The sequence below is a fragment of the Roseburia sp. OM02-15 genome (genome assembly GCF_003481835.1).
Classification (GTDB): domain Bacteria; phylum Bacillota; class Clostridia; order Lachnospirales; family Lachnospiraceae; genus Eubacterium_I; species Eubacterium_I ramulus_A.
On the sequence record NZ_QULX01000014.1, the window covers coordinates 1 to 57671 of the forward strand.

A 57671-nucleotide genomic window follows, 5' to 3' on the forward strand; every position below is an offset into this window, starting at 1 on the left:
CATTGAGCAAGAAGCCCCCACTTCAAAATCTGTGATTTAAGTGGTGGGAGCATGTCACAGGAGGTACTTAAATGACCATTATTGTAACCGGCGGAGCCGGATTTATCGGAAGTAACTTTGTTTTTCATATGTTAAATAAATATCCGAATTACAGAATTATCTGCCTGGATAAACTGACCTATGCGGGAAATCTGTCCACATTGGCACCGGTGATGGATAATCCGAATTTCCGTTTTGTGAAGGCTGACATTTGCGACAGAGATGCTGTTTACCAGTTATTTGAGAAAGAGCATCCGGATATGGTTGTAAACTTTGCAGCAGAGAGCCATGTAGACCGTTCCATCGAGAACCCGGGTATTTTCCTTGAGACAAATATCATGGGAACTTCCGTACTGATGGACGCCTGCAGAAAATACGGGATCAAACGTTATCATCAGGTTTCTACTGATGAAGTGTATGGTGATCTGCCGTTAGACCGCCCGGATCTGTTTTTTACAGAGGAGACACCAATCCATACAAGTTCTCCGTATTCTTCTTCCAAGGCAGCGGCAGATCTGTTGGTACTTGCGTACCACAGAACTTATGGTTTACCAGTTTCTATCAGCCGTTGCTCCAATAACTACGGACCGTATCATTTTCCGGAGAAGCTGATTCCGTTGATGATCGCCAATGCGCTGGCTGACAAACCACTGCCGGTATATGGCGAGGGTCTGAATGTGCGTGACTGGCTGTATGTGGAGGATCACTGTAAAGCCATTGATCTGATCATCCATAACGGACGTGTTGGTGAGGTTTATAATGTCGGTGGTCACAATGAGAAGAAGAATATTGACATTGTAAAAATCATCTGCAAGGAGCTTGGCAAGCCGGAGAGTCTGATCACACATGTGACAGATCGTAAAGGCCACGATATGCGTTATGCGATCGATCCGACCAAGATTCATAATGAACTTGGCTGGCTGCCGGAGACAAAGTTTGAGGATGGTATTAAGAAGACGATTCAGTGGTATCTGGATAACCGTGAGTGGTGGGAGACCATCATTAGTGGGGAGTACCAGAATTATTATGAGAAGATGTATGGCAATCGGTAGATAGTATAATTTACCTAAATCTTGACATAGGACCAAAAATTTTGACAAAAACAACATCCCCCGCGCATAACCGCAGGGGAATGTCCTATTCTGGCATCTTTCTTTTTATTTCTTTATTTTCAAAAGTGTTTTATAAAAAGGCTTGAGTATTTTGTGCAATTGCATTCCCTGGCGGGGATATTTGCTCTGCAGCTTTCGATTGAGACTCTTTTTGTCATCTGTCTGTGTGAGAGTTGCGTACAGATAAGCAATGAAATCTGCAGGAACTTCGGTATCGGCTGTGTTACAATGCTTGAAGATCAATTCACAGAATTTCTTGAATCGGGTTTCTTTTTTCCAGGAAACCGAAGGTGCTGCGAATTTTTCCTGACGCATGTATTTATAAAGTTCTTCCCCTTTTTTTATGCCATAAAAATGCACATAGGCAAGGTGGATATAAGAAGATTCTTTGGAACCGACACAATTAATGATTGTGTAAAGTTCCCTGAGATCAACACCACCTATCGTTTGCTCAGTGTCTGTGTCTACAGAGGAAGAAGGAGCTGCTTTTTCCTCCGATACAGGTGTTGGTTCTGTCTTGATTTCAGGAGTTGGGATATTACTGCTGGTAAGTCGTGTAATTGCCTGGTTCTGCTCAGACCAGAAATGAACCACAGCATCAAAACCTGTATCATTTGATACGATGACCATTTCATCGGTGTTTTTTGAGCGGAGCTGATAACCAAGATAAGATACTAATTGAAAATCCAGTGCATTGCTGCCTTCGTAGCATCGAATGAACTTGGGTTTGTTTTTTGCATTCATCAGAGCGATGGCATGCTCATAATCAATGCGGGGTGAGTGACTGGTGTAAAAAATCAGGAACGTGCCGTTTGGATCTGCCAGCAGAAGGTCAATCCAGGCGTCACCGACGTTTTCACTGTCTACAAAATAAATTTTTGACATTTGCTTTTGGTACCTCATATGCCAGAATGTATTTATTATAGCACGTATGTCCTGTTAGGATAAAAAATATTTTATTAAGATTGGTCTGACATTTCTAAACAGGATTTTGTGAAAATAGTAATTGTCAAACATTTTGACCACAGCTATAATGGAAAAGTAATATATTCGCATTTGAGGTGTTTTCTGAACAGACAGAACTCTTTCAGATAAACGTGTACTTGGATATTTGGAAACAGTAGTTGAAATAAACAGGTGGTTTTTCAGCACTCAAATTTATAGATGGAGGTGTATCTATATGGCAAAATTAAATATTCCGGTTGGTATTTCTGATTTTTCAGAAATTCGCCAAAATCAATATTACTATGTAGATAAATCTGGTTTGATCCGTCAATTGACCGATGGGAACAGGGCAAAAGTTACATTGATCACCCGTCCAAGACGTTTTGGAAAAACACTTGGAATGAGTATGCTGGAAAATTTTTTTAATATTCAAAAAGACAGTAAAGATTTATTTTATGGATTAGAGATTTCAAAGGATGCTGCTCTTTGCCATCAGTGGATGAACCAGTATCCTACCATCTTTTTAACATTAAAAGATATTGATGGATTGAGTTTTGAAGATGCTTATGGTCAGCTGATGGAACAGATCGCAGATCTATATAAAGAGCATGTATATTTACTGGATTGTGATACAGTTGATCCGGATGATATGCAGATTTTTCTTGATCTGAAAGCCGGAAAAGCAGATAAAACGAAACTGAGCCGTTCGTTAGCTTACCTTATGAAACTGATGCATCATTATTATCAAAAACCGGTTATTTTATTATTGGATGAATATGATGTTCCTTTGGCAAAAGCAAGTAGTCACGGTTATTATGATGAAATGCTTAGTATTTTGAAAATTATGATGAGTACGGCATTTAAGGATAATTCTGATCTGTTATTTGCGGTGATCACAGGATGTTTGAAAATTGCAAAAGAAAGTATTTTTACCGGTATTAATAATTTTGTTTCAGATACGATATCTTCTTCCAGATTAAATGAGTTTTTTGGATTTACACAGTCGGAAGTAAATCAGATTTTGAAAGATGCAGATTGTATCAGACATGCCTCTGAAGTGAAGCAGTGGTATGATGGATATCATTTCGGGAACTTTGATATTTATTGTCCATGGGATGTGATGAATTATTTGCGGGATTTGCAGCAGAATCCGATGATACGTCCGTCCAGTTACTGGAAAAATACAAGTGATAATGCGATTATTCGTTCTTTTATTGATCAATCGGGAAGCAGTATTTCGCAAAAGTTGGAAAAATTGCTATCTGGTGGATATATTGTGCAGCAGATTGATGAAAATTTGACATATGATTATCTTCACTCTTCGGAAAATAATCTGTGGAGCATTTTGTATCTTACCGGTTATCTTACACGGGTACCGGATGCAGAAATAGAGTTTGCTCTACCCATTGGAAGTACCGCATTGATGATTCCAAATGCAGAAATTCGTGAAATATATGAATCGACGATTATGCAGTGGTTTAACGATTATGCCAGATCCTGGGATCGTAATAATTTGTTTCAGGCTGCATGGATGGAAGATACAGATACATTAACCGCGGAAATGAATCGTCTTTTGCGTCAGACGATCAGCTACCATGATTATCGGGAAGATTTTTATCATGCTTTTCTGGCAGGTATTTTTGCAGGCGCGGGATATATGGTAGAATCTAACAGAGAACATGGCGAAGGGCGCAGCGATATCGTTATTTCTGATCTGACAAACAGTAAAATTATTATTTTTGAAGCGAAATATGCAAAATCTGTGAGTACAATGGAAGCGGATTGCGAAAAGGCATTGGAGCAAATCAATACGCGTATGTATGCGGCAGAATATGAAGATGATTATGATCAGATTATTTGTTACGGTATTGCGTTTTATAAAAAGCGCTGCTTAGTGAAAAAAGCAGAATAACAATCCCCCCTGTGACTTGAAATCGCAGGGGTATTATAAAAATAAGTAAGGACAGAAAAATGAAAAGTAAAAGAAAAAGCAGATACCTCATCTGGTTATTCCCACTTGCTGTCATGATCATGATTTTTTCTTTTTCCGGGCAGCAGGGAGATGAATCTTCCAGTATGAGTAATATATTTGTAGATCTGTTTTTGCAGGTTCGGGGAACGTTAGGCTTATTTCCGAAATTTGCGGATGCAGATCTGGTAAACGTGATTTCCATTGTGGTGAGAAAAGGGGCGCATGTGACAGAATATATTTTGCTGTGCATCTCATTTCTGACGGCATTTTGGGTATCCGGAGTACGGGGGAAATGGCGAAACATCGGTTCTTTTGTATTTACTTTTGGGTATGCATGCAGCGACGAGTTTCATCAGCTGTTTGTACCGGGAAGAGCAGGGCAATTTAGAGATGTCCTGATTGACAGTAGTGGGGCATTGGTACTGAGTATCATTGTTGTGCTGGTGATGTATGCAAGAAGAAAGCGTGTATCGGTGATTCAGAAATAGAGGAGAAGAAAAACTATGGATACAGAATTTCGTTTACTATATCCGAAAGGATATAAGGAATCGGATCAGGCGCGCATGAAATCTTATGATTTTATCACGTCATTACAGATCGATGATATGGTGGTGCTGCAAAATGACCGGTATCGTGGCTATTCAGAGCTGACATTGGAAAAGTTTTTTTCCACAGATCCGGAAGTGTTAGAATATCGGCAGGCGATCGTGGAAGATCTGGTGAAGCATCCAAAGCTGTATCAGGCGTTTTGCAGTTCGGTGTCAGAAATTCAGAATGTCAGTGAATTGCGTCGGGTGCTGAGCAGCGATTTTTCTGTGGATTCGGCATTGAGTGCGGTGCGCTACTTGGAGATGTATGAAGAACTGGTGGATCTGTTTGCAAATGTATTTTCGGAGATTGAGAAAGATTCGGGGGCGGATATTGCATCGGATGGCATGAAAAATTTTCGGGAACTGGTATACAGTGTGGCAAAGAGTGAAGAATATCTGAATCTGAAACGGGAAATGGAAGCCACCGGCAAGAATTTTGGCTATCTGAAAAGTGTGACCATTGGAATTAATCTGGATGACAACCTGCGACCGAAGGAAGCAGGAATTATTTCCGTCAATGAAAAAGAATTTTCTGCGGGAAGCATTATTGACAAGCTGATGAAACATCGTCTGACGGATCGGCAGGTGATGATGACTCCGCTGTATCCGTTGCAGAAAGGATTGCACGGGGAAGAACAGAAAGCGATTAATTATGCGATGGGAAGTGCGCTGCAGACGATTTTTGAGAAGCCGTTGCGCTCTTTTGAACCGATGATCCAGAATTATTATAAGGCAAATACGGCGGTGTTTGCGGCACTTCTGGACGATATTCGGTTTCTGACGGCAGGTGTGAAGTTTATTCTGGATATGCAGGCAAAAGGATTTGAAATGTGTCGTCCACAGATTTGTCCGGTAAAGGATCGGGTGTGTGAATTAGAGCAGGTATACAATCCGATGCTTGCTATGCGTGGCGTAGAAAAAACAGTTGTTTCCAACCGGTTTGAACTGGATGAAAACGGTCGTTTTTATCTGGTGACGGGACCAAACCACGGCGGAAAGTCTATTTTTGCATATTCTATCGGTATGGCACAGGCATTGTGTCAGCTTGGGCTTTTTGTGCCGGCACATCAGGCAAAAATGAGTCCGGTGACTGGGATTTTTACCCATTTTCCGGTTTCGGATGAGAATAATTATGGAAAAGGACGGTTGGAGAGTGAGTGCGCCCGCCTCAGTGAGATTTTAAAGCAGTTATCGGATACGGACATGCTTTTGATGGATGAATCTTTTTCCAGTACCAGCGGTCTGGAGGCAGGTTATATTGCATCGGAAGTGCTGACCGGAATCGGTGTCATCGGATGCTGTGGACTGTTTGTGACGCATATTCATGATCTGCCGATGAAGGTTCAGGAATATAATTCTTACCCGGGAAACCGAAGCAAGATTGATAATCTGGTGGCACAGATGGATAATGTGGCCCAGGGTGTCAGGAGTTATCGGATCAGTCGGACAACACCGGATGGACTCAGTTATGCCAGAGATATTGCGGCACGGTATGGTCTGAATCTGGAGGAAATCTGCGGGAATAAGGAAGGAAAGTAGGTTATGTGGACTTTACAAGTCTTTTCGCCTGTATTAAAATGAAGAAGAACGGAGCATCGGGTGAATATTGTCAGGATATTAGATGTTCAAAATATCGGAAGATTGTATATTTCAAAACCGATGATCTGCATCTGAATGAGAAACATGAGGAGGAAAATATCATGATTAATGCAGCTTTTATTTATGTAGCACCGGATCAGAATCCACAGGAGCAGAAAGCAGTGATCCCGTCTGAGACACTTACGTTACATGTCGTAGGATGCTCTACTTATGAACAGGCAGAAGCAGCAGCAAAGGAACTGGTTGCAAACGGATGTGGTGCCATTGAGTTGTGTGCAGGGTTTGGTAACGAAGGAATTGCACGGATCAAGAAGGCAGTTGGACCGGAGATTCCGGTAGGAGCTGTAAAATTTGATTATCATCCTGCGTTCGGTTTCAAGAGCGGAGACGAATTATTCCAGTAAGTATAAATAGTAATTAAAATAAAAAGAGTTTTGATCGGATATTAGAGTTTTTTGACTGGTCAGAACTCTTTTTTGGTGTAAAAACCCTATATTATAGGAGAAAAGGAAAAGTGAAAAAGTTTCTTTTGGGCGAGCGGTTGTTTTTTTACTTGTGGTGTGTTACTATTTGTAATACTGATGAGAATTATGTATGAGAGTAAAGAGAGAAAAAACGGAGGAATGAAAATTTGAGTAAAGTAGCGATTGTGACAGACAGTAACAGTGGAATTACTCAGGCACAGGCAAAAGAACTTGGAATCCGCGTCATGCCGATGCCGTTTTATATTAATGAAGAAATGCTTCTGGAGGATATTGATCTGACCCAGGAACAGTTTTATGAGAGATTGACAGAAGGTGCTGATATTCACACATCCACCCCTGTTTTAACAAATTTTACAGATCTTTGGGACGAACTGCTTGAGGAGTATGATGAGATCATTCATATTCCGATGTCCAGCGGACTTTCCAGTACCTGTTCCACAGCGACCATGCTGGCACAGGATTACGACGGAAAAGTATTTGTTGTAGATAATCAGCGTATTTCCGTAACACAGCGTCAGTCTGTTATGGATGCTATGGAACTGGCAGCAGCAGGCAAATCCGGACAGGAGATTTACGACAAACTGATGGAGAATAAGATGGAGTCCAGTATTTATATTATGCTGGATACCTTATATTATCTGAAAAAAGGTGGTCGTATCACACCGGCGGCAGCAGCACTTGGTACTTTGCTGAAACTGAAACCGGTTCTGCAGATCCAGGGTGAGAAGCTGGATGCTTTTGCAAAAGCAAGAACCGTAAAACAGGCGAAAAACATCATGATCAAACAGATCAAAGATGACTGTGAGCGTCGTTTTGGTTCTGCAGATGGCACCGGCGTACACATTTCCATGGCGTATACCCATGATCTTGAAGCGGCAGAAGAGTTCAAAAAAGAAGTACAGGAAGCATTCCCGAATCATGAGATTGTACTGAATCCGTTATCCTTAAGTATTGCATGTCACATTGGACCGGGTGCTCTGGCAGTGACAGCGACAAAAGCAATCGAGGTGGATGCATAATGGTAGATTACGAGAAGTTAAAGCAGATCAGAAATATGGGATTTATCAAACATACCGGAATCAAAACTGTTGAACTCCGGGAGGGTTACGCAAAAGGTGAAATCGTATTGGATGAGCGCCATGCAAATCCGATCGGTTCCACACATGGCGGAGTACTGTTCACATTAGTAGATACCGTTGGTGGTGCGGCAGCAACAAGCCGTGGCAGATATGTGACTACGGTATCCGGAAATATCAATTATCTGCGTCCGGCGATGAACTGCAAAAAGCTGATCGGAGAGTCACGCGAGATCAAGATCGGTAAAAAAATGTGTGTCTATGATGTCATGATCACAGATGAGAATGACCGTGAGATCGCAAAAGCTACCATGACTTATTTTTATCTGGACAAGATCAATCCAGAAGATTTTGTAAAATAAGAACCGTATCAATCAGATAAAATAATGAATAAATATTAGTTTTACTTATAAATAGATGTTATATATTAGAAAAAAGATTTTACATCTTGTATAGAATCGTGTATAATCATAAAGTAAAACGGAAAATAAAAAGGGCAGGTTTTACACCTGTCTTTTATAATGCCGAAGGAGGAATCTGTAATTATGGTAAAAGCTGTAGTAGGAGCAAACTGGGGTGATGAAGGAAAAGGTAAAATCACCGACATGTTGGCAAAAGAGGCAGATATTATTGTTCGTTTCCAGGGTGGCGCAAATGCAGGCCATACCATCGTGAACAATTATGGTAAATTTGCACTTCACACACTTCCGTCAGGATGTTTTTATGGACATACAACAAGCATCATCGGTAACGGTGTTGCATTAAATATTCCGGTACTGTTCAAAGAGATCCAGGACATTGTAGCAAAAGGTGTGCCAATGCCAAAAATTCTTGTATCTGACCGTGCACAGATGGTTATGCCATATCATGTGTTATTCGATCAGTATGAGGAGGAGCGTCTGGGTGGTAAATCATTCGGTTCTACAAAATCCGGTATTGCACCATTCTACTCAGATAAATATGCAAAAATCGGTTTTCAGGTAAGTGAGTTATTCGACGAGGAGCTTTTAAAAGAGAAGGTTGTTCGTGTCTGCGAGACAAAGAACGTTACATTAGAGCATCTGTATCACAAACCACTGCTTGATCCGGATGAGTTATTAGAGACTCTGCACCAGTACAAAGAGATGGTAGAGCCGTATGTATGTGATGTATCTACTTATCTGTGGAATGCAATTAAAGAAGGCAAAGAGATTCTGTTAGAGGGTCAGCTTGGTACATTAAAAGATCCGGATCACGGAATTTATCCGATGGTTACATCTTCTTCCACGCTGGCAGCATATGGCGCAATCGGCGCAGGTATCCCGCCATACGAGATCAAGAAGATCATCACAGTCTGCAAAGCATACTCAAGTGCAGTAGGCGCAGGTGCATTTGTCAGCGAGATCTTTGGCGATGAGGCTGATGAGCTGAGAAGACGCGGCGGCGACGGCGGTGAGTTCGGCGCTACAACAGGCAGACCGAGACGTATGGGATGGTTTGACTGTGTGGCAAGTAAATACGGATGCCGTCTGCAGGGTGCGACAGATGTAGCATTTACAGTACTGGATGTACTTGGATATCTGGATGAGATTCCGGTATGTGTAGGTTACGAGATCGATGGCGAGGTAACCACTGAGTTCCCGACCACTGCAAAACTGGAGAAAGCAAAACCGGTATTAAAGACATTACCGGGATGGAAATGCGATATCCGCGGAATCAAAAAATACGAAGATCTTCCGGAAAACTGCCGTAAATATGTAGAGTTCATTGAGGAGCAGATCGGATTCCCGATCACTATGGTTTCCAACGGACCGGGCAGAGAAGATATCATTTACAGATAAATATATGGTAAAACGAGAGGGAGCAGCTGAGGAATCAGCTGTTCCTTTTTCGATTTACAATGGGAAGTTTTTACCAAATGTAAAACCTATTTTTACGATAGGAATAAAACACAAGAAAAACACTGCTGCTTTGTATAATATAATGAAAAAATATAAAATGTGTTGAAAAAAATTGTAAAAAATATTCATAAAACATGAGAATTTACTTTAAAAATTAGTAAATATGCAGTATAATATATGCATTACCTGCAATGACTAATTTATTTATTAGAAGCAGGGGATATATATTATTATCAGAGGGGGATATGAAGTGGAAAAAGAAATTATTGCTATGCTGCTTGCCGGTGGACAGGGCTCACGATTATATGCACTGACACAGAAACTGGCAAAACCGGCAGTTCCGTTTGGTGGAAAATATCGAATTATTGATTTCCCGTTATCCAATTGTATCAATTCAGGTATCGATACGGTAGGTATTCTGACACAGTACCAGCCGCTTGTACTGAATGAGTACATAGGAAATGGACAGCCATGGGATCTGGACCGTTTGAATGGAGGTGTTCATGTTCTCCCGCCATATCAGAAGGCATCTGGCTCTGACTGGTACAAAGGAACAGCGAATGCGATTTATCAGAATATCTCATTTATTGAGCGGTATGATCCAAAATACGTGATCATCCTTTCCGGAGACCAGATCTGCAAGCAGGATTATAACGATTTCCTTGAATTTCATAAGAAAAAAGGCGCTGAGTTCAGTGTGGCAGTTATGGAAGTGCCTTGGGAAGAAGCATCCAGATTTGGACTGATGGTTACAGATGAGAATGACAAGATCACAGAGTTTCAGGAGAAACCGGCGAATCCGAAATCAAATCTGGCATCCATGGGTATCTATATTTTTAACTGGGATGTATTGCGTAAGTATCTGATCGAGGATGAAGCTGATCCGGAGTCAGAAAATGATTTTGGTAATAACATTATTCCGAATTTACTTCGGGATGGCAGAGATATGTATGCATATCGCTTCAGTGGTTACTGGAAGGATGTAGGAACCATTTCTTCTCTGTGGGAAGCAAATATGGAAGTTCTGGATCCGCAGCACAGTGGTATCGATCTGTTTGAAGATGACTGGAAGATCTACAGTCGAAACAGTGGTATGACCGGTCATAAGATTGGTATGCATGCACAGATTGAAAACTCTATGATCACAGACGGATGTCGAATTGATGGTGAGGTAGAACATTCCGTACTGTTTGCCGGTGTCAAAGTTGCACAGGGAGCAGTTGTAAGAGATGCCGTTGTCATGGGCGGAACGGTGATCAAATCCGGAGCAGTCGTAGAACACTGTATCATCGGTGAAAATGCAGTTATCGGTGAAAATGCGAAGATTGGTGTCGTAAAAGAAGGCGAAGAAAAAGGTGTTGCAACCATTGGACCGGGCGTTTATGTGGGTGATGGAGCAACCGTTGGTTCCAATGCCATGGTACGAGAAAATGTAAAGGATGGTGAAGAAGAATGGTAAAGTCTAATACAAGCGCACTGGGAATTATTTTCCCGAATTACTATGATTCTCTTGTCCCGGAAATGGTCAGCGAGCGGCTGATGGGCTCTGTTCCTTTTGCAAGCCGTTATCGTATGATCGATTTTGTACTTTCCAGTATGGTAAACAGTGGAATCAACAACGTATCTGTACTGGTTCGCGAGAAATATCATTCTCTGATGGATCATCTTGGTTCCGGTCGTGAGTGGGATCTGGTTCGTAAGAACGGTGGTCTGACGATTTGGCCGCCATATGCAGAGAAAGGCATGCATCTGTATGACGGACGTATCGAAGCACTGCATCATACACTTTCTTATCTGGAAAAACAGAAAGAAAAATATGTGATTATTGCAGATACGAATATTGCTGTAAATTTTGATTTCAGAAAATTTATCAATGAGCATAAAGAGAGCGGTGCCGATGTATCTGTTGCTTATACAGAGCAGGAAGTTCCGGAAGGACTGGTAAATGCGCAGAATTCCAGAAAGGATATGTTCTATACGTTCAAACTGGAGAATGGTCGTGTTACAAAATGGTATATCAACCGCAAAGAAGATGGTGTACAGAATCTTGGTATGAATATTTACTGTTTTGACAGAGAATATATGATTGATCTGGTAAATGAAGCTTATGTGCATGGACAGACGAATCTGGAGCGTGATGTATTATCCAATGAAGTGGATAAGATTCATATCCATGGATATAAATACGAGGGCTATTATGCACGAATCTGTGACAGAAATAGCTTTTTTGAGGAGAACATGAAGCTTCTGAAGGATGAAAATCTGGAAGGACTGTTCGCAGGAGGACAGATTTATACAAAATTACGAGATGATAACCCGACCAGATATATTGCTGGTGCAACTGTAAAAAATATGATGGCAGCAGATGGATGTGTCATTGAGGGAACGGTTGAAAACTGTATTTTGTTCCGTGGTGTCAAGATCGGTAAAGGCGCAGTTGTGAAAAACTGTGTGCTGATGCAAGATACTGTTGTGGAGGAAAATGTAAAAGCAGAATATGTGATTACGGATAAAGATGCGGTAGTGACTGCCGGAAAAGAAATTAAAGGGGCAGATACGTTCCCGCTATATATAGCAAAACATCAGAAAGTATAATTATAATACAAAAATGACGGAGCATTCTTGAACAGATGCTTATACAGTAAAAAATACGAGGCTGTGTGGTGAAAAATTACCACACAGCTTCGTATTTTTTTCAATGCAGATTGTAAAGCGACGATGTTCATGCGCAGGCAGCAAAAGTGGATTGCAAATGTCCGCTTTATAAAATTACAGGAAGTGAACGGTTTTGTTGCTTATGGTACGGTATTGACTGTTATAGTGTGAAAAAAGATTTGACAGAGTGCCGGGAAACTGCGCTATAATAGAAATGCATGTCTGAAAAGAAAAACAGGGAAAAATGATAGAATGGAGCAGTATTATTTATGGAACGAAATCTTACGACGGGAAGTGTGTTAAAAAATATTTTATATTTTTCACTTCCGTATCTGTTATCTTATTTTTTACAGACACTATATGGTATGGCGGATTTGTTCATTGTCGGCCAGTTTGATGGAGTAGCAAGCACAACAGCAGTATCTGTCGGCAGTCAGGTGATGCATATGATCACAGTTATGCTGGTGGGACTGGCAATGGGAACAACGGTTACTATCGGACAGGCAGTTGGTGCCGGAAACCGGGAAAAGGCATCGAAAACAGTTGGAAATACCGTAGTATTATTTATGGTGCTTTCTGTTGTGCTGATGGCAGTATTGCTGTTTTTCGTTAAGACGATCGTAGCGGTTATGTCTACACCGGAAGAAGCTGTGGCAGGAACGGTCTCTTATCTGACAATCTGCTTTATCGGCATTCCGTGTATTACTGCATACAACATCATCAGTTCAATTTTCCGTGGATTTGGGGATTCAAAAAGCCCGATGTATTTTATTGCGATCGCATGTGCGGCAAATATCGGTCTGGATTATCTGTTCATGGGAGCATTTCAGATGGGACCGGCAGGAGCGGCACTTGGAACGACGCTGGCACAGGCATTGAGTGTTGTGATCGCACTGATCATGATCCTGAAACGGAAAATGATCACGGTGACAAAGACTGCTTTTATTCCACAAAAAGAGGCGATGGGGCAGATTGCCCGGATCGGTATTCCGATCGCTTTGCAGGACGGACTGATCCAGGTTGCATTTATCGTCATTACCATTATTGCAAACCGTCGCGGATTAAGTGATGCGGCAGCAGTTGGAATCGTGGAAAAGATCATCAGCTTTTTATTCCTGGTGCCATCTTCCATGTTGTCGACGGTCTCCGCGATGGGAGCTCAGAATATCGGTGCCGGAAAACCGGAGCGGGCGATCCAGACCCTGCGTTATTCCATTATGATCACGGTGGGATTTGGCGTGATCATATCTGTGATCATTCAGTTTGCAGCAGCACCGGTGGTGGGACTGTTTACTACGGACGCGGCAGTGGTTGTACTTGGCACACAGTATATCAGAGGTTATATCTGGGATTGCATTTTTGCGGGCATTCATTTCAGCTTCAGCGGATATTTTTGTGCCTGCGGCAGATCGGAACTGTCTTTTATTCACAATATTACAGCAATCGTGCTGGTGCGTGTGCCGGGGGTTTATCTGACATCCAAAATGTTCCCGGATACGCTGTTCCCGATGGGACTGGCGACAGCGGCGGGATCACTGACATCTGTCGTGATCTGTCTGATTGCATATTCTTATTTGCACCGCAGACAGAAAAAAGATGCAGTTTGACGGATGATGCAGGTATTTTATCTCAGTCGAGAAGACTCCCACTTCTGCAAGTGGTAAGTAATAACAAGTCTTTCTCAGTGGGAGTACAATCTTCGACTGAGATAAACGCTCCGCGGGGATGTGCAGTGATTCTGAGAAGAATATGTCAGCTTTCGCTGACCAGAATCACGCACCAAGTCTCACGTGCGTTCGACTTGAATGCGATTGACGTATCTTTTATCAGAAGAATGTGTTAAGATAGTTACATAATTACTGGCAAAAGAAAAAGATAAGTTGCAGAATTAATGTAACGTGTATGAGGGGCAATGATGAAGCAACAGGATATTATGACCAGAGAACGGGCAGAGGCAGAGTTAGCCTGCCTCAGAGAGGTTTTCTCTGAAGTTCGTCTTCTGGATAAACAATATATGGAACAACTACAGAGACAGCAGGTGGAACGTCAGAAATTACCATGCCAGTGGCATGATTTTTTGCAAAAAGAACATCAGTGTGACCGATGCAGTTCTCTGGAAGCGTTTCTGTCGAAAAAACAGAATACAAAGCTGGAGATTCTGGAAACGGATGTCTATTTTGTGATTTCCAGATATGTAGAGATTGACGGTGAGCCGTATGTGATCGAGATGTTTAAGCGTCTGCATGACAACAGTGTGATGGATACGCTGGAGCGGAAGCGTCTGGTCAATAAGCTGATCGGCTATAAGGAAAAAGTGTACCGGGATGTGCTGACGGAAGCATACAACCGCCGTTATTATGAGGAAGAATTAAAACAGAAAAATTTTGCAGCGGGAGTTGCAATGCTGGATCTGGATGATTTTAAACTTTACAATGATACCTACGGGCATGAAGTCGGAGATCTGGTTTTGAAAACGACAGCAGATGTCATTCGCAAGAATATCCGACGGAGCGATATGCTGATCCGATATGGCGGTGATGAGTTTCTGCTGATCTTGCCGGATATGAAGGAAACGGAATTTTTAAAGAAGTTAAAGAAGATCAAGACGGATCTGGTGCAGACTTCCATTCCGGGATATTCCAGAATTCAGCAGTCCGTGAGCATCGGCGGAGTCCTGACCGGGGAAGAAAGCATTGAGAGTGCGGTAAAACGTGCGGATCAGCTGATGTATCAGGCAAAGAACCAGAAAAATATGATTGTGACGGAAAACATCACCTATGATGAGAATGGCGAGGAGAATACCACCCGAGAGGATATCAAGCAGATGATCCTGATCGTGGATGATTCGGAGATGAACCGTGCAATCCTTTCCCATATGCTGGAGAAGGATTACCGTATTCTGGAGGCATCAAACGGTGTGGAATGTCTGGAAATGATGCAGCAGTATGGAACCGGTATTTCATTGGTATTACTGGATATCGTGATGCCGAAGACGGATGGATTTGAAGTGCTGGCGCATATGAACCGTGAGCACTGGATTGAGGAGCTTCCGGTGGTTATGATCTCCAGTGAGGATTCGGAAAGCTATATCCGTCATGCCTACGAACTTGGAGTATCGGATTATATCAGCAGACCATTTGATGCGAAGGTGGTTTATCAGCGTGTGTTTAATACGATTAAGCTGTATACAAAGCAGCGTCGTCTGAGCACCCTTGTAACGGATCAGATGTATGAAAAAGAGAAGAATAATCAGATGCTGGTCAGCGTGTTAAGCCAGATCGTAGAATTTCGAAATGGTGAGAGCGGTCTGCATGTACTGCATATCAACCGTCTGACAGGAATTCTGATCGATTTTCTGCTTCAGAAAACCGATCGTTATCCATCGGCGCGTCAGCAGCAGAACCTGATCATAACAGCGTCTGCACTGCATGATATCGGCAAGATCGGAATTGATGAAAAGATTCTGAACAAACCGGGCAAGCTGACAAAAGAAGAATTTGAGGTTATGAAGACACATACGATCATCGGAGCGTCCATGCTGGATAGTCTGGAATTTTATCAGAATGAGATGATGATCAAGATTGCCTATCAGATCTGCCGCTGGCATCATGAACGTTATGACGGCAGGGGCTATCCGGATGGACTCAAAGGAGACGAGATTCCGATCGCTGCACAGATCGTTGCGTTGGCAGATGTTTATGACGCGCTGGTAAGCGAACGTGTATACAAGAAAGCGTTCCCACATGAGGTGGCAATGCAGATGATCCTGAATGGCGAGTGCGGTGTGTTTAATCCGATTTTGATGGAGTGTCTGAAAGATGCCGGGGATAAAATTCATGCGTTGTATGTGGAAGAAGCAGAACAGCGCTAGAAATATGGTTACGGTTCAAGCACCACTATGCAGGTGATGAGTGAGCTGTAGTGAAATATATGATGAATTTGTGGTATAAATATGTGCTACTACTTGATTTTTATCAGTAAAAAATACTATAATACTAGGATAACATAGGGTTATGGCAAATGTGTAGGAGTATCGTGAGTCTGAGAAGAATATGTCAGCTTACGTTGACCAGAATCACATACCAGGTCTTACATGCGTTTGACTTGAAGTTGTTATGATCCGAAGGATTTTTAAATAGTATGATAAAAGGAGACGTAGCCTTTGAATAAAAAAGCAATAATCGCAATGAGCGGCGGCGTTGATTCCAGCGTAGCCGCTTTTTTGATGAAAGAAAAAGGATATGAGTGTATCGGCGCTACCATGAAGCTGTTTCAGAATGAGGATGTGGTTGTATGCAGAGAGCATACCTGCTGCTCCTTAGACGATGTGGAAGATGCCAGAAGTGTAGCCCGCGCACTTGAGATGCCATATTATGTGTTTAATTTTTCCGACCGATTCAAAGAAGAAGTGATGGAAAAATTCGTATGTTCTTATGAAAATGGATGTACACCGAATCCATGTATTGACTGCAACCGTTATCTGAAATTTGAAAAATTGTTCCAGCGTGCAAAAGAGTTGTCATATGATTATGTGGTGACCGGTCATTATGCACAGATTGAATATAATGAAGAAACCGGACGTTATTTGTTGAAAAAATCCGTAGATCTGAGCAAAGATCAGAGTTATGTTCTGTATTCTCTGACGCAGGATCAGCTGGCACATGTGCAGTTCCCGTTGGGTGGCATGCACAAGACAGAAGCCAGAGAAATCGCAGAGGCACAGGGATTTATCAATGCCAGAAAGCATGACAGTCAGGACATCTGTTTTGTCGTAAACGGAAAATATTCGGATTTTATCGAACAGTATCGGGAGAAAACATATCCGGAGGGAGATTTTGTGGATCTGGAAGGCAATGTGTTAGGTCGCCACAAAGGAATTATCCGTTATACCATTGGTCAGCGGAAAGGACTTGGTTTATCCTTAAAAGAATCTATGTATGTTGTTGCGGTTGATCCGGTAAAAAATCAGGTGATTTTAGGAAGAAATGATGATCTGTTCTCCAGAGAACTGGTGGCAAATGACGTGAATCTGATTTCTGTGGATCATATCGAAGGAGAAATGCGCGTGAAAGCAAAGGTTCGTTACCGCCATGAGGAGCAGTGGGCGACCGTGACGCAGCCGGAACCGGACAAGATCCGCGTGGTATTTGATGAACCACAGCGTGCGATTACCTGTGGTCAGGCAGTCGTTTTGTATGATGGAGATGTGGTTGTCGGCGGAGCGACGATCATTGAGACAGAGATTGCAAAACGGTACAGCTAGCATACAGTGATAAATGAGCATTTTGATTCTATAATAATAGAATACTGGGTGAAAATACGATAGATTTTGATTTTTATAGTAAGAAAAATGTATGAAGTAAAAAGGGGAAGTAAGACAATGGATGTAGCACAGAGATTAATCAGGGAACATAATTTAACCAGGGAAGAATTTGTGGAACTGATCAAAATGGCAGATGATCCGCAGGTGGATGCGCTGCTGGCAGACGAGGCAGTCCGTATTCGCAAAGAAGTCTATGGCACGGACGTGTATACAAGAGGTCTGATTGAGTTTACGAATTATTGTAAGAATGACTGCTATTATTGCGGAATCCGCAGAAGCAATCCGAATGCAAAGCGGTATCGTTTGACAGAAGATGAGATTTTAGCCTGTTGTGAGAATGGATACGAGTTAGGATTTCGTACTTTTGTTCTGCAGGGTGGCGAGGATCCGTATTATAACGATGACCGTATGGTGGATATCGTGCAGAAAATCCATGCAGGTTATCCGGATTGTGCGATTACATTGTCTATCGGTGAAAAATCTTATGAAAGTTATAAACGTTTCCGGGAAGCGGGCGCAGATCGTTATCTGCTTCGCCATGAAACCGCAAACGATGCACATTATCGGAAGCTGCATCCGGAAGAGATGAGTCTGGCAGTGCGCAAGCAGTGTCTGTATGACTTAAAAGAACTTGGCTATCAGGTTGGCGCAGGATTTATGGTAGGTTCGCCGGAACAGACCGAAGAGACGCTTGCGGATGATCTGGTATTTTTAAAAGAACTGGAACCGCAGATGGTCGGTATCGGTCCGTTTATTCCGCATCATGATACTATGTTTGCAGAGGAGCCGTCCGGAAGTGTTCCGCTGACGTTATTTTTACTGTCAGTGATTCGTATCATGCTGCCGCATGTACTGCTTCCGGCAACTACGGCACTTGGAACCGCAGATCCGCTTGGCAGGGAAAAAGGATTGCAGCATGGCGCTAACGTCGTAATGCCAAACCTGTCACCGGTGAAGAACCGCAAGCAGTATGATCTGTATGATAATAAGATCTGTACCGGAGAAGAAGCGGCAGAATGTCGTGGATGTTTGGGCCGCAGAGTGGAAAGTGTCGGATATGAACTGGTCAGAGACCGTGGGGATTTCCGGTAACAGATTTATAAAAATGATTGTCTGGAATGGATATAGGAATAATGGAAACGTGAAAATGAGTTCCGAGAAAAAGATGATATAAAAATCAGAAAGCTATTTCTAATCCGAGAATATAGAAAATAAATTGATTGAGAAAGAAAAAGGTGAACAGTATGTCAGATATGAGCAGAAATATGGAAGGAAGAGAAGCGAAAGAAATTCTGGATTCCATCCTTGCCGATTATGAGCTGGATCGTACCATTGATAAAATGGAAGATTTTTATGATCAGCCGAATAAAGAAGTTATTATTGATATTATTGAAAAATTAATGAAAATTATTTATCCGGGTTATTACAGAGACCGTGCATACAAAAGCTATCATGCAAACCATCATTTATCAACTTTGATCGAGGATGTGTTGTATCGTCTCAGTCGGCAGATTGCAAAAGTTTCCAAGTTCTGTCCAAAGCTGGATGGAAAATGCCGGGAGCAGATTGAAAAAGAAAGTTACGAGATTACCGTAGATTTCTTGCGTCAGATTCCGAAGATCCGTGAATATCTGGAAGGGGATCTGCAGGCAGCCTTAGAGGGAGATCCGGCAGCAAACAGCTACGGTGAGATCATTTTGGCTTATCCGGGATTATTTGCCATTACCATCAACCGTCTGGCACATGAGCTGTTTATCCGTTCTGTGCCGTTGATTCCGCGTATTATGACAGAGTATGCACACAGTATAACCGGAATTGATATTCATCCGGGTGCAACGATCGGAAAACATTTCTTTATCGATCATGGTACCGGTATTGTAGTTGGTGAGACAACGATTATCGGTGACAATGTAAAAATTTATCAGGGTGTTACCCTTGGCGCGCTGTCTACCAGAGGTGGTCAGAAGCTGAAAAATGCAAAACGTCATCCTACCATTGAGGATAATGTGACGATTTATTCCGGGGCTTCTATTCTTGGCGGTGAGACGGTTATTGGAAGAGATTCTGTCATTGGTGGTAATGCGTTTATTACGAAATCTATTCCGGCGGGAACGACTGTCAGCATTAAAGGACAGGAATTGCAGTTCAAGCAGGGTGGAAAGACGACCATGGAGATCAGTAATTTAGATCAGGATGAGAACTGGTTTTATATTATATAAAACGTTTTCGGGTAATTGTGTGGTTTTAGATAGGTTATGAAAAGGGACTCTGCGATTTTTTCTCGCCCGCTAACAATTGCTGGTCGAGAAAAAATAGCCAGAGTCCCTTTTTCCAGACTGTGTGAAAACCACACTGCTTACCCTTACGCTGTGACGCGTATGTGCAGGAAATGCTGAAATAAGGAACACTGTGTTGCATACGCAAATGAAAGATAGTCCGCGATATCGCTGAGCAGAATGTTATTATATTCATAACGTAAATAAAAAATCAGAAAGAATGTCAGGAGGTACTGAACAATGAGTTTGATTGATACGAAATTTCGTGTAGACGAGAGTAAATGTGTGGGCTGTGGTTTGTGTCAACTTGCCTGTCCGTCTATGCTGATTGAAATGAATGAACATAAAAAACCAGGCCTGAAACCGGTAAAAAGTATGGATTGGTACGGTTGTTGGGGATGTCAGCATTGTCTGACTGTCTGTCCGAACGGCGCAATCAGTGTACTTGGTAAAAAGCCGGAAGACAGTCTTCCTTTACCGAGTGATGCGATCGCTACGGATCTGGAGCGTCTGGTCTGCAGCCGCCGTTCCTGTCGTCATTATAAAGATGAAAATGTAGATCCGGAGCTTTTAAATGAACTGCTTGCAGCATTGGAGGCAACTCCGACTGGCGGAAATAAGCAGAAAATGGAGTTTACCGTTATTGATGACCGTGCAGAATTGGACAAACTGCGTAAGATGATCTGTGAAGGAGTGGAAGATCTGAAAAAACAGGGAATTTATCCGTATTCCTGGGATGCAGAGTCTTATGGAATTATGGAAGATCGTGGACCGCAGGCTATGAATGGAGATATTTATTTCTGCTCTGCACCGCATGTCATTATTCCACATATGCCGAAAAAATTTGGTTCCGCAGCAGTAGAAGTGGGAATTACACTGGCTTATTTTGAACTGTTATGCGAATCAAAAGGACTTGGCTGCGTGTACCTTGGTTTCCCGATGAATGTTATGAAACTGCTGCCGGATGTATGGGCAAAACTTGGCATTCCGGAAGATCACTTCGTGGCAACGGCCATGGGATTCGGTTATCCGAAGTTTGACTATGCCCGCGGTGCACAGAAGAGTGGAAAGCAGGCAATTCACCGCTTGAAATTCTAGCAAAACGCAATAAGAAAAGAACGATACAGAGGAACAATATCAAAAAGCAAATGATATTGTTCCTCTTTTTATTGACATTATTCCTGAAAGTGAGCATGCTATAAATATATATATAAGCAGGATAAACAGAAATGAGATCAAAATATATTATTATGGGTACCAGAAAGGGTTAAATCAGGAGGGGAAACATTTGCATTTTTATATTACAGGAGATACACACAAAAAATTTGACCGGGTGGAAGAATTCTGCCTGGAGTATCACACTACGACAGACGATGTTATGATTATCCTTGGAGACTCTGGTATTAATTACTGGCTGAGTCCGAAAGATGAAAAACTAAAAGAACGTGTTGCCAGAATACCGATTACCTGTTTCTGTATACACGGCAATCATGAAGGCCGGCCATGGGAATCTCCGGCGGATTACAAACTGGTGCCATGGCATGGCGGTCTTGTATACAAAGAAGAAAAATATCCGAATATTTTGTTTGCAAAAGACGGGGAGATTTATGATTTTAACGGAAAATCTGTGATGCCGATCGGTGGTGCCGGTACGGTAAACAAGGATTATCGCATCAGTCATGGACTTCAGTGGTTTGCATCGGAACAGCCGGACGATACGATTAAGCAGTTTGTGGAGCAACAGCTGGAAAAAGCTGGGTGGAAGATGGACATCATTTTGTCACATACTGTTCCAATTAAGGCTGAGCCAACCTGGGCGTTCAAGCCGCGAAAGGAACCGATTACTGTGGATAAAGGGACAGAAGAGTGGCTACAGACGGTTTATGATCGTTTGGATTTTTCAGAGTGGTATGCAGGACATTATCATGTGGAGACAGAATCCATGGGGATTCGAATTATGTTTGAGGATTTTGATGAGATATAGTTGGATAATTAATGAGGAGAATAAAAAGTAAACCAATGGGTTAATGATTAGAAGAGAAAACTGGAGTATACTTGTCTTATAAACAGAATTTGTGGAAAATCGTTGCATATTTTAGAGAAATTTATAAATAACAGGCCGGAGTGTAATGATATGGGAAGAGATACAAATGTAGAAATTTTTAGAGATACTGTGGATTTAGTAAAAACAAATCCAGCTTTAAGAGCGGAAGTAGCAGCTTCAACGAAGAAACAGGAAATAATTTTAGAAACAGATAAAGTAGAGGTTCCATCACTAAGCAAATATACAGAAAATGTCAGAGTAATTGTTTCGAAAAAAAGAAGCTTTGAAGCAGCAGGGGCATATCGGGGAAAAAAAGTTGCTGTTCTTAATTTTGCATCTGCTACGAATCCGGGTGGAGGTGTAACCAGAGGCGCATCTGCGCAGGAGGAATGCTTGTGTAGATGTTCGGGATTATATTCTAGTCTGAATGTACCGGAAACATGGGATCTCTTTTATACCCCACATAGAAAATCAAAAAATCCAATTCACAATGATGATATTATTTATACTCCTTCGGTTACAGTATTTAAAACGGATACTGTTAATCCAGCATTGATGCAGGAAAAGGACTGGTACAAAGTTGACATTATCACTTGTGCTGCACCGAACTTGAGAGAAAAACCAGGCAGCTTGCAAAATGTATGATTCGTTATATATGGAGACACGGGGGGAGGGAAAGGGTATTGCATTTTTACATAACAGGGGATACACACGGAAATTTTGACAGAATCGAAGAAGCGAGAAAAGAGGTTAGAGAAAAATGAAATATTATATCAGTGATCTGCATTTGTTTCATGAAAATGCGATCCATTTTGACCAGCGTCCCTTTGAGTCGGTGCAGCAGATGCATGATACGATTTTGAAAAACTGGAATGACCGGGTGATGAATGGCGATTATGTGTATATTTTGGGTGATGTGAGCATGCGGGGCAAAAACGAAGACCTGATTGCATTTGTTGCACGCCTGAAGGGCAGAAAGGTGCTGATCAGGGGAAATCATGATGATGTATCGGATTATCGTTATCAACAGCTGTTTGCAGAAATTTGTGATTATAAAGAGATTCATGATTCTGTTGGAAAAGAAAAGTTTGGCTTGGTGTTATCCCATTATCCGATTTTTCTGGAATATGAGACTGAGCAGAGTAGTAGCAATTCTGCTCAGTCTTTTGAAAAATTATTTAGTCGAGGTGCATGGCAGGGTGTTATGACTGGATTTAATTTTTCCTGCGCAGCATCTGTAATACCCGGTCGATTCGTTGCTGTTCGGCGGGATTTAATCCTTGTCGTAAATGTTGGATAATAAAATCGGTTTCGTCTGTGGTAAACGCGAGATTCTGATTTTTGGCTTTTGTGACAAAATTCATAAGAAATGCCATCATATCTCTGGAAGAATTTGGTTTTTCCTGATTCATGAAATTCATGAGAAATGCCAGTTTTTCCGGTGATATGTTCTGAAATGCCGGATTTTGTGAAAAAAAGTTCTGATCCATGAAAAATGCTCCTTTTACAAATTTAAAATTCCAGTCACGGAGGTAATGTCGAGAATATTTAAAATCATATCTATCTGATCCCGTTCCTGGGGTGTACAGTATTCCCGTAGTACGTTTAAAATCTGATGGGTACGCTCTGTGGAAGATTCATTGGAACAGATTCGCAATTCTTGTGCCTGCATTTCCGGGGCTGCATCAAAAAGCTGCATGGTACGCTGCAATTCAATCATTCTGACCATCATGGAGATCATACGCTGCTGTGGACCATAGAGGTAGGGCACAATGGCTTTTAACATCTGAATCGGTCTGTTTTGAATCAATGTATCCAGTACAGGTGGCGTATGTCCGGTTTCATGTTCATTCATATGAAATATCACGTCCATATCTGATGTTTTTTATAATGTATGAAAAAAATATGCAATTATGAGTAAGAATTTGCGTTCCATAAAAGGATGTTGAATAAAAAAGACATTGTGATTGTGGGGAATATGATGAAGCATTTGAAAATATAGCGCGAAAGGAAAAAAAGGGAGTTGGATGTGATATAAGGCAGGCAAAAATGGTTTTATTTCATATAATAATAGGGAATCCATGATGAAATATGGAGAACATAGCATATGGGAAAATTGGTCTATGACGGTAAAAGCGTTTATGAAATAGATGAAGACTGCCTGCGGAAAAAGGAAGAACGGGAACGGCAAAAAGAAATGGAGTGGCAAAGAAAAAATCTGAAACAACCACCCGGAGTAAGAAGGCAGATGAATAAAACAAATGAAAAATAAAAACTAACAGTATTAGCTAAAATTGATTTCATATATAAGAGGAGACAGAAAGAACCGGAGGCATCATAGCCCCCGGTTTTTGTCGTACCAAGATGTGTAGTCAGATTTGATTTTGACTTAGAAGCAGCCACAGCCGTTTCCGTTGTTGTTTCCGCCGCATCCGCCACAGCAGCACAGAAGCAGGATGATCCAGATTGCTTCACTGCAGCCATTTCCACCCAGGAAAGAGCCATTGCCATTTCCGCATCCACCGCAGCAGCACAGAAGTAAGATAATCCAGATAATGTTGTTGCATCCGCATCCGTTGTCGTTAGAGCATCCACAGTTTGTAGCAGCTAAATCACTCATGTTGATAGCCTCCAGATTTTTATTTACAATTCATAGTATGTATGCGGCTTGTCAGTGTTTCTTTAAAAAGAAATAAATTTTCGAAAAATTGTTCATTCATGCAGATATAGCATACCTGTTTTTATAAACTCTGATAGGAACAAAATAAGGAAACAGAATATATTAAGAAAAAATTTTATACTTTAACTTGACAAAGTGATAACAAGAATGTATTATTGTATGCAATGAGAGCGATTGCATACAATCTAATATATTGTATACGAGTATATAAGGTGAGGAGCGAATAACATGCGTAAAGTAGTAATGAATAAGCATAATAATCTGTTACAGCTGGAAGAACATTTTTATCAGCTGGTTGATGTAGATGAACCAAATACATTTAGAAATCTGTTTCCGTATGAAGAGATTCCGAAAATTGCGTTCAACGACCGAATCGTACCGCATAACATGCCGGACGATATCTGGATCACAGATACCACATTTCGTGACGGACAGCAGTCAAGAGCTCCGTACACTACCGATCAGATTGTAACGATCTATGATTATCTGCACAAATTGGGCGGCCCGAAAGGAATTATCCGTCAGAGTGAGTTTTTCCTGTACAGCAAAAAAGACCGTGATGCAGTTTACAAATGTATGGAACGTGGATATAAGTTCCCGGAGGTTACAAGCTGGATCCGTGCAAGTAAACAGGATTTCGAATTAGTAAAAGACATCGGACTGCGTGAGACCGGTATTCTGGTAAGCTGTTCCGATTATCATATTTTCTACAAAATGAAAATGACCAGACGTGAGGCCATGAACCACTATTTGAGTGTCATCCGTGAGTGCCTGGAGACAGGTATCAGCCCACGCTGCCACTTAGAGGATATTACAAGATCCGATATTTACGGCTTCGTTATTCCGTTCTGTGTGGAACTGATGAAACTGATGGATGAATACAAGATTCCGATCAAAGTTCGTGCCTGCGATACCATGGGATATGGTGTAAACTTCCCGGGTGCCGTTATTCCGCGAAGTGTACCGGGTATCATTTATGGTCTGACAACTCATGCGGGCGTACCGTCTGAATTGATCGAGTGGCATGGTCACAACGATTTTTACAAGGCAGTTACCAACTCTACCACAGCATGGCTGTATGGAGCCTGTGGTGTCAACTGTTCTCTGTTTGGTATCGGAGAGCGTACCGGTAATACACCACTGGAGGCTATGGTATTTGAGTATGCGCAGTTAAAAGGAACACTGGACGGCATGGATACCACAGTCATTACAGATCTGGTTGATTATTTTGAAAAAGATCTGGATTACACACTTCCAAGCAGAACACCGTTTGCCGGCAAGAACTTCAACGTAACAAGAGCCGGAATCCATGCAGACGGACTGTTGAAAAACGAAGAGATTTACAATATTTTTGATACAGAAAAATTCTTAAAGAGACCGGCACTGGTATCTATTTCCAATACATCCGGTCTGGCTGGAATCGCACACTGGATCAACAGCTACTACAGACTGCCGCAGGAGCGTCATCTGGACAAACACTCAGAGCTGGTTCACAAACTGAAAGACTGGGTTGATGAACAGTATGATGAAGGACGTGTAACCGTTCTGACAGACAACGAGCTGGTTGTTAAGATTACAGAGTGCTGCAAGGAGCTGGGAATTATTTTATAACAAGGGGGCAAAAAAGGATGGGAGATAACCATTCGCTCAGTGATAAAGTATTTCATAAACTGCAGGAAGATATTTTATCCGGAAAATATGCGGTGGATGAGGAACTGAAAGAAAAGACCATCGGCGATGAGCTGGGGGTCAGTCGGACACCGGTGCGCGAGGCACTGCGTCAGCTGGAACTTCAGGGACTTGTCACAATCACGCCGAACAAGGGCGCGCATGTCACCGGATTTTCCAAAGAAGATCTGAATGACATTTATGAGATACGGTCTGTGATGGAAGGCTTATGTGCCAAATGGGCAGCGAAAAAAGCCACACCGGAACAGATTGAAGAACTGGAAGAAATTGTATACCTGACAGAATTTCATGTGTCAAAGGGGCACAGTGAGCAGGTATTTGAACTGGATAATAAGTTTCATGAGACCTTATATCAGGCGTCAGGAAGTAAGGTACTGGCAAACGTACTGACGGATTTTCACAATTATGTGCAGCGGGTGCGCAAAATGACATTGAAATCAAAAGAGCGTTCCGAAAAATCAAACGATGAGCACCGCATGATCGCTCAGGCGATCCATGATCATGATCCGGAGAAAGCACAGATGCTGGCAAATCAGCATATCATGAGAACCATTGAAAATATTGATCACTGTGGCTGGGACAATCTGCTGCAGGAATCCCGAAAAGAAAATGAGAACAGCGGGAATTAAGGATTGGAGGATAATTACCATGGAAAAAATTAAAATGACTACACCTTTAGTAGAAATGGATGGAGATGAAATGACCAGAATCCTCTGGCAGTATATCAAAGACGAGTTATTACTTCCGTTTGTGGATCTGAAAACAGAGTATTATGATCTGGGACTGGAATACAGAAATGAGACCGACGACAAGGTAACCTTCGATTCTGCTTATGCCACACAGAAATACGGCGTAGCTGTAAAATGTGCAACTATCACACCGAATGCAGCCCGCGTAAAAGAGTATAACTTAAAAGAAATGTGGAAGAGTCCGAACGGAACTATTCGTGCAATTCTGGATGGAACGGTATTCCGTACACCAATCAAGGTAAAAGGCATTGAGCCATGCGTAAAGAACTGGAAAAAACCGATCACCATTGCCCGTCATGCTTACGGTGATGTATACAAAGCATCTGAAATGAAGATTCCGGGACCGGGAAAGGTAGAACTGGTTTATACCGCTGAGGATGGAACAGAAGTAAGAGAGTTAGTTCATAATTTTACCAACGCTGGTGTCGTTCAGGGACAGCACAACATCTGCAAATCCATCGAAAGTTTTGCAAGAAGCTGCTTTAACTACGCACTGGATATGAATCAGGATCTCTGGTTTGCAACAAAAGATACGATTTCAAAAAAATATGATCACACATTCAAAGATATTTTCCAGGATATTTATGATGCAGAGTATAAAGAAAAATTTGAGGCAGCAGGCATTGAATATTTCTATACACTGATCGATGATGTAGTTGCCCGTGTTATGAAAGCTGAGGGCGGATTTATCTGGGCATGCAAAAACTATGACGGCGATGTTATGAGTGATATGATCTCCTCCGCATGCGGATCTCTGGCTATGATGACTTCCGTACTGGTTTCTCCAAGCGGCGTATACGAGTACGAAGCTGCTCACGGAACTGTTATGAGACACTATTACAAACATCTGGCTGGTGAGGAGACATCCACAAACTCCGTAGCAACTATTTTTGCATGGACCGGTGCATTACGCAAACGTGGCGAGCTTGACAATCTGCCGGAATTAGTAAAATTTGCAGATAATCTGGAAAAAGCTTGTATTGATACAATAGAATCTGGTAAAATGACAAAAGACTTGGCATTAATTACAGAATTAGAGAACCCAGTTGTATTAAACAGCCTTGATTTCATCAAAGCAATCCGTGAGACACTGGAGAAAATGTACGCATAAATGTAATTGTGTACGGAAAAACACAGTGTTAGTTTAGACGGTAATTTTGCAATTTGCCAAACAAGAATAATGACTCTGAATCAGATGAAGATAAAAAGAGCGAATCTATCTGAAGGGAAGGAACATTTATTCAAAGAAAAATGAAACACAGGAATCCTGCGAGCTGCAGGATTCCATTTTTAAGGTGAGGAAGAAACATATGATTTTAGCATGTCAAAATATCAGTAAATCATTTGGTGTGGAACCGGTGATCCGAAATGTGAGTTTTCATGTGGAAGATCAGGAAAAAGTGGCAATTGTAGGAATTAACGGTGCCGGAAAATCCACACTGTTGAAAATTATCGTAGGGGAGCTGCCGGCAGATGAAGGTACCGTAACCCTTGCAAAAGGAAAAACGCTGGGGTATCTGGCGCAGCATCAGGATATCTCCGATGAGAGGACGATCTATGAGGCAGTTCTGGAAGGAAAACGTCAGCTTATCGATATGGAGCAGAAAATCCGTGAGCTGGAAGAAGGAATGCAGTCCGTATCAAAAGAGGATATGGAAGCTTATATGGAAAATTATCATAAGCTGCTGCATGAGTTCGAAGCCAGAGATGGTTATTCTTATCGCAGCGAGGTTTCCGGTGTCTTAAAAGGTCTTGGATTTTCCGAGGATGATTTTGAAAAACACTGCAACGAGCTGTCCGGTGGACAGAAAACCCGTGTATCTCTGGCGCGTCTGCTGGCGACACATCCGGATATCATTCTGCTGGATGAGCCGACGAACCATTTGGATATTGAGTCTATTCAGTGGCTGGAGACATTTTTGCTGAATTACAAAGGGGCTGTTGTGATCGTTGCCCATGACCGTTATTTTCTGGATCGAATCGTAACGAAAGTTGTGGAAATCAGCATGCACAAATCTGCAGTGTACGATGGTAATTATACAGCTTATGCTGCAAAAGCTGCTTTTGCAAGAGAGGAAGCGTTGCGTGCTTACTATAATCAGCAGCGGGAGATCAAACATCAGGAAGCCGTTATTGAAAAACTGAAATCCTTTAACCGGGAGAAATCCATCAAGCGTGCAGAGAGCCGTGAAAAGCAGCTGGCAAAAATAGATGTTTTAGAAAAACCACAGGAAGAAAAATCCGAGATGCATATGACACTGACACCGTCCATTATCAGTGGAAACGATGTGCTGCGGGTGGAAGGTCTTTCAAAGGCTTATGAAAATAAGAAACTGTTTCAGGATATTTCTTTTGAAATCAAACGTGGTGAGCGCGTGGCTCTGATCGGTCAGAACGGAACCGGAAAGACAACAATTTTAAAGATCCTGAATGAAAAAGTAAATGCAGATGCAGGTTCTTTTACGTTGGGAACAAACGTAAAAATCGGTTATTATGATCAGGAGCAGCAGGTGCTTCATATGGAAAAAACGTTGATGGAAGAGATTGCGGACGATTATCCGAAGCTGACACAGACACGTATCCGAAATATTCTGGCAGCATTTTTGTTTACCGAGGATGATGTGTTCAAGCGCGTCAGTGACTTGAGCGGTGGTGAGCGCGGCCGTCTGTCACTGGCAAAACTGATGCTCTCCGAGGCAAACTTCCTGATCCTGGATGAGCCGACGAACCATTTGGATATCGCTTCTAAGGAAATTTTGGAGTCTGCTCTGAAACGTTATGAGGGAACCGTGCTGTTTGTATCCCATGATCGTTATTTTATTAACCGGACAGCGACCCGTATCCTGAACCTGACAGAGCACAGTCTGGTCAATTATATCGGTAATTATGACTATTATCTGGAGAAAAAAGAGACAAACGAGCGGGCATATCTGGCATCTTCGGAGACAGAAGCAGCAGTAAGCACCGAAGAAGTGTCCGAGGGTAAGACAGACTGGCAGACTCAGAAGGAAGAACAGGCGAAAAAGCGTAAAATTCAGAACCGTGTGAAGAAAATTGAAGCCGAGATTGAGTCTCTGGAAGAAAAACTGACAGAATTGGATGAACAATTTCAGGATCCGGCAGTGGCGACCAACTCTGCAAAACTTGGAAAACTGCACAGCGAGCAGGTGGAAGTACAGGAAAAACTGGATCAGCTGTACGAAGAATGGGAAGAACTGGCATCTGATTGATAAAAAATTGACAAAATAATCTCAGATGTTTATAATGAATACAGATAATTGCGGGTAGTAACGCAAATGGTTGAAGGAGTAAATGGAAGATGCAAAAGGAAATTTCGCAGGCGGTCATACGTCGAATGCCAAGATATTACAGATATCTTGGAGAATTGCTGGATGCGGGAGTAGAAAGAATTTCATCCAATGAGCTGAGCGTTCGAATGAAAGTAACAGCTTCTCAGATTCGTCAGGATCTGAACAATTTTGGTGGTTTTGGCCAGCAGGGATACGGTTATAATGTGCAGTATCTGTATGAGGAGATTGGAAAAATCCTTGGTCTTGACCGACAGCACAACATTATCGTAGTCGGAGCCGGTAATATGGGACAGGCGCTGGCAAATTATGTGAAGTTTGAGAAACGTGGCTTTATGATCACCGGACTTTTTGATGTCAATCCGGCACTGGCAGGTTTGTCAGTCCGTGGTATTGAGATACATATGATGGACGAACTTCCGGAATTTGTAAAGCATCAGAGAGTTGATATTGCGGTATTGACACTTCCGAAAGAAAAGGCAGAACAGGCAGCGGAGCAGCTGGTAAAACTTGGCATCCGTGCAATCTGGAACTTTGCACATCTGGATCTGGAACTTCCGGATGATGTAGTTGTGGAAAATGTTCACTTGTCTGACAGCTTGATGCAGCTGTCTTATAACATTGTCCGCAGACAGGATAACGAATAAGAAACCTTGCAAACGTGCGCTTTGTCCTACGGGCAGAGCGCATTTGTATGTAAATTGTGCAAAACAAACCGGGGGAATATAACGATGAGAGATGTATTAAATGGTCAGGAAATGAAACAGTGTGATGAAAATACCATGAAGATGGGAATGTTATCAGCGGTATTAATGGAACGTGCTGCCTTAAGTGTGGTAAAAGAAATTATGGAGCGTTATCCGGATGATGATACGAGAATTCTGACTGTATGCGGCGCGGGGAATAATGGCGGTGATGGTATCGCTGTTGGACGTCTGCTTGCTTTGCAGGGATATGAAGTGGGTATCTGTTTTGCCGGAAATCCTGAAAAAATGACTACAGAAACAGCCCGGCAGATGAAGATCGCAAAGAATTATAATGTGCCGGTTTTAACACCCGAAGAGGCATTCCAGGAGAACTGGGATGTCATTGTAGATGCGCTCTTTGGCATTGGACTGAGCCGGGAGATAACCGGAAAATATGCAGATATTATAAAAGAATTGAACGTGTATTACGAGGGCGCCGGTAAAATTGCGGTAGATATTGCTTCCGGAATATCGGCAACCACTGGAGAGGTGCTTGGAACGGCATTTCAGGCAGATGTGACTGTGACCTTTGGATTTGAAAAGCGGGGACAGCTTTTATATCCGGGAGCAGAGTATACCGGCGCACTCAAAGTGGAAGATATTGGATTTACCACAGAAAGTTTGTTTGACATTATACCGGGATTGCATGTGCTGGAAAAAGAAGATCTTGATATGCTGCCAAAAAGAACAGCGCACTCTAATAAAGGAAGTTACGGAAAACTGTTATTGATCGCCGGTTCCGAAGGAATGGCAGGTGCGGCAGTTTTTGCGGCAAAGGCGGCATACCGGATGGGATGCGGTCTGGTCCGGGTGGCAACGGTGGAAAGTAACCGGGCAATTTTGCAGCAACTTGTACCGGAAGCGGTACTGGCAGTTTACAATGATACAACAGATGTGGTAAAATTTGTGGAAACACAGCTTGCCTGGGCAGATGCCGTGGCAGTCGGTTCCGGAATCGGACAGTCTGCATTGTCAGAAAAAATGGTGAAAACTGTGATCGAGCAGAATACAAAACCGTGCCTGTTTGATGCGGATGCCCTGAATCTGATTTCCAAAAATCCGGAATGGCTGCAGTTTTTGAAAAACGGAGCAGTTTTTACTCCGCATCTTGGCGAAATGAGCCGGCTCATCGGAACATCTATCGCAGAAATTTCAAAGGATCTTGTGGGGGTAGCTTTGCAGTATGCACAGAAAAATCACGTAGTAATGGTGTTAAAAGATGCAAGAACTGTGACTGCCACAGAAAAGCGTGGCTGTTTCCTGAATCTGAGTGGAAATGACGGAATGGCAACAGCAGGATCAGGAGATGTGTTAAGCGGTGTGATCGGTGCATTGCTGGCACAGGGCATGCTGCCGGAAGATGCGGCACCTATGGGTGTATATCTTCATGGTCTGGCAGGTGATGCGGCAGCAAAGAAACTTGGCAGACACAGCATGATGGCAAGTGATATCGTAGATGGAATTACCGATTTGTTGAAGGAACAGGAGGACACAATAGAACAATGAAAGAGTATCGCAGAATATGCGCAAATATCAGTTTAAAAGCATTGGAGCATAATTTAGATGCAATACATGACTGTATTGATCGTGATACGAAGATTATTGCAGTAGTAAAGGCAGATGGCTATGGTCATGGGGCAGTACCGCTGGCAGAAGTGATGGAACAGCGCGAGGATGTCTGGGGCTATGCGGTGGCAACCCCGGAGGAAGCGGAAGAACTGTACAGCAACGGAATCAAGAAACCGATTCTGATCCTTGGTTATACGTTCCCGGAATACGATGAGCAGATTGTAAAAGAAGGACTCCGCCCGGCAGTATTTTCTCTGGAACGGGCAAAGCAGCTGTCAGAAGAAGCAGTTCGTCAGAACAAAGAGTGTAAGATTCATATTAAACTGGATACCGGTATGAGCAGAATCGGTTTTCAGGTGACGGAACAGTCTGCTGATGAGATTGCACAGATCGCAGCTTCGCCGAATATTATAATAGAAGGAATCTTTACACATTTTTCCAAAGCAGATGAGACGGATAAAACTTTCACAAAGAAACAGGCAGATACTTATGAGCAGATGATCACCTGGTTAAAGGATCGTCAGATTGAGATTCCAATTCATCATATTTCAAACAGTGCGGGAATTGTGGATCTTCCGGAGTATAATAAGGATATTGTCCGTGCAGGAATTATTTTATATGGTCTGTGGCCGTCTGATGAAGTAGAAAAAAATAATATTGACTTAAAACCGTTACTGTCCTTAAAGAGTCATGTAGTTCATGTAAAGGAACTGGAGCCGGGACGGATCATCAGTTATGGCGGTACATTTGAAGTGGAAAAACCGATGCAGATTGCAACGGTACCGGTTGGTTATGCAGACGGTTATCCGCGCAGCCTGTCAAACAAAGGATATGTGTTGATTCATGGAAAACGTGCGGCAATCTGCGGCAGAGTCTGCATGGATCAGATGATGGTAGATGTTTCTGAAATTCCGGATGTAAAACCGGGAGATGAGGTGACATTGATCGGAACAGATGGTACAGAGACGATCACGATGGAGGAGCTTGGCGATATGTCTGGAAGATTTAACTATGAGCTTGCCTGTGATCTGAACAAGCGAATTCCGCGTATTTACTACTAAAGGTCTGGGTTTATTGTAAGCACTTGTAAAAGTGGAAGCTGCTTCTTGGTTTGATATAAAAATAACAGGAATACACACGCTGAAAATGGGAAGAATGTCAGTAACCTTAAAAAATGGAGTGTATGAAATGTTAATTCGACGAGGAGATATTTATTATGCAGATTTACGACCGGTGGTCGGTTCGGAACAGGGCGGGGTACGACCGGTTCTGATCATCCAGAATGATGTCGGGAACCGCCACAGTCCAACGGTGATCTGTGCGGCGATCACATCACGGATGAATAAGGCAAAATTGCCGACACACATTGAACTAAATGCTGCCAGATATCATATGGTGAAGGATTCCGTAATTTTACTGGAACAATTACGAACCATTGATAAAACGCGGTTGAAAGACCGTATCTGTCATCTGGACAGTGACATTATGAAGAAAGTCGGAAGAGCATTACAGATCAGTCTGGATCTTTAGGTTACATAATCTTGACGGATCATAAGACAGATGCTATTCTGAAAAAAGTACACAACGATTTTGGAAGGAGTATGAGTTGATGGAGGATGATGGCAGTCCGTTAAATAATTTTGGCAAAGGACTGAAAAAACTGTTTGGAAAAAGCCGCAGAGGAAGCGGAGAGGATCTGACAGAACAGGAAATAATGTCTATGGTAAATGAGGGGCATGAGCATGGTGTGCTTCAGGAGAGCGAAGCGGAAATGATCAACAACATTTTTACGCTGGATCAGAAAGAAGCAAAAGATATTATGATTCACCGGAAACAGATCATGGCACTGGATGGACAGGAGACGCTGCAGGAGGCGCTGGTGCAGATCCGTGACATGGCGTATTCACGTTATCCGGTTTATCTGGATGATATTGACAACATTGTCGGTATCATACATATCAAAGACATTTTAAATCAGATGCAGGAACCGTCAGTGCTGGAAAAACAGCTTACCACCATTGATAACCTCATCCGTCCGGCTCCGTTTATCCCGGAAACACGGAATATTGATGTGCTGTTCAAAAATATGCAGTCCCAGAAGATCCATATGGTGATCGTGGTAGACGAGTATGGTCAGACGGCAGGTCTGGTGACCATGGAAGATATTCTGGAAGAGATCGTCGGCAATATTTTTGATGAGCATGATACCGTGGAAGAGCAGATCGTAGAGGAATCCGATGGAAGTTATCTTGTGGATGGCATGACGGATTTTGATGAGGTCTGTGAACTGTTAGAGATTCCACAGGAAGAAACGGAAGATTTTGATACATTGAGCGGATTCCTGGTTTCAAGGATTAATAAGATCCCGAATGACGGGGAAGTATTCCGGGTGGAAGCCTTTGGATTTGAGTTTGACGTTTTGCTGGTGGAAAATAAAGTCATCCGTACGGTGCGGGTGAAAAAACTGGAGCAGGAAGAAGCAAAAGAGTAACATCAGGCGTAATACCAAAAGAGTACATCTTGTCAAGATAAGTCGATTGTGTTATAATATACGACAGTTTTGAAAAAAGATAGGGAGAGATAGATATGTCAGGACATTCAAAGTTTGCAAATATTAAACATAAAAAAGAGAAAAATGACGCTGCAAAAGGAAAAATCTTTACAATTATCGGACGTGAGATCGCAGTTGCCGTAAAAGAAGGCGGTCCGGATCCGGCAAACAACAGCAGACTTCGTGATGTAATCGCAAAAGCAAAAGCAAATAACATGCCGAACGATACCATTGACCGTGGTATTAAGAAAGCTGCCGGAGATGCAAACTCCGTAAATTACGAGTATGTTTCTTATGAAGGATATGGTCCGAACGGTACAGCGATCATCGTTGACGCGCTGACAGACAACAAGAACCGTACAGCAGCAAACGTAAGAAATGCATTCACAAAAGGAAAAGGAAATGTAGGAACACCGGGTTGTGTATCTTACATGTTTGATAAAAAAGGACAGATCATCATTGACAAAGAGAACTGTGATATGGACGCAGACGATCTGATGATGGCAGCTCTGGACGCAGGAGCAGAGGATTTCAATGAGGAAGAGGACAGCTTTGAGATCATCACAGATCCGGATTCTTTCAGCGAAGTAAGACAGGCTCTGGAAGAAGCTGGTATTGAGATGGCAAGTGCAGAGGTTACTATGATTCCTCAGACTTATGTAGAGCTGACGGATGAGCAGGATCTGTACTGCATCAACAAGATTTTGGATCTGCTGGATGCAGATGATGATGTACAGCAGGTATATCATAACTGGGACGAGTAATCATACAGACGATTGTTCGAACTGAAAATTGTGAAATAATGAAGAGAGATGTCGAAACCGGCGTCTCTTTCTTTTTTGGAATGTTACGGTTCACTTATTATGGAGAAGTCAGAAAGAACGTTTTTCGACTGGTGCATATGAATGGTAAATGTGTAACCTTTTTTGCATCTGCCCTTTTACAAGAACGCTTTCGTATGGTATAATGATTTTAATAAATTTGAATGCAGACCGGAAGTCATTCCGGAATGAGAATCAGGGGGTTCAGAATGAAAAAGGTTTTATTTGCAGCTTCAGAGTGTGTACCATTTATTAAAACCGGGGGACTTGCAGATGTATGTGGAGCGCTCCCGAAACAGTTTGATAAAAAGGAATGGGATGTTCGTGTAGTCATTCCGAACTATTCCTGTATCCCGGAGAAATACCGGAATAAATTCGAGTATGTAACACATTTTTATATGGGCACAGGTCCTTACATTCCAAGCAAATATGTGGGTGTTTTAAAATACGAGCTGGATGGTATCACATATTATTTCATTGATAATCAGGAATACTTTAACTGCTTCCTGCCATATGGTGATATCCGTTACGACATTGAGAAATTTACATTTTTTGATAAAGCAGTATTATCTATGCTGCCACAGATTGGTTTCCAGCCGGATATTATCCACTGCCATGACTGGCAGGCAGGTCTGATCCCGGTATTTTTGAAAACAGAATTCCAGGGAGATATGTTCTTCTGGGGCATGAAAGCGATTATGACGATTCATAATCTAAAATTCCAGGGCGTATGGGATGTCAAAACGATGATGGGACTGACCGGATTCCCGAAAGAACTCTTTACACCGGATAAACTGGAGTTCCAGAAAGATGCAAATATGTTAAAAGGTGGTCTGGTATATGCCGATTATATCACCACAGTCAGCGACACTTATGCGCAGGAGATTCAGACACCGTATTATGGAGAAGGACTGGACGGACTGCTCTCCGCACGTCATTTTGATATGCAGGGAATCGTAAACGGTATTGATTACGATATTTACAACCCGGAGACGGATCCAAAGCTGTTTGTAAATTATAACCGTGACAACTTCCGCAAGAAAAAAGTAGAAAATAAAGTGAAATTACAGGAAATGCTTGGTCTGACCGTAGATAAGAAGAAATATATGATCGGACTGATTTCCCGTCTGACAGATCAGAAAGGTCTGGATCTGGTTGACTATGTATTTGAACGGATTCTGGATGACAATACTCAGTTTGTTGTGATCGGAACCGGTGAGGAGCGTTATGAAAATATGTTCCGCCATTTTGCATGGAAATACGGTGACCGCGTTTCAGCAAATATCTGCTATGATTCTGATCTGGCTCAGAAATTGTACGCGTCTGCAGATGCATTCCTGATGCCGTCCAGATTCGAACCATGTGGTCTGACACAGATGATGGCATTCCGTTATGGAACCGTGCCGATCGTACGTGAGACCGGTGGACTGAAAGATACCGTAGAGCCTTATAACGAGTATGAGAATACCGGTACAGGATTCTCCTTCACAAATTATAACGGCGAAGATATGCTCAATGTCATCAATTACTCCAAGACGATCTTCTTTGAACGGAAGCGTCAGTGGAATCAGATCGTAGACCGCGGTATGGCAAAAGACTTCTCCTGGAGAGTATCTGCCGGACGTTACGAGGGACTGTACAATTATCTGATCGGATAAGATTTGTTCTGATTCCTATGGTGGAAACGTGATATTTCGGATTTTTACAGAAACATTGTATTTGCCGGAAATATTGCGATTGAAAAATTATGAAAATAACATATGAAAATTCAGATATGCTCATGCAGAACGGCTCTGTGTGAGCATATTTTTTTTGAAATCACACATACTCAAAGAAATAAATTAGATGAGAACTGGATTTTATATCTATATGGAAAATGGAGGAATTGTGTGATGGCAGAGAAAAAAGCCCTGGAAAATGAAGAAATTAAAGAGTATGGACAGATAGAGTTAAACGAAAACCGCCAGCAGCATAACATTCAGCTGCTTTCCATTATCGGAGAAGTGGAAGGACATGAATGTCTGGCGTCAAATACAAAAACAACGAAATATGAGCATGTACTGCCAAAGCTGGCAGAGGCAGAAGATGACCGAACCGTGGATGGTTTGCTGGTGCTTTTGAATACGGTAGGCGGTGATGTTGAGTCAGGACTGGCGATTGCAGAGATGATCGCATCTTTAAGCAAACCGGTGGTTTCGCTGGTGCTTGGCGGCAGTCATTCCATCGGCGTGCCGCTGGCAGTGGCAGCCGATTATTCCTATATTGTGCCAACGGGAACCATGGTGATCCATCCGGTACGGATGAGCGGAACGGTGATCGGTGCACCACAGACGTATGAGTATTTTCAACAGATGCAGGATCGTATTACCGGATTTATCGCGTCTCATTGTATGGTGAAACAGGAGCGGATCGAGGAACTGATGCTGAATACAAGCATGCTGACAAAGGATCTGGGGACGATACTGGTGGGGCATCAGGCAGTAGAAGAAGGCATTATTAACGAAGTGGGCGGAATCAATGATGCTGTGCGCCGCCTGCATTTTATGATCAACGATGAGCGGATATAAGTGTAATAGAATATATGTTCGGAAAAATAAAAACACAGATGACATCTTTTGGAAAGTATGATATGATATACAGGCGCAGGAAAAAGAACCTGTGATACTGATACGAAAGATGAGGGCGTGTGCAATGTCATTGTTACAATCCATACTGATGGGACTGATCCAGGGACTGACAGAATTTCTGCCGGTCAGCAGCTCTGGTCATCTGGCGCTTTTTAAAATATTATTTGATGTTAATACAGAGACAGGTCTGCTGTTTGATGTTATGCTCCATGTGGGAACCTTGGTGGCAATCTGCATTGTGTATTACAAAGATATCATTCGACTGGTGATCGAGTTTATCGGCATGCTGATTGACGGTGGCTATAATCTGGTGACCTGGATGCAGAAACGGAGAGGAAAAGACGGCGCATACCGCCATGTGATATATAACAGTTACCGCAAAATGGTCATGCTTGTGATCGTCTCTACGATACCGACGGGCATTATCGGCTATGTGGGAGCGGATCTTGTTACGGCGGCTTCCGAGGTGCTGATCGTTCCGGGAATCTGTCTGATCATTACGGCAGCGCTGCTGTTTGTCTGTGACCGGATACCGGAAGGGCACAAGAAACCAAAACAGACCAGTTATGCCAACGCATTTATTATCGGTATCTGTCAGGGCGTTGCAACATTACCGGGACTTTCCCGTTCCGGAACTACGATCACAGCCTGTGTGCTGAACGGTCTGGATCGTAGATTTGCAGTAAAATATTCCTTTATCATGTCAATCCCGGCAATTCTTGGAGCAATGGTATTACAGTTAAAGGATATCGGTAGCGAAGCACTGATGCGTACTGACCTGATTCATTATGCAATTGGTATGGCAGTCGCAGCCGTAGTTGGTTATATTTGTATCAAAACAATGCTTGTCATTGTGAAAAAAAGAAAGTTTAAGTTTTTCTCAATCTACTGTCTGATCGTTGGTATCGTGTCGATCATTGGTTATTTTGTTACCACATAAGGTTGAGGAACAGATAGAGAAAGGTGTTATATGGCAACTCAGAAAAGAACGACATCTACCAGAAAGAAAACATCCGGAAAGAAGACTTCCGGCAGAAAAAGTTCTGCAAACGGAAGAGGAAAAAGCAGTTCTGCACCGACATTTACATGGCGTGCAGAATTGCTGCTTTTTGCATTTCTGGCATTTGCAATTCTCCTTTTTATCGGAAATATTGGAAAAGGCGGAATTGTGGGAAATGCACTGAGTAAATTTTCCTTTGGAATGTTTGGTGTGCTGGCTTATATTTTTCCGATCCCGGTATTTCTGATCCCGGCATTTATGGTATCAAACCAACAGCGGACACGAACTGGATATACATATTCCGGGAGAGCAATCATGAAAGCGACGGCAGGAATCCTGCTGTTTGTTTTTTTGTGCGTTTTTGCACATATTGTCTGCTGGTGGGATCAGGTGCCGGGAAAGGTGACACAATTGTACACAGAGTGTGCTTCCTCAAAGACAGGAGGAGGACTGGTCGGAGGACTGATCGGGATTGGATTTTCAAAATGTTTTGGCATGATGGGAGCGGTACTGCTGGATATCTTGATTATGGTGATCGCAGTAGTGCTTTTGACAGAAAAATCCTTCTTTAAGGGCGTATCAAAAGGCAGTAAGCATGTCTATGAGTCTGCACGTTCGGATGCAGCGCGCAGAAGAGCGGCAGCGCAGGAACGAAACCGTGAGCGTCAGTCTCAGCGCGAGCAGATGACAGGAAATGATAGAAAAAAAGAACGTCGTATGAATCGGAAAGTCAGCGGTGTGGCATTGGACACAAAGATCCGTCCACGAAAAGAAGAAAAAGTGACGGAGAATATGAGTGAATTATCTTTGAATCCGCAGGATCCGATCAGAGAAGATGTGCTTGCCGGAAGTGAGCCGACGGCAGGTGCGGCTAAGAAACGAAAAACAGCTGCAACGGTGCAGATGCCGGTGACGGAGCCGGAGGATATCACACAGGTGCAGTCGGATGACTTTTGGGCGCAGCATCCGCAGCCGGAGATTCATTTATCCGGGGAGCAGAATCCTTATCCGGAGACGAAGAAACCGGTCAGAGAAACGGCGCAGCCGAAGACTCCGATGCAGGATACAGCCGGCTTAGAAGGGGCAGGAATCTCACAGCCGGAACCGGAGTTAAAGAAAAGGTCGCATCACGGTGGTCAGCCGAAACAGTCTGCTGAGCAGGTGGAACAGGAAGTTGCCGATGTGCGTGAGGAGATCGCAGAACATGCGGGGGAGGAACATGCGCGGGCATATGTATTCCCGGATGTTTCCCTTTTACAGAAAGGTGATCCGAATCAGACGGGAGATTCCAGACAGCATTTGCAGGAAATGTCTGCAAAACTTCAGATGACACTGACAAATTTTGGCGTAAACGCGCGTGTGACTAACGTAGTCTGCGGACCAACCGTCACACAGTATGAGATTCAGCCGGAGATGGGGGTAAAGGTAAGTAAGATCCTTGGACTGGCAGATGATATCAAATTGAACCTGGCAGTTCCGGATATTCGTTTTGAAGCACCGATTCCGGGAAAATCAGCCATCGGTATCGAAGTGCCGAACAAAGAAAATGTGACAATCCCGTTCCGTGATCTGGTAGAATCCAGAGAGTTTCAGGATCATGCATCGAAGATCTCATTCTGTACAGGAAAAGATATCGCAGGTCATGTCATTGTGGCAGATATTGCCAAGATGCCACATTTGCTGATCGCAGGTGCTACCGGTTCCGGTAAATCTGTATGTATCAATACGATCATTATGAGTATTTTGTACAAAGCAAAACCGGACGAAGTAAAACTGATCATGATCGATCCGAAAGTAGTAGAGCTGAGCGTGTACAATGGAATACCGCATCTGTTGATTCCGGTTGTAACGGATCCGAAGAAAGCAGCCGGTGCACTTCACTGGGCAGTTTCTGAAATGATGGAACGTTATCAGACCTTCCAGAAGTACGGTGTCCGAGATATGAAAGGTTATAATAAGAAGGTAGAGTCCATTCAGGATCTTCCGGGAGAGGACAAACCGAAGAAAATGCCACAGATCGTCATTATCGTAGACGAGCTGGCAGATCTGATGATGGTAGCTTCCAATGATGTTGAGGATGCGATCTGTCGTCTGGCACAGCTTGCCCGTGCAGCGGGCATGCATCTGGTCATTGCTACACAGCGTCCGTCTGTAAACGTTATTACCGGCCTGATCAAGGCAAATATGCCGTCCCGTATTGCATTTGCCGTAACTTCTGGTGTGGATTCCAGAACCATTCTGGATATGAACGGTGCGGAAAAACTGCTTGGAAAAGGTGATATGTTGTTTTATCCGCAGAACTATCAGAAGCCATTGCGTGTACAGGGAGCTTTTGTCACGGACAAAGAAGTGTCGGATGTGGTAGAATATATTATTGAAAAAAATGGTCAAGTAGCTTATAATGCAGAAGTCGAGGAAAAAGTAAATACTTCCGAGAGCAGCATTGGAAATGGCAGTGGATTTACGAATACGGCAGATGACAGGGATGCGTACTTTGCAGATGCCGGAAAGTTTATCATAGAAAAAGAAAAAGGTTCCATTGGTATGCTGCAACGTATGTTCAAGATTGGATTTAACCGTGCAGCGCGTATTATGGATCAGCTGGAAGAAGCTGGTGTCGTCGGACCGGAAGAGGGAACCAAGCCGCGGCGGGTACTGATGAGTCTGGAAGAATTTCAGCAGGTACTCAGTGGAAGTGATGCCTAAAGTGTGTTTGAATCTAGTATATATTTTAGAGTTAAAGTTGTTTGGAACATTTTGTTCAATTATAAATTAGTAGGAGGTATACCAATGAAAACAGATATCGAAATTGCACAGGAAGCAGTGATGGAGCCAATCGGGAAGGTGGCTGAGCAGATCGGAATCGGCGAGGATGATCTGGAACTGTACGGAAAGTACAAAGCAAAATTAAGTGATGATCTCATCAAAAGAGTACAGGATCGTCCGGACGGAAAACTGGTGCTGATGACAGCAATCAATCCGACACCGGCAGGAGAAGGAAAAACAACCACAAGTATTGGTCTGGCACAGGCTTTTTGTAAAATGGGAAAAAAAGCAATCCTTGCATTGCGTGAGCCGTCCCTTGGACCATGTTTTGGTATTAAAGGTGGAGCAGCAGGTGGTGGATATTCACAGGTTGTACCGATGGAAGATCTGAACCTTCATTTTACAGGAGATTTCCATGCTATCACATCTGCAAATAACCTGCTTGCAGCAATGATGGATAATCATATTCAGCAGGGAAATCAGCTTGGTATTGATCCGCGTCAGGTGGTATGGAAACGTTGTCTGGATATGAACGACCGTGTACTTCGTAACATCGTTGTCGGACTTGGAAGCAAAATGGACGGAATGGTAAGAGAAGATCATTTTGTTATCACAGTAGCATCTGAGATCATGGCAGTTTTATGTCTGGCAGATGATATGGAAGATTTGAAACGCAGACTTGGCCGTATGATCGTTGCATATTCTTTTGAAGGAAAACCGGTAACAGCAGATGATCTGCATGCAACAGGTGCTATGGCAGCTCTGTTAAAGGATGCCTTGAAACCGAACCTTGTTCAGACTCTGGAGCATACACCGGCCATCGTACACGGTGGACCATTCGCGAATATCGCACATGGATGCAACAGTGTACGTGCTACAAAGACAGCAATGAAACTGGCAGACATTACCATCACAGAAGCAGGTTTCGGTGCAGACCTTGGTGCAGAGAAATTCTTTGATATCAAATGCCGTATGGCAGGACTGAAACCGGATGCAGTTGTTCTGGTTGCAACGGTTCGTGCATTAAAATACAATGGCGGTGTGGCAAAAGCAGATCTGGCACAGGAGAATCTGGAGGCAGTAAAAGCAGGTATCGTAAACCTTGAGAAACACATCGAGAACCTTCAGAAATTCGGAGTTCCGGTTGTTGTAACATTAAATGCATTTGCAACAGATACACAGGCAGAACTTGATTATATCGAGCAGTTCTGCAAAGAGCGTGGTTGTGAGTTCGCACTCTCCGAAGTATGGGAGAAAGGCGGCGAGGGCGGAATCGCTCTGGCAGAGAAAGTACTGGATGCTCTTGAAAACAAAGAGAGCAACTTCAAAGTATTATATGATGATAAATTATCTCTGAAAGAGAAGATTGAAACAATTGCAAAAGAAATTTACGGTGCAGATGGCGTAACTTATTCGAATGCAGCAAATAAAGAATTAAAACGAATCGAAGACCTTGGTATGGGAGATTTCCCGGTATGCATGGCTAAGACACAGTACTCTCTGTCTGATGACCAGCACAAACTTGGTCGCCCGAGCGGATTTACCATTAATGTCCGTGAAGTATACGCAAATGCTGGTGCAGGATTTGTGGTTGTAGTGACAGGTGCGATCATGACAATGCCTGGATTACCAAAAGTACCGGCAGCAAATAATATCAATGTAAACGCAGACGGCGTGATCACTGGTTTATTCTAAATGAATTTGTAACGTTCTCACAGTTTGGATTGGAACGAACGATTCAAACTGTGAGAATCAACGGAAGATAGATGTAATAAAAGTGATTTGGAGGCAACATAGCAGAATGGCAAAATTGGTTGATGGGAAAAGAATTTCTCAGGAGATAAAAGACGAATTAAAAGCAGAAGTGGCAGATCTGGCACAGCAGGGAAAGACAGCTTCCCTGGCAGTTATTCAGGTTGGCGGAGATCCGGCATCCAGCGTATATGTACGCAATAAGAAAAATGCATGTGCATATATCGGAATTGGATCAGAATCTTATGAATTACCGGAGGAGACCACCGAAGAAGAACTGCTTGCTTTGATTCAGGAATTGAATCAGAAGGAAGAAGTACACGGAATTCTGGTACAGCTTCCGCTTCCGGCTCATATTGATGAGGAGAAGGTAATTCTTGCCATCGATCCATCCAAAGATGTAGATGGATTTCATCCGCAGAGCGCAGGAGCACTGATGATCGGAAGTAAAGGATTTTTACCATGTACACCTGCGGGCGTCATTCAGCTGCTGAAACGTTCCGGTGTGGAAATGGAAGGAAAAAACTGTGTGATCGTAGGCAGAAGTAACATCGTTGGTAAACCAATGGCAATGCTGATGCTTCGTGAAAATGCAACAGTTACCGTTGCACATTCCAGAACAAAGAATCTGAAAGAATTGTGTAAACAGGCAGATATCCTGATCGTTGCCATCGGAAAACCGAAATTTATCACAGAAGAATATGTAAAAGAGGGTGCGGTTGTAATTGATGTTGGAATCCACCGTCTGGAAGGTAAGAAATTATGCGGAGACGTGGATTTTGATGTTGTGGAGCCGCTTGCAAGTGCGATTACACCGGTACCAGGTGGTGTTGGACCGATGACGATCGCAATGCTGATGAATAATTGTGTAGAGACGATGCGCTAAGAGGACAGAACATGAAATGTGCGAAGTGTGGTGCAGAAATTCGCCCGGGATGTGTGTATTGTTCCAATTGCGGGCAGGAAGCACAGATTGTAACAGAAATTAATATATTGGAAGATGATCTGCTTCGTTCCATGCTGGAAGAGGAAGAAAAGAGTGGCAGTCAGACAGAAACGCTGGTAAGTATAGAAAAAGCGGCAGAAAAGACGGATCAGAAACCGCATGGTACAAAGACCGCATCTGATTCTTCAAAGAAAAAGAAGAAGCGAATGTTGGAAAAGAAACGAAAAAAAGCCAGAAAGACATTGGTAATCCTGGTGGTACTTTTGATTGCGGCGCTGGCAGTTGCCTTTGGTGTGATGCAGTATAATCACAGCAATTCTGTAAGTTACCAGCTGAAAAAGGCAACAGAAGCATTGGATCAGAAAAATTATACCAGTGCGCTTCAGTATGCAGAATATGTACTGCAGCTGGATTCTGAAAATGAAGATGCATTGGTTCTGGAAGGTCAGATTTATGTCCTGATGAAACAGGATGCAAAGGCGGAAACGGTTTTGCTGTGGGTGATTGATCAGAACCCAAGCTGCAAAAAAGCTTATGAACAGTTACTGAGCCTGTATGACAGCAATAATTCTTATGATCAGATTCTGGCATTAAAGAGTAAGGTGACAGACAGCAAGATTCTGTCTCTGTTTGACCAGTATTTACTTGCTGCTCCGGAAATAGATAAAGAGGGCGGCAACTATAATGAATTTCTGGAAGTGACGCTTTCTGTAGATGGCAAAGGAATCGATATCTATTATACGTTGGATGGAAGCGTTCCGACTGATGCGGATAAGAAGTATGAGGATCCGATTCAGATTGAGGAGCAGGGTAAGACAACACTTACTGCAATTGCCATGGACAAAAATGGCAAATACAGTGAACCGGTATCCGCAGAGTATAATATTGAACTGGATGCGCCGGATATGCCATCTGTTTATCCGGATGGAGGAACCTATTATGAACAGAAATCGGTACATGTGACAGTTCCATCCGGAACAACAGTATATTATACCTGGGATGGCAGCACACCGACCAGTAATTCTTCTGTATATCGTGATGCACTTGATATTCCGGAAGGAAATAATATACTGTCCCTGGTTGCAATTGATGATAATGGATTGTCAAGTGAAGTACTGAAATGTAATTATATCTATTATCCGACATCTACGACAGATTCAGATACACAAGATGGAGCATCTTCTGATGCTGAATAACAAAAGTGATAGAAATCCTGAGATAATCAGTTAACAAAAAAGCAATTGGTAAGATTGTTAGTATAACAGTCTTTATCAATTGCTTTTTTGCTATTCTACAAACAGGAAGTATTTGTAAAGTGATACATTTTATCTCAGTCGAGAAGACTCCCACTTCTGCAAGTGGTGAGTAATAACAAGTCTTTCTCAGTGGGAGTACAATCTCCGACTGAGATAAACGCTCCGCGGGGATGTGCAGTGATTCTGAGAAGAATATGTCAGCTTTCGCTGACCAGAATCACGCACCAAGTCTCACGTGCGTTCGACTTGAATTATTTACACTACCTGTTTGTTATTCAATTATTGTCAGTAAAAAACTTAGTGAGCAGCATCGTACTCAGCCAAGTATTTTTTCGTATATTCCACATCAGATGGGCAATCCAGATATTCGGTGCCATATTTCTGACGGGTTTCATTTCCTTTTCCTGTGATCAGTAGAATGGTTTTTCCTTCGGCTTCCATGATCGCTTTGTGGATAGCTTCTCCACGATCTTCGATCATTTCATACGGACAATGCTGTGCCTCTACATACTGCGCAATGTCTTTGGAAATCTGTTCTACCGGTTCTGCACCCGGATCCTCAGCAACCAGATATACTTTTTTAGAGTACATACCGGCGATGGTTCCAAGGTCACGGCGGCGGATAAATGCTTTTTTACCCGGGCAGCCGAAAATGGAAATGATATCGTAATCTGGATACTCTTTTCTGGTGGAAGAGAAGAGTTTGTCAAAGCTTAATTTGTTGTGTGCATAGTCAACAACGGCGATGATATTCTTGTCTGCAGACATATAAGTTTCCATTCTTCCTGAGGAACGTGCACGGTACAGACCGGATTTCATAAACTCAACCGGAATGTTGAATACATAAGCGGCAGCGATGGCAGCTAAAGCATTTTCTACATTAAAGAGTCCCGGCATGGTCAGTGCAAAAGTCTCATCGAAGCGGTCACATTTTACACGGAAGTGGATTTCATGGTCTACTTTTTCAATATCATATCCGTAAATGTCACTGCCTTCGTTTGTACCGAAGGTAATTACATTTGGAGCTGCTTTTGCAGCTTCTGCAACACGCTCAAAATAATCAGAGTTTGTATTGATCAGCGCATTCTTTGTCTGTGCGAACATTTTTAACTTGGAAGAGAAGTAATCTTCAAAATCCGGATGTTCGATCGGACTGATATGATCCTCAGAAATGTTCAGGAAGATGGCAGCGTCAAACATGATCTGCTCCACACGACCATATTTTAAAGCCTGACTGGATACTTCCATTTCAAGGAAATCAATCCCGGAATCTACGGCATTGCGGAAATGCTGCATTAGTTCGATATTTTCCGGAGTGGTGATGTGGGATTCCACTTTTGTTATACCGTCATAAACATCGATGGAAGAGATGACAGCGCTCTCTTTTTTGCCGAGGCTTGCCATATAGTCATCCACGATGGCTTTTACATAGTAAGCGGTGGTAGATTTTCCCTTGGTTCCGCCGACACCGATCAGGTTCAGATCTTTGGACGGATCGTTATAAAAAAGTTTGCCAAGGTACGGCATTGCTTTTCTGACATCAGAAACTAAAATGTATGGAACTTCTGTATTCAGATCAAATTTCTGTTCGCTGACATATAAAGTGGCGCCGTGGGAAACCGCGTCTGCCAGATATTCCGGACGGAAAGCGGCTCCTTTACAGACAAATAAGGTTCCGGATGACGCTTCTTTGGAATTGTAAGTTAATCCCTGAACGGAATCAGCGGCATGACCATACAGATTGCTGTCTGTCACAAGACCGGCGTCTGTCAGGGTATTCAGATAATCTTGCTGTGTATAAGTAATCATAAGTATTCCTCTCTGCTTTTAGTGGTAGTATGTTTTAAATTTGCGGAAGTGGCTGAAGTGGTTCTTGACCATACGCAGCCAGCGGTTAAAGTTGAAATCGCCTTTCATAAATACTGGATTTACAACTTTTCCTTCCCGGATCAGACGGTTTAATTTTTCTTTGTTTTCCGGTTGATGTACATATTTGCGGGCAACTGCTTTCGGTACAACCATCCAGAGGTGTTCGTCTTTTGCAATTTTAAACGGAATGTCTTTGTTGTATACAAACTCTTCGACAAAATAACGGGCTACGTTGAAACCGGAACCTGTCACATAGTAGTTGGAACGTCCCTGACGGGTGTTGATCTCAAAGAATTTGTAGCGGTTGTCACGGATATCGTATTTGATATCAAAATTTGAAAATCCGACATAACCGATAGTCTCTAACAGGTTTTTAACCTTTGTCATCAGTTCTTCCTGCGGTTCTGTGATGATCACGGCATGGTTACCGGAACCGTGTGGTGTATGTTCCTCTAAGAGAACGTGTCCGAGACACATCATTTTTACTTTTTTGTCTTTTCCGGAGAAGCAGGTCAGTACACGCATGAATTCGTCATTTCCAGGAATAGTATCCTGAATGATGAGGGAATCGGTGTATCCTGCATCGTAGATCTGACGGATCGTGTCTTTTAATTTTTTGTCGTTATCAATTTTGTATACTTTTTCCTGTGTCGGGAATTCATGCTCCCAATACATAACGGAGTTGGACGGTTTTAAAATGACCGGGAAAGAGAACGGCAGTTCAAAATCCAGATCCATGCCGTGACGGAATACAAGAGTATCCGGGAAATCAATATCGTGTTCACGGCAGAGACGGTAGAACAGTTCTTTCTGCTGCAGTCTGTCCATCAGCTCAAAATCGATGTACGGAGCAATGACATTTTCCGGCATCTCATCTTTATGACGGCTGCACAGTGCTACATAGGAATCGCCGCAACCGATGGTAAGGACGGTTTTGTCTGCGTGTGCAGCGGCAAAATCGCGGACGGTCTGCATAAATACTTCGTCTGTATCAATTTTTAAATTTGCATGGTATTCAATAATATTACTGTTGTAACTTGGACCGCTTGGAAACTTTCCAAATACATAGGTTTTTACCTGATATTCTTCATAAAATGCACGGGCAACACTGTATGTATTGATGTCGCCGCCAAAAAGCATTGGTATGAAGGGCTGTTTTTTAAATTCCATATCTATAATCCTCCAATTATTTCTATTGTGATTCCTGCACTATTTTATACCAGATGCGTCATTTATACAAGTTCATTTCCCGGAAAAAATTATGTTATAGTTCGTCAGAAAACGCATGTAGTTGACACTAAAAAACAGATTTGATATAGTCGAAAGCGGAAAAGTGTGTTATGATACATTTTTGCAAGAAAAATATTACCTTTTATAAAGAAAAGGAACCATAAGCATAAGGAAAGGAAACCATAAGCATATGGAAAAAAAGAAATTAGGAATTTTAGGAGGAATGGGATCAGAAGCTACGGTGCTTTTTTATAAAAAGATTATCGATAATACTTCGGTAAACAATGACCGTGAGCATCTGGACATTCTCATTTATAATCATGCGTCGATTCCGGATCGTACGGAATGCATTTTGTGTGGAAAGCAGGATTATCTGTGGGACATTATTGCAAAAGATATCCGCGGTATGGAGCAGCTTGGATGTGAATATTTTGCAATTCCATGTAACACCTGTCATTATTTTGCAGACCGTCTGCAGGAACTGACAAACGGAAAATTCATCAACATGATCGAAGAGACTGCACGTTACGCATCTGAGCGGGGCAGAAAGAAAGTCGGTGTTATGGCGACAGATGGAACGGTCAAGGGCGGTATGTACAAAAAAGCACTGGAAAAATATGGCATTGAAGTGGTATATCCGTCAGAAGAACGTCAGAAAGATGTTATGTCTCTGATCTATGAGCAGATCAAACGTGGTGAGAAAGGTGACCGTCATCAGTTTATGAACGTGGTGCATGAACTGCGTGGACAGGGCTGTGATGCAGTGATTCTTGCATGTACAGAGTTATCTGTATTAAATGTCAATTACAGCCTGAATCCGGACTTTTATATTGATGCCATGAACGTAGTGGCAAAGGCATGTATTGAAAGATGCGGTGGTGTTTACTGCGAGTAATTTTCGCTACCATAATATGTAAAGGTATGGTATAATAATTTCAAATGAGTCAATGGGTTGGTATGATTGACAAGTGATGAATGTTATTTATGAACTGCTTTTATTTATGAGAGAATGCATTTAAGTGAGCCAACATAGCAATGTGATTGATAAAGAGCGAAATTATAGCGTGATGTGATCACAAAATAATGAAAGTAAATAAAAAGAAAGGACAGAATTCTTATGAAGAGAGTTTTACTGAAGCTGAGCGGAGAAGCGCTGGCAGGAGATAAAAAATTTGGTTTTGATGAGGCAACCGTTACCGTTGTTGCAAATCAGGTAAAACAGTTAGTAGATCAGGGAATTGAAGTCGGTATCGTAATCGGCGGAGGAAACTTCTGGAGAGGACGTACCAGCGAGACTATCGACCGTACAAAAGCAGATCAGATCGGTATGCTTGCAACTGTTATGAACTGCATTTATGTATCTGAGATCTTCCGTTCCGTAGGAATGAAGACAAACGTACTGACACCGTTCGAGTGCGGTTCCTTTACAAAACTGTTTTCCAAAGACCGTGCAAACAAATATTTTGAAAAAGGAATGGTTGTATTTTTCGCAGGTGGAACCGGTCATCCGTATTTCTCCACAGATACAGCAACTGTTCTGCGTGCCATCGAGATCGAGGCAGACGTTATCCTGCTTGCAAAAGCAATCGATGGTGTATATGACAGTGATCCGAAGACAAATCCGGATGCAAAACGTTACGATGAGGTAAGCATTCAGGAAGTTATCGACAAACAGCTGGCAGTTGTTGATCTGACGGCATCCATCCTGAGCATGGAAAATAAAATGCCGATGTATGTATTTGGATTAAACGAGGAGAACAGCATTGTAAAAGCAATCAGCGGCGATTTTAACGGAACGAAAGTAACCGTATAATCCATATAAGATAAGTAATATCAGAAGGTAAAAAGAAAATATTTGGAGGATTAAAATATGGCAAACGAGACAATCAAACCTTATGAGACAAAGATGCAGAAATCTTACAACAACTTACTGGAGGAGTACACATCCATCCGTGCAGGTCGTGCAAATCCGCATGTACTGGATCAGATCCGCGTAGATTATTATGGCGCACCGACAGCAATCCAGCAGGTTGCAAACGTATCTGTTCCGGAAGCACGTATGATCATGATCCAGCCTTGGGAGGCATCCATGGTAAAAGCAATCGAGAAAGCAATCATGACATCCGATCTTGGAATCAATCCGACAAACGATGGAAAATGTATTCGTCTGGTATTCCCGGAGCTGACAGAGGAGAGACGTAAAGATCTTGCCAAAGATGTAAAGAAAAAAGGCGAGGCTGCCAAAGTTGCTGTTCGTAACATCCGTCGTGATGCAAACGATGCTTTAAAGAAAATGGGTAAAGCAGGCGATGTATCTGAGGACGAGATCAAAGATCTGGAGACTCAGGTTCAGAAACTGACAGACAAATACATTGCTGATGTTGACGCTGCAGTTGCAGAAAAAACAAAAGAGATCATGACAGTATAATAGCAAAATACAGTATTTTGCTGATGTCAATTCATAGAAATTCATAATCGAATCGAACACAGATGAATGGCATTGACTGATCTGAAAAATCGGAAAGATAAGAAAGATGGGGACATGGCGCAGGCTATGTCCTTTTCTGAGAAAGGGGAAAAATATGGAACTTTCACAGTTGAAGATACCGACCCATGTCTCCATTATCATGGATGGAAACGGCCGCTGGGCGAAATCAAAGGGGATGCCGCGTACTTACGGACACTCCAAAGGCGCAGATGTGATCATGGATATCTGTGAGGATGCAGATGCACTTGGTATCAAATATCTGACAGTATATGCATTTTCCACAGAAAACTGGAGCCGCCCGGAATCAGAAGTAAAGACATTAATGTTTTTATTCCGTAAATATATTAAAATCTGCTATACAAAAGCGATGAAAAATAACACCAGAGTGCGCGTGATCGGAGACAAGACCGGTCTGGCAAAAGATCTGCAGGAAAGTATCCGCACACTGGAAACTGACACCGCAAAAAATACTGGTCTGCAGTTTCAGATTGCGATTAATTACGGCAGCAGGGATGAGATGCTGCGCGGCATGCGCCAGATGATGCAGGATTATAAAGAAGGAAAAATCACACTGGAGGAAGTGGATGAAGCACATTTTTCAGATTATCTGGATACTGCAGGAATCCCGGATCCGGATCTGATGATCCGTACCAGCGGAGAGCAGAGACTGTCTAATTATCTGATGTGGCAGCATGCATACAGTGAGTTTTATTTTACGGATACTCCATGGCCGGAGTTCAATAAAGCAGAGCTGGTGAAAGCGATTGAGGCTTATACAAGCCGTGACCGTCGTTATGGTAAGGTAAAGGCGTAACGGAATTTGAGCCGAATATATCAGATGGGAGCCAATCCCCCATCTGATATAGCCTCCGGCAGGATTACAGAGGTGCGCAGTTGAAGTATGTCATGCAATTGCATGACGCGCACCTCGCAACAAGAATGCCGGAGCATTCTTGAAATGAAAGCTTGTGTATAACTTGGGTTAGCATAAGTTTTGCATATGTGGTTGATGATAAAAAGGGATTTTTAAAGAAATACCTGAATGTAAGAGAGGAAAAAATATGTTTAAGACAAGACTGTTGAGTGGTATCGTTCTGGTGCTGCTGGCATTGCTATTTATTATACACGGAGGATACCTGCTTCTGACCGTACTGGGAATTATCTCCCTGATCGGACTGTTTGAGCTGTACCGTGTATTTGGAATTGAAAAAAGTGCACCGGGAATCGTGGGCTATGTGGCAGCCATTGTATATTATCTGAATGTAGCATTTGGTTTTATCCCGGATATTATGATGTTTGTGATGGCATTGCTGATCGTGTGTATGTGCGTGTTTGTTTTTGGCTATCCGAAATTTCATGCGAACCAGATCATTGCTACATTTTTCGGCGTGTTCTATGTGGCAGTTATGCTGTCCTGCATTTATGAGACACGTTCTTTAGAGGGCGGAAGATATCTGGTATGGTTGATCTTTTTGTGCTCCTGGGGCTGCGACACCTGTGCATACTGCGTGGGAATGCTCTTTGGAAAACACAAGATGGCACCGGTGTTAAGCCCGAAAAAATCAGTGGAAGGTGCTGTCGGCGGTGTGGTTGGAGCTGCATTACTGACACTTATTTACGGATTCTTATTCCGTGGTTCTATGCATGTAGATGTGCCATATATTTTTATGATGGCAGGTATCTGTGCGGCAGGCGCACTGATCTCCATGGTGGGTGATCTGGCAGCTTCCGCGATCAAGCGTAACTTTGATATCAAAGATTATGGAAAACTGATTCCGGGTCACGGTGGTATTCTGGATCGTTTTGACAGTGTCATTTTTACTGCACCGATCATTTTCTATCTGACTGGTAATCTGTTACAGCTTGCTATTTAAAAGTGCTGCATTTCACATACATTATTTGAAAATGCGTATTTAGACTATCATTTTTTAGCATGTGAAGTGCGAATTTTAACTTAAAACTTTCAAGAGAAAGGAATAAGAGGAATGAAATATATAGCGATTCTGGGTTCCACCGGTTCCATCGGTACCCAGACACTGGAAGTTGTGCGTGCACAACAGGATATAAAAGTAACCGCATTATCAGCAGGCGATAACATTGACCTGCTGGAGCAGCAGATTCGTGAATTCAAACCGGTTCTGGCAGCGGTAAAGACAGAAGAAAAAGCGAAAGAACTGGCACTTCGTATCAGTGATCTTGATATTCCGGTACTGTCTGGCATGGACGGACTGATGGCAGTGGCTTGTGAAGAAAAAGCAGAAGTTCTGGTAACAGCGATTGTTGGCATGCTTGGCATCCGCCCGACGATTGCAGCGATTGAAGCCGGAAAAGACATTGCACTGGCAAATAAGGAGACTCTGGTAACTGCGGGACATATTATTATGCCGCTGGCAAAAAAATGTGGTGTTCGTATTTTACCGGTAGACAGTGAACACAGTGCAATCTTTCAGTCTCTGAATGGGGAGAAAGAGCACGGAAACAAGATTGACAAAATTTTACTGACCGCTTCCGGCGGACCGTTCCGTGGAATGACCAGAGAGCAGCTTTCCCAGGTGCGTCTGGAGGATGCCCTGAAACACCCGAATTGGGTGATGGGACGTAAAATCACCATTGATTCTGCAACATTGGTAAACAAAGGTCTGGAAGTAATGGAAGCAAAATGGCTGTTTGACGTAGAGCTGGATCAGATTCAGGTTGTAGTACATCCGCAGAGCGTGATCCATTCCATGGTACAGTACGAGGATGGTGCGATCATTGCGCAGCTTGGTACACCGGATATGAAACTTCCAATCCAGTATGCACTGTATTATCCGGAACGTAGATTTTTACGCGGCATGCGCCTTGATTTTTACAAGCTTGGTCAGATGACATTTGAAGCACCGGATATGGATACCTTTGAGGGACTGAAATTTGCGTTGGAGGCTATGCGCCGCGGTGGAAATATTCCGACGGTATTTAATGCAGCAAATGAGAAAGCAGTAGCAATGTTTCTGGAGCGGAGAATCGCATTTCTTGATATTCCTGATATTATCGCATCTGCAATGGAGGAAATTACATATATTGAACATCCGTCTGTGGAAGAGATTCTGGCAACGGAGGCAGCAGTATATGAATGGATAGAAAGCAGGTGGTAGGGTGATCATAAAGTATATCATAGCGATATTACTGTTCAGTGCGATTATTCTGTTTCACGAACTGGGACATTTCCTGCTGGCAAAAGCCAACGGAATCCGGGTCAATGAGTTTTCTCTGGGACTGGGACCAACCATCGTGGGATTTACAAAAGGTGAGACAAAGTATTCCATTAAACTGCTGCCTTTTGGCGGCGCCTGTATGATGGAGGGCGAGGACAGCCAGAGTGATGATGACCGGTCTTTTCAGAAAAAATCTGTCTGGGCGAGGATCAGTGTCGTTGCGGCGGGACCGATTTTTAACTTTATCATGGCCTTTGTGCTGGCAGTCATCATTCTTGGAAATATCGGTATCTCCACACCAACCGTAGCGCAGGTGGAAGATGGATATGGTGCTCAGACAGCAGGATTGCAGGCAGGTGATGAGATCATCAAAATGAATCATAAACATATTCATTTTTTCAAGGAAATCAGTATGTATACACTGTTTCATGCCGGTGAGACTGTGGAAGTTACTTATGAGAGAAATGGTGAGCGCCATATCGTAGAAGTGCAGCCGACTTATGATGAGGAACAGGGACGTTACCGTTACGGAATTGACGGTTCCGGTGAATATACAAAAGTCGGTCCGATCAAGACACTGCAGTACAGTGTGTATGAAGTGAAATACTGGATTCAGTATACAGTGGGAAGCCTGAAAATGCTTCTGACCCGTCAGGTCAGTGTCAACGATCTGTCCGGTCCGGTTGGAATTGTAAAAACCATCGGGGATACTTACGATATGAGCAAGTCGGATGGTGCATTTTACGTCTGGATGAATTTGCTGAATCTGGCGTTGCTGCTGTCGGCAAACCTTGGTGTGATGAATTTGCTTCCGATTCCGGCACTGGACGGTGGTCGTCTTGTATTTCTGGTGATCGAGGCGATTCGTGGAAAGCGCGTCAGTGAAGATAAAGAAGGCATGGTGCATTTTATCGGATTGTTGTGTCTGTTTGGACTGATGATCCTGATTATGTTTAATGATATCCGAAAGCTGATACCATAGGCAAATTAAGAACGTTTCGATAGAATTTACTGAGATGAAGTAGAGAAAGTAATGTTTCTTCTGATAAACTGTGAAGTAACAACTATTTAGCTATGAGCAAGTAGTGTAAAAGGATTTGGAATATCCGCTTATTTTAAAAGGAGAAGAAAATGGCAGAGAGAAGACGTACAAAAGAGGTACGAATCGGTGATGTGGTCATTGGTGGCAAGCATCCCATCGCGATTCAGTCCATGACAAATACAAAGACACAGGATGTTGAGGCAACGGTAGCTCAGATTCTGCAGCTGGAGCGTGCGGGATGTCAGATCATCCGCAGTACGGTTCCGGATATGGAAGCGGCAAAAGCGTTGGCAGAGATCAAAAAACAGATTCATATTCCACTTGTTGCGGACATACATTTTGATTACAGACTTGCTATTGCAGCCATGGAAAACGGTGCAGATAAGATCCGTATCAATCCGGGCAACATTGGTTCTGCTGAGCGCGTGAAAGCAGTAGTTGACTGTGCCAGAGAGCGTAATATCCCAATCCGTGTCGGTGTAAACAGTGGTTCGCTGGAAAAAGAACTGGTAGAGAAATATCATGGTGTGACAGCAGAAGGAATCGTAGAGAGTGCACTGGATAAAGTGAAAATGATTGAGGATTTTGGCTATGATAATCTGGTTATCAGTATCAAATCTTCAGATGTTATGATGTGTGTGAAAGCACATGAACTGATTTCAAAACAGACGGATTATCCGCTGCATGTGGGAATCACGGAGTCTGGAACAATCATCAGCGGAAATATCAAATCCTCCATCGGTCTGGCACTGATCCTAAATCAGGGGATTGGCGATACAATCCGTGTATCTCTGACCGGAGATCCGGTGGAAGAAATCAAATCAGCCAAGCTGATTCTGAAAACACTGGGGCTGAGAAACGGTGGCATAGAGATTGTTTCTTGTCCGACCTGCGGACGTACCAGTCTGGATCTGATCAGTCTGGCAAATAAAGTAGAAACCATGGTGGCAGAATTTCCACTGAATATAAAAGTGGCTGTAATGGGCTGCGTGGTAAACGGACCCGGGGAAGCGAAAGAAGCGGATCTTGGTATCTGCGGTGGAAAACAGGAAGGTCTGATCATCCGTCGCGGAGAAGTGATAAAAAAAGTACCGGAAGCAGAGTTGCTGGAGGCACTGCGTCAGGAACTGATCAATTGGAGTGAATAGATAAATGGCAAAAAGCTTTTTTGAGGTATTTCCACAATTAAAACTGGATACAGATCTGCAGGGCATGCTGGATGATGCCACGGTTTCAAAGGTTTCTACAACGAGACAGAGAAACTCACTGCGCATTTATCTAGGATGCGGCAGACTTTTGCCAAAAGAAAAAGTATATTTTCTGGAAAATGAGCTGAAACGGCAGCTTTTTCCGCATCATACGATGAACATCAAGATCATTGAAAAATTCCAG

Annotated in this window: 51 protein-coding genes (1 of these 51 running past the window's edge); 46 read left to right on the forward strand and 5 right to left on the reverse strand. The window is 42.8% G+C overall.

The features are described 5' to 3' along the window. Positions 1–71: 71 nt before the first annotated feature. Complete coding sequence (gene rfbB / locus DXB15_RS12165; protein WP_118703093.1) at positions 72–1091, forward strand: dTDP-glucose 4,6-dehydratase; 1020 nt, start codon at positions 72–74, stop codon at positions 1089–1091. 105 nt (positions 1092–1196) lie between these two features. On the opposite strand, the gene DXB15_RS12170 is transcribed toward rfbB, so the two are convergent. Next, positions 1197–2036: a PIN domain-containing protein gene (locus DXB15_RS12170; RefSeq protein ID WP_118703094.1), complete on the reverse strand. Its 840-nt coding sequence runs from the start codon at positions 2034–2036 to the stop codon at positions 1197–1199. Between the two features lie 295 nt (positions 2037–2331). On the opposite strand from DXB15_RS12170, the gene DXB15_RS12175 reads away from it, so the two are divergent. The 18 genes from DXB15_RS12175 to DXB15_RS12260 all read left to right on the forward strand — a co-directional run bounded on the left by DXB15_RS12175 (position 2332) and on the right by DXB15_RS12260 (position 23296). Continuing rightward, entirely contained in the window at positions 2332–4008 is a 1677-nt protein-coding gene (locus DXB15_RS12175) for an AAA family ATPase (RefSeq protein WP_118703095.1), read from the forward strand. Positions 4009–4067: 59 nt separating this feature from the next. Beyond that, complete coding sequence (locus DXB15_RS12180; RefSeq protein ID WP_118703096.1) at positions 4068–4556, forward strand: VanZ family protein; 489 nt, start codon at positions 4068–4070, stop codon at positions 4554–4556. A gap of 15 nt (positions 4557–4571) precedes the next feature. Beyond that, positions 4572–6197, forward strand: coding sequence for a MutS-related protein (locus tag DXB15_RS12185; RefSeq protein WP_118703097.1), 1626 nt, complete (start codon positions 4572–4574; stop codon positions 6195–6197). 161 nt (positions 6198–6358) lie between these two features. Next, the gene (locus DXB15_RS12190; protein WP_330427519.1) at positions 6359–6661 is read left to right on the forward strand and encodes a DUF6506 family protein; all 303 of its coding nucleotides are present in this window, start codon (positions 6359–6361) and stop codon (positions 6659–6661) included. Between the two features lie 227 nt (positions 6662–6888). Further along, positions 6889–7761 carry a DegV family protein gene (locus DXB15_RS12195; protein ID WP_109214880.1) on the forward strand — a complete coding sequence of 291 codons (873 nt, stop codon included), beginning with the start codon at positions 6889–6891 and terminating at the stop codon, positions 7759–7761. After that, positions 7761–8180 carry a PaaI family thioesterase gene (locus DXB15_RS12200; RefSeq protein WP_109214881.1) on the forward strand — a complete coding sequence of 140 codons (420 nt, stop codon included), beginning with the start codon at positions 7761–7763 and terminating at the stop codon, positions 8178–8180. The genes DXB15_RS12195 and DXB15_RS12200 overlap by 1 nt, the downstream gene beginning before the upstream one ends. A 183-nt stretch (positions 8181–8363) precedes the next feature. Then, positions 8364–9638 carry an adenylosuccinate synthase gene (locus tag DXB15_RS12205; protein WP_118703098.1) on the forward strand — a complete coding sequence of 425 codons (1275 nt, stop codon included), beginning with the start codon at positions 8364–8366 and terminating at the stop codon, positions 9636–9638. Positions 9639–9948: 310 nt separating this feature from the next. After that, positions 9949–11157, forward strand: a complete 1209-nt coding sequence (locus DXB15_RS12210) for a glucose-1-phosphate adenylyltransferase (RefSeq protein WP_109214883.1) — start codon at positions 9949–9951, stop codon at positions 11155–11157. Continuing rightward, positions 11151–12293 carry a glucose-1-phosphate adenylyltransferase subunit GlgD gene (glgD, locus tag DXB15_RS12215; protein ID WP_109214884.1) on the forward strand — a complete coding sequence of 381 codons (1143 nt, stop codon included), beginning with the start codon at positions 11151–11153 and terminating at the stop codon, positions 12291–12293. The genes DXB15_RS12210 and glgD overlap by 7 nt, the downstream gene beginning before the upstream one ends. Positions 12294–12622: 329 nt before the next feature. Continuing rightward, positions 12623–13960, forward strand: coding sequence for an MATE family efflux transporter (locus DXB15_RS12220; protein WP_118703099.1), 1338 nt, complete (start codon positions 12623–12625; stop codon positions 13958–13960). A 305-nt stretch (positions 13961–14265) separates the two neighbouring features. Next, positions 14266–16224: a diguanylate cyclase gene (locus tag DXB15_RS12225; protein WP_243115646.1), complete on the forward strand. Its 1959-nt coding sequence runs from the start codon at positions 14266–14268 to the stop codon at positions 16222–16224. A 291-nt stretch (positions 16225–16515) separates the two neighbouring features. Continuing rightward, the gene (gene mnmA / locus DXB15_RS12230) at positions 16516–17616 is read left to right on the forward strand and encodes a tRNA 2-thiouridine(34) synthase MnmA (RefSeq protein WP_118703101.1); all 1101 of its coding nucleotides are present in this window, start codon (positions 16516–16518) and stop codon (positions 17614–17616) included. A gap of 117 nt (positions 17617–17733) precedes the next feature. Next, on the forward strand, positions 17734–18768 hold the full coding sequence (hydE, locus tag DXB15_RS12235; protein WP_118703102.1) for a [FeFe] hydrogenase H-cluster radical SAM maturase HydE: 1035 nt from the start codon (positions 17734–17736) through the stop codon (positions 18766–18768). 152 nt (positions 18769–18920) lie between these two features. After that, a complete protein-coding gene (epsC, locus tag DXB15_RS12240) occupies positions 18921–19895 on the forward strand; it encodes a serine O-acetyltransferase EpsC (RefSeq protein WP_177956918.1) in 975 nt (324 codons plus the stop codon). Between the two features lie 297 nt (positions 19896–20192). Next, positions 20193–21050 (forward strand): nitroreductase family protein, encoded by an 858-nt coding sequence (locus DXB15_RS12245; RefSeq protein ID WP_118703103.1) that lies wholly within the window; start codon positions 20193–20195, stop codon positions 21048–21050. Positions 21051–21240: 190 nt separating this feature from the next. Further along, the gene (locus DXB15_RS12250) at positions 21241–21936 is read left to right on the forward strand and encodes a metallophosphoesterase (protein WP_109215070.1); all 696 of its coding nucleotides are present in this window, start codon (positions 21241–21243) and stop codon (positions 21934–21936) included. A gap of 150 nt (positions 21937–22086) precedes the next feature. Next, positions 22087–22641, forward strand: coding sequence for a TIGR02452 family protein (locus DXB15_RS12255; protein ID WP_109215069.1), 555 nt, complete (start codon positions 22087–22089; stop codon positions 22639–22641). A 115-nt stretch (positions 22642–22756) separates the two neighbouring features. Further along, positions 22757–23296, forward strand: coding sequence for a metallophosphoesterase (locus tag DXB15_RS12260; protein ID WP_118703104.1), 540 nt, complete (start codon positions 22757–22759; stop codon positions 23294–23296). Between the two features lie 204 nt (positions 23297–23500). On the opposite strand, the gene DXB15_RS12265 is transcribed toward DXB15_RS12260, so the two are convergent. Then, complete coding sequence (locus DXB15_RS12265; protein WP_118703105.1) at positions 23501–23851, reverse strand: hypothetical protein; 351 nt, start codon at positions 23849–23851, stop codon at positions 23501–23503. 252 nt (positions 23852–24103) lie between these two features. On the opposite strand from DXB15_RS12265, the gene DXB15_RS17070 reads away from it, so the two are divergent. After that, positions 24104–24268 (forward strand): hypothetical protein, encoded by a 165-nt coding sequence (locus DXB15_RS17070; RefSeq protein ID WP_177956921.1) that lies wholly within the window; start codon positions 24104–24106, stop codon positions 24266–24268. 117 nt (positions 24269–24385) lie between these two features. Here DXB15_RS17070 and DXB15_RS12270 read toward each other — a convergent pair whose 3' ends face one another. After that, a complete protein-coding gene (locus DXB15_RS12270) occupies positions 24386–24616 on the reverse strand; it encodes a chorion class high-cysteine HCB protein 13 (protein WP_118703106.1) in 231 nt (76 codons plus the stop codon). Positions 24617–24904: 288 nt separating this feature from the next. On the opposite strand from DXB15_RS12270, the gene DXB15_RS12275 reads away from it, so the two are divergent. The 17 genes from DXB15_RS12275 (at position 24905) to DXB15_RS12355 (ending at position 46396) form a co-directional block, all read left to right on the forward strand. Beyond that, on the forward strand, positions 24905–26287 hold the full coding sequence (locus DXB15_RS12275; RefSeq protein ID WP_118703107.1) for a 2-isopropylmalate synthase: 1383 nt from the start codon (positions 24905–24907) through the stop codon (positions 26285–26287). Positions 26288–26304: 17 nt separating this feature from the next. Beyond that, positions 26305–26994 carry a GntR family transcriptional regulator gene (locus tag DXB15_RS12280; RefSeq protein WP_109215062.1) on the forward strand — a complete coding sequence of 230 codons (690 nt, stop codon included), beginning with the start codon at positions 26305–26307 and terminating at the stop codon, positions 26992–26994. A gap of 19 nt (positions 26995–27013) precedes the next feature. Beyond that, positions 27014–28225: an NADP-dependent isocitrate dehydrogenase gene (locus DXB15_RS12285; RefSeq protein WP_118703108.1), complete on the forward strand. Its 1212-nt coding sequence runs from the start codon at positions 27014–27016 to the stop codon at positions 28223–28225. A 199-nt stretch (positions 28226–28424) separates the two neighbouring features. Beyond that, positions 28425–30344, forward strand: coding sequence for an ABC-F family ATP-binding cassette domain-containing protein (locus DXB15_RS12290; RefSeq protein WP_109215060.1), 1920 nt, complete (start codon positions 28425–28427; stop codon positions 30342–30344). Positions 30345–30433: 89 nt separating this feature from the next. Next, positions 30434–31069, forward strand: a complete 636-nt coding sequence (locus DXB15_RS12295; RefSeq protein WP_109215059.1) for a redox-sensing transcriptional repressor Rex — start codon at positions 30434–30436, stop codon at positions 31067–31069. 84 nt (positions 31070–31153) lie between these two features. Further along, positions 31154–32674 (forward strand): NAD(P)H-hydrate dehydratase, encoded by a 1521-nt coding sequence (locus DXB15_RS12300; RefSeq protein WP_118703109.1) that lies wholly within the window; start codon positions 31154–31156, stop codon positions 32672–32674. Then, positions 32671–33798: an alanine racemase gene (alr, locus tag DXB15_RS12305; RefSeq protein ID WP_109215057.1), complete on the forward strand. Its 1128-nt coding sequence runs from the start codon at positions 32671–32673 to the stop codon at positions 33796–33798. The genes DXB15_RS12300 and alr overlap by 4 nt, the downstream gene beginning before the upstream one ends. Before the next feature lie 127 nt (positions 33799–33925). Continuing rightward, positions 33926–34267 (forward strand): type II toxin-antitoxin system PemK/MazF family toxin, encoded by a 342-nt coding sequence (locus tag DXB15_RS12310; protein WP_109214364.1) that lies wholly within the window; start codon positions 33926–33928, stop codon positions 34265–34267. A gap of 79 nt (positions 34268–34346) precedes the next feature. Then, the gene (locus DXB15_RS12315) at positions 34347–35228 is read left to right on the forward strand and encodes a hemolysin family protein (RefSeq protein WP_109214355.1); all 882 of its coding nucleotides are present in this window, start codon (positions 34347–34349) and stop codon (positions 35226–35228) included. Between the two features lie 95 nt (positions 35229–35323). Continuing rightward, a complete protein-coding gene (locus DXB15_RS12320) occupies positions 35324–36052 on the forward strand; it encodes a YebC/PmpR family DNA-binding transcriptional regulator (protein WP_109214356.1) in 729 nt (242 codons plus the stop codon). 266 nt (positions 36053–36318) lie between these two features. Next, on the forward strand, positions 36319–37767 hold the full coding sequence (gene glgA, locus DXB15_RS12325) for a glycogen synthase GlgA (protein ID WP_118703110.1): 1449 nt from the start codon (positions 36319–36321) through the stop codon (positions 37765–37767). Positions 37768–38001: 234 nt separating this feature from the next. Next, the gene (locus tag DXB15_RS12330; protein WP_109214358.1) at positions 38002–38676 is read left to right on the forward strand and encodes a ClpP family protease; all 675 of its coding nucleotides are present in this window, start codon (positions 38002–38004) and stop codon (positions 38674–38676) included. 124 nt (positions 38677–38800) lie between these two features. Continuing rightward, entirely contained in the window at positions 38801–39676 is an 876-nt protein-coding gene (locus DXB15_RS12335) for an undecaprenyl-diphosphate phosphatase (protein WP_109214359.1), read from the forward strand. A 30-nt stretch (positions 39677–39706) separates the two neighbouring features. Further along, the gene (locus tag DXB15_RS12340; protein WP_109214360.1) at positions 39707–42442 is read left to right on the forward strand and encodes an FtsK/SpoIIIE family DNA translocase; all 2736 of its coding nucleotides are present in this window, start codon (positions 39707–39709) and stop codon (positions 42440–42442) included. 84 nt (positions 42443–42526) lie between these two features. Further along, complete coding sequence (locus tag DXB15_RS12345) at positions 42527–44197, forward strand: formate--tetrahydrofolate ligase (protein WP_109214361.1); 1671 nt, start codon at positions 42527–42529, stop codon at positions 44195–44197. A 106-nt stretch (positions 44198–44303) separates the two neighbouring features. Next, the gene (gene folD / locus DXB15_RS12350) at positions 44304–45140 is read left to right on the forward strand and encodes a bifunctional methylenetetrahydrofolate dehydrogenase/methenyltetrahydrofolate cyclohydrolase FolD (protein ID WP_109214362.1); all 837 of its coding nucleotides are present in this window, start codon (positions 44304–44306) and stop codon (positions 45138–45140) included. A gap of 11 nt (positions 45141–45151) precedes the next feature. Then, positions 45152–46396 (forward strand): chitobiase/beta-hexosaminidase C-terminal domain-containing protein, encoded by a 1245-nt coding sequence (locus DXB15_RS12355; protein ID WP_118703111.1) that lies wholly within the window; start codon positions 45152–45154, stop codon positions 46394–46396. 357 nt (positions 46397–46753) lie between these two features. On the opposite strand, the gene DXB15_RS12360 is transcribed toward DXB15_RS12355, so the two are convergent. Continuing rightward, positions 46754–48265, reverse strand: a complete 1512-nt coding sequence (locus tag DXB15_RS12360; RefSeq protein ID WP_118703112.1) for a Mur ligase family protein — start codon at positions 48263–48265, stop codon at positions 46754–46756. Between the two features lie 18 nt (positions 48266–48283). Further along, positions 48284–49495, reverse strand: coding sequence for a carboxylate--amine ligase (locus DXB15_RS12365; RefSeq protein WP_109215022.1), 1212 nt, complete (start codon positions 49493–49495; stop codon positions 48284–48286). Between the two features lie 250 nt (positions 49496–49745). Between DXB15_RS12365 and DXB15_RS12370 the strand changes: the two genes are divergently transcribed. The 9 genes from DXB15_RS12370 to DXB15_RS12410 form a co-directional block, all read left to right on the forward strand. Then, positions 49746–50450 (forward strand): aspartate/glutamate racemase family protein, encoded by a 705-nt coding sequence (locus DXB15_RS12370; protein ID WP_109215021.1) that lies wholly within the window; start codon positions 49746–49748, stop codon positions 50448–50450. A gap of 222 nt (positions 50451–50672) precedes the next feature. Then, positions 50673–51368, forward strand: a complete 696-nt coding sequence (gene pyrH / locus DXB15_RS12375) for a UMP kinase (protein WP_021739139.1) — start codon at positions 50673–50675, stop codon at positions 51366–51368. Between the two features lie 57 nt (positions 51369–51425). Then, on the forward strand, positions 51426–51983 hold the full coding sequence (gene frr, locus DXB15_RS12380; protein ID WP_118703113.1) for a ribosome recycling factor: 558 nt from the start codon (positions 51426–51428) through the stop codon (positions 51981–51983). 154 nt (positions 51984–52137) lie between these two features. Next, positions 52138–52857 carry an isoprenyl transferase gene (locus DXB15_RS12385; RefSeq protein ID WP_118703114.1) on the forward strand — a complete coding sequence of 240 codons (720 nt, stop codon included), beginning with the start codon at positions 52138–52140 and terminating at the stop codon, positions 52855–52857. Between the two features lie 247 nt (positions 52858–53104). Then, the gene (locus DXB15_RS12390; protein WP_109215018.1) at positions 53105–53917 is read left to right on the forward strand and encodes a phosphatidate cytidylyltransferase; all 813 of its coding nucleotides are present in this window, start codon (positions 53105–53107) and stop codon (positions 53915–53917) included. 111 nt (positions 53918–54028) lie between these two features. After that, positions 54029–55177 (forward strand): 1-deoxy-D-xylulose-5-phosphate reductoisomerase, encoded by a 1149-nt coding sequence (gene dxr / locus DXB15_RS12395; protein ID WP_118703115.1) that lies wholly within the window; start codon positions 54029–54031, stop codon positions 55175–55177. A 7-nt stretch (positions 55178–55184) separates the two neighbouring features. Further along, the gene (rseP, locus tag DXB15_RS12400) at positions 55185–56219 is read left to right on the forward strand and encodes an RIP metalloprotease RseP (RefSeq protein ID WP_109215024.1); all 1035 of its coding nucleotides are present in this window, start codon (positions 55185–55187) and stop codon (positions 56217–56219) included. A 149-nt stretch (positions 56220–56368) separates the two neighbouring features. Beyond that, positions 56369–57427, forward strand: a complete 1059-nt coding sequence (gene ispG, locus DXB15_RS12405) for a flavodoxin-dependent (E)-4-hydroxy-3-methylbut-2-enyl-diphosphate synthase (RefSeq protein ID WP_118703116.1) — start codon at positions 56369–56371, stop codon at positions 57425–57427. Between the two features lie 4 nt (positions 57428–57431). Continuing rightward, positions 57432–57671 carry the beginning of a PolC-type DNA polymerase III gene (locus tag DXB15_RS12410; RefSeq protein ID WP_118703117.1) on the forward strand. It continues 4326 nt past the right edge of the window, so 240 of the gene's 4566 nt are visible here — the first part of the coding sequence; it begins with the start codon at positions 57432–57434; the stop codon falls past the right edge of the window.

Bases quoted from the DNA above. Each gene is read 5' to 3' on its own strand.
- DXB15_RS12290 (WP_109215060.1), top strand. From the start codon at position 28,425: ATGATTTTAGCATGTCAAAATATCAGTAAATCATTTGGTGTGGAACCG.
- DXB15_RS12170 (WP_118703094.1), bottom strand. From the start codon at position 2,036: ATGTCAAAAATTTATTTTGTAGACAGTGAAAACGTCGGTGACGCCTGG.
- DXB15_RS12270 (WP_118703106.1), bottom strand. From the start codon at position 24,616: ATGAGTGATTTAGCTGCTACAAACTGTGGATGCTCTAACGACAACGGA.
- DXB15_RS12285 (WP_118703108.1), top strand. From the start codon at position 27,014: ATGGAAAAAATTAAAATGACTACACCTTTAGTAGAAATGGATGGAGAT.
- DXB15_RS12385 (WP_118703114.1), top strand. From the start codon at position 52,138: ATGGAACTTTCACAGTTGAAGATACCGACCCATGTCTCCATTATCATG.
- DXB15_RS12245 (WP_118703103.1), top strand. From the start codon at position 20,193: ATGAGTTTGATTGATACGAAATTTCGTGTAGACGAGAGTAAATGTGTG.
- DXB15_RS17070 (WP_177956921.1), top strand. From the start codon at position 24,104: ATGGGAAAATTGGTCTATGACGGTAAAAGCGTTTATGAAATAGATGAA.
- dxr (WP_118703115.1), top strand. From the start codon at position 54,029: ATGAAATATATAGCGATTCTGGGTTCCACCGGTTCCATCGGTACCCAG.
- DXB15_RS12205 (WP_118703098.1), top strand. From the start codon at position 8,364: ATGGTAAAAGCTGTAGTAGGAGCAAACTGGGGTGATGAAGGAAAAGGT.
- DXB15_RS12365 (WP_109215022.1), bottom strand. From the start codon at position 49,495: ATGGAATTTAAAAAACAGCCCTTCATACCAATGCTTTTTGGCGGCGAC.
- DXB15_RS12190 (WP_330427519.1), top strand. From the start codon at position 6,359: ATGATTAATGCAGCTTTTATTTATGTAGCACCGGATCAGAATCCACAG.
- DXB15_RS12295 (WP_109215059.1), top strand. From the start codon at position 30,434: ATGCAAAAGGAAATTTCGCAGGCGGTCATACGTCGAATGCCAAGATAT.
- glgD (WP_109214884.1), top strand. From the start codon at position 11,151: ATGGTAAAGTCTAATACAAGCGCACTGGGAATTATTTTCCCGAATTAC.
- DXB15_RS12310 (WP_109214364.1), top strand. From the start codon at position 33,926: ATGTTAATTCGACGAGGAGATATTTATTATGCAGATTTACGACCGGTG.
- DXB15_RS12265 (WP_118703105.1), bottom strand. From the start codon at position 23,851: ATGAATGAACATGAAACCGGACATACGCCACCTGTACTGGATACATTG.
- DXB15_RS12275 (WP_118703107.1), top strand. From the start codon at position 24,905: ATGCGTAAAGTAGTAATGAATAAGCATAATAATCTGTTACAGCTGGAA.
- DXB15_RS12320 (WP_109214356.1), top strand. From the start codon at position 35,324: ATGTCAGGACATTCAAAGTTTGCAAATATTAAACATAAAAAAGAGAAA.
- glgA (WP_118703110.1), top strand. From the start codon at position 36,319: ATGAAAAAGGTTTTATTTGCAGCTTCAGAGTGTGTACCATTTATTAAA.
- DXB15_RS12220 (WP_118703099.1), top strand. From the start codon at position 12,623: ATGGAACGAAATCTTACGACGGGAAGTGTGTTAAAAAATATTTTATAT.
- hydE (WP_118703102.1), top strand. From the start codon at position 17,734: ATGGATGTAGCACAGAGATTAATCAGGGAACATAATTTAACCAGGGAA.
- DXB15_RS12180 (WP_118703096.1), top strand. From the start codon at position 4,068: ATGAAAAGTAAAAGAAAAAGCAGATACCTCATCTGGTTATTCCCACTT.
- pyrH (WP_021739139.1), top strand. From the start codon at position 50,673: ATGAAGAGAGTTTTACTGAAGCTGAGCGGAGAAGCGCTGGCAGGAGAT.
- DXB15_RS12260 (WP_118703104.1), top strand. From the start codon at position 22,757: ATGAAATATTATATCAGTGATCTGCATTTGTTTCATGAAAATGCGATC.
- DXB15_RS12340 (WP_109214360.1), top strand. From the start codon at position 39,707: ATGGCAACTCAGAAAAGAACGACATCTACCAGAAAGAAAACATCCGGA.
- DXB15_RS12390 (WP_109215018.1), top strand. From the start codon at position 53,105: ATGTTTAAGACAAGACTGTTGAGTGGTATCGTTCTGGTGCTGCTGGCA.
- DXB15_RS12330 (WP_109214358.1), top strand. From the start codon at position 38,002: ATGGCAGAGAAAAAAGCCCTGGAAAATGAAGAAATTAAAGAGTATGGA.
- DXB15_RS12255 (WP_109215069.1), top strand. From the start codon at position 22,087: ATGGGAAGAGATACAAATGTAGAAATTTTTAGAGATACTGTGGATTTA.
- rfbB (WP_118703093.1), top strand. From the start codon at position 72: ATGACCATTATTGTAACCGGCGGAGCCGGATTTATCGGAAGTAACTTT.
- DXB15_RS12175 (WP_118703095.1), top strand. From the start codon at position 2,332: ATGGCAAAATTAAATATTCCGGTTGGTATTTCTGATTTTTCAGAAATT.
- DXB15_RS12345 (WP_109214361.1), top strand. From the start codon at position 42,527: ATGAAAACAGATATCGAAATTGCACAGGAAGCAGTGATGGAGCCAATC.
- DXB15_RS12315 (WP_109214355.1), top strand. From the start codon at position 34,347: ATGGAGGATGATGGCAGTCCGTTAAATAATTTTGGCAAAGGACTGAAA.
- DXB15_RS12200 (WP_109214881.1), top strand. From the start codon at position 7,761: ATGGTAGATTACGAGAAGTTAAAGCAGATCAGAAATATGGGATTTATC.
- ispG (WP_118703116.1), top strand. From the start codon at position 56,369: ATGGCAGAGAGAAGACGTACAAAAGAGGTACGAATCGGTGATGTGGTC.
- DXB15_RS12280 (WP_109215062.1), top strand. From the start codon at position 26,305: ATGGGAGATAACCATTCGCTCAGTGATAAAGTATTTCATAAACTGCAG.
- DXB15_RS12360 (WP_118703112.1), bottom strand. From the start codon at position 48,265: ATGATTACTTATACACAGCAAGATTATCTGAATACCCTGACAGACGCC.
- DXB15_RS12355 (WP_118703111.1), top strand. From the start codon at position 45,152: ATGAAATGTGCGAAGTGTGGTGCAGAAATTCGCCCGGGATGTGTGTAT.
- DXB15_RS12300 (WP_118703109.1), top strand. From the start codon at position 31,154: ATGAGAGATGTATTAAATGGTCAGGAAATGAAACAGTGTGATGAAAAT.
- folD (WP_109214362.1), top strand. From the start codon at position 44,304: ATGGCAAAATTGGTTGATGGGAAAAGAATTTCTCAGGAGATAAAAGAC.
- DXB15_RS12370 (WP_109215021.1), top strand. From the start codon at position 49,746: ATGGAAAAAAAGAAATTAGGAATTTTAGGAGGAATGGGATCAGAAGCT.
- epsC (WP_177956918.1), top strand. From the start codon at position 18,921: ATGTCAGATATGAGCAGAAATATGGAAGGAAGAGAAGCGAAAGAAATT.
- frr (WP_118703113.1), top strand. From the start codon at position 51,426: ATGGCAAACGAGACAATCAAACCTTATGAGACAAAGATGCAGAAATCT.
- DXB15_RS12225 (WP_243115646.1), top strand. From the start codon at position 14,266: ATGATGAAGCAACAGGATATTATGACCAGAGAACGGGCAGAGGCAGAG.
- DXB15_RS12185 (WP_118703097.1), top strand. From the start codon at position 4,572: ATGGATACAGAATTTCGTTTACTATATCCGAAAGGATATAAGGAATCG.
- DXB15_RS12335 (WP_109214359.1), top strand. From the start codon at position 38,801: ATGTCATTGTTACAATCCATACTGATGGGACTGATCCAGGGACTGACA.
- alr (WP_109215057.1), top strand. From the start codon at position 32,671: ATGAAAGAGTATCGCAGAATATGCGCAAATATCAGTTTAAAAGCATTG.